This is a genomic window from Streptomyces sp. CB03238 (assembly GCF_002099185.1).
Lineage (GTDB): Bacteria > Actinomycetota > Actinomycetes > Streptomycetales > Streptomycetaceae > Streptomyces.
Genome location: NZ_NBCN01000004.1, coordinates 1 through 57671 on the forward strand (window position 1 = coordinate 1; position 57671 = coordinate 57671).

Below are 57671 nucleotides of genomic sequence, written 5' to 3' on the forward strand. Positions count from 1 at the left end.
CACCCCACCCATACAGGGAAAATGCCCGCGCCACAGCCTTCTGCAACACGCTTTAGGGCCTGTCTTTCGGATCTTGCCGGGCTCGCGTGCCCTGGCACGCGCATCTGCGGCGCTGTCGTCGGTCGCCAATCCCCCAAGGTCTCGGCTGCGCTCGACCAGGGCGGACCCCCATGCCGCTGCCGCGGCGGGGCCGCTCATTGATCCGGCCTGGCCCAAAAGACACGCCCTACCGACGGGAAGCCGGCGGCGGCGGGTACGGGGCGGCACACGGGGTCCGCCCCTCCCGTACGGCTCCCCCTCCGGAGGCACACTCCCGGCGCACAGCCCGGGTCGGCGACGGGGGACCACCGCGCGGCGCGCCGTTGCCGCGCACCGGGGCGTGGGGCGACTGCCCTACACCTGCGTGCCCGGGGTCCGGGGCGGCGGTGGGGGACGACCCTGCTCCCGCCGCCGTCAGGCGGGGGCGTCCCAGTCCGGTTCCGGGTCGCGGGGGCCGAAGAGGCCCGTGAGGGCCAGGTGGACGAGCATCGCCGCCACCGGCCACGCCAGTACCGCCCCGTGCGCCTTGAGCTCCAGCGGCGCGTCGAACGTGACGCCCGCGCCGACCGCCCGGGCGTGTTCGGCGACGTCGTGCGCAGGGCCGAGCAGCGTGCCGACGCCCCAGCCGAGCAGCGAGCCCAGCAGGCCGCCCAGGGCGAGGCCCACCACGATCGCGATGCCGCCGTGCCGGTGGAACCAGAAGACGACCGCCGCGCTCAGCGCGCCGAAGCCGAGCGCCAGCAGGGTGTACGTGCCGTCGGCGCCGACCGCGCCCTCGCCCTCCGTGGCCTTGAGGAACACCGCCTTACCGTCCGAGACCAGCGGGATCCGGGGCGCCAGCCACAACCACAGCAGGCCAAGCGCGATCCCCGCGAGCATGACCGCGAGCAGGACCACGGCCCCCTGGCGTACCTCCGTGGCCACGTCCGGCGCGTCGTCCGCGTCCGACGAGGACGAGGCGGACGGGTACGGCGGCGGCCAGGCGGGGTCGTGCGGGGACGGCCGGTGCGGCGGAGTCAGCGGTGCGGTCACCCTGCCATCGTGCCAGGCGTCCTTGTACGGTGCCTCACCGGACCGCCGCCCGCCGGTACGCCCATGTCGCCACGGCCAGCGAGACGACGCCGACCACCGCGCAGACCACGAGGTCCAGTCCGACGGCCGCCCAGTCGGGCCGGGCGTCGAACGTCCGGGCGAGCGCCTCGACCCCGTACGTCGACGGCAGCAGGTCGCGTGCCCACCCGATGGGCTCGGGCAGCCGGTCGGCCGGCAGCACGCCCAGCAGCAGGGCGGCCGACATGCCGAGCTGGCCCAGCAGGGTGGCGAGTTCCTGCCGCGGCGCGAGCAGCCCCAGCGCCGCGCCGAGCCCGGCGAGGGCCGCGCCGGCGAGCGGGACGACCGCGGCCAGGATCCACAGGTGGGTCAGCGGCAACTGGAACAGCACCGAGCCGACGACCGCCGTCACCACCGTCCCGGGCACCGTGAACGAGGCGTACGCACCGGCCGCGCCCAGCACCACCGCGGCGGGCGGCACCGGCAGCGTGGCGTAGTGGTCGAGCCCGCCGCTCGCCCGCAGCTGCCCGAAGTACTGCGCGAGCAGGTTCAGCGCCACGAAGGCGACCACCAGCACCGACGAGCCGGCGACCACCGCCCGCGCCTCCGCCCCACCGTCGACGACGCCCCGCATCAGGACCATGATCCCGACCGACTGGAAGGTCGCCACGAACAACAGCGGGATACGGGCCACCCGGGCCCGCGACAGCTGCGCCCGGTAGACGGCGGCGAGCGCGGGCAGCAGCCGCGCCCGGGGCGCGAGCGGCGCGGCGCCGACCGCCGCCGGCTCGTCGACCTGCGCGGCGGCGACCGCGCCGGACGACAGAGCGGCCTGGGCTGCCTGTGCGGGCACGATGCTCAACGGATGCTCCTGTTCATGCCTTGACCAGGCCCTTCGTCTCGCCACCCAGCGCCAGGTACACGTCCTCCAGGCTCGGTGTGGCGAGCGTGAAGTCGTCGAGCGCCGCGAACGCCGCGCCGCCCGTCACCGCGGCGACCGCCGCCCGTGCCTCGTCCGGCGCGAGCCGCAGCACCCACGTGCGCCCCGACTCCTGCGCCGACCCGCGCAGCGCCGCCACCTCGGGCACGTCCAGCGGCGCCCGCTCGCGCCACACCAGCTCCACCCGTACCTCGCCCGCCACGCGCTCCTTGAGCCCCGCCGGGGTGTCGCAGGCGATGACCCGTCCGCGCTCCAGGACGGCGACCCGGTCCAGTACGGTCTCGGCCTCGATGACGTTGTGGGTGACGAGCAGCACCGTCGTGCCGTGCTCGGCGCGCCGCCGGTCGACCGCGGCCCACACGGCCCGCCGGGCGAGGGGGTCCATGCCGGTGGTCGGCTCGTCGAGGATCAGGACGGGCCGCTCCCCCACCAGCGCGGTCGCGAAACAGGCGAGCCGCCGCTGTCCACCGGACAGTTTCTTCAGGGGCCGCCCAGCCAGCTCCGCCAGGCCCAGCTCGTCCAGTACGGCGCCCCGCTCGGCGCGCGCGTCCCGGGCGGTCAGGCCGCGCAGCCGTCCGGTGGTCTCGGCGGCGAGGGCGACGGTCAGCTCGTCGAGAGCGGTGGATTCCTGCCCGAGGTACCCGATGAGGCGCGAGGCGCGCTCGGGGTGGCGTACGAGATCGTGGCCGAGCACCTCGACGGTGCCGCAATCGGGGCGCATCAGGCCGGTGAGCTGGCGTACGAGGGTGGACTTGCCGGCGCCGTTGGGGCCGAGCAGGCCGAAGATCTCACCGCCGCGCACGTCCAGGGACACCCCGTCGGTGGCGCGCACCTCGGGTGTCGCGGGCCTCCCGCGCCTGCCGCGCGTGGCGGGGTACGTCTTGACCAGCTCCCGCACCACGCACACCGTACTCACGAGGGATGAGCCTAAAGGGTCGCCCTGCCCTATTCGCCCACGGGGGCGCGCTCGGCCGCCGCCCGTACGTCGATCTCGCGCCAGAACCCGGCCCTGATCGCGTACCGGTCGTGCTCGTCGATCTGGTCGTCCTTGTGGGCGAGCAGGCCGAACCGCGCCGCGTACCGCAGCAGTTCGCCGTCGATGCGGTGCGGGATGCGCGGGTACATGGTGGACAGCTTCTGTACGTGGGCGGGGTCGGGGAGCCGTTCCATCCAGCGCCGGGCGAAGACCTGGCCGACCTCGAAGGGGTCGCCGCCGACCGTGGTGATGTCCTCCTCGCGGTCGGCCCAGCGCTGCTCGGCGCTGGTGAGCTGGGCGAGCGTGGGCAGCGAGGCGGTCTCGGGCGGTTCGCCGACCGTGGCGCCGGGGCGGTCGATCCAGCCGCGGTCGGAGGACCAGCGGAGGGTGGCGTTCGCGGGCTGGGCGGCGGCTGCCGGGCCGGCGGCGGGCTGGTGGCCGGGGGCGCGCAGGGCGGCCAGGTCCTTGGGGGTGGGGACGCCGCCCTTGGTGCCGCCGGCCGGGCCGGGCGCGACGGTGCCGTCGGTGCCGTCGGTGTCGGCCCCTCCGCCCTCGCGGGCCGCGCCATGGACGGACGTGCCGTGGACGGACGTGCCATTGACCGGGGTTCCATTGACGGAGGGCGTGCCGTTGACGGACGCAGTCCCATTGACGGAGGCCGCCGCGGCGGCTTCGGCGGCGCGCTCGGCCGAGGCGGCGAGGGCGGACTCGGGCAGCGGGGCGGAGAGGATCGCGGCGATCTCCGGGCGCGGGGCGGGGGGCGGCGAGCAGGGTCCGGTCAGCTCCTTGGCCCGTACGGCCCGGGTGATCCACTCGCGGTCGAGCACGCGGCGTTCGTCGGCCTCGGCGACCAGGTCCTCGGACTGGTTGTAGTCGCCGTCGGCGGCCTGGACGGCCCACAGGTGGACGGCGACGCCGTGTTCCTTGGCGGACATCAGACCGGGCAGCAGGTCACCGTCCCCGGTGACCAGCACGATGTCGGAGCAGGCCCGGTTGCGGGCCAGTTCGGTGAGTTCGGCGTGCATGGCCGCGTCGACGCCCTTCTGGGCCCAGCGCCCGTCGCTGCGGGTCAGGGCGCCCAGCCGGACGGTGACGCGCGGCATGACGCGCAGCCGGCGGTGTTCCGGCTGCGGTACGCGGTCGGGGGCGCCGTCGAACCAGTAGATGCGCAGCAGCGGCTGCTGGGTGTCGGCTTCGGCGCGTTCGCGGAGGCCTTGGATGAGGGCGGTGTGGTCGACGGTGATCCGGGAGCGGGCCGGTTCTCCGGCGAGAAGGCTGGCGGCGGCTCCCAGCAGGTAGCCGGCGTCCACCAGAACGACGCAGCGGTCCACGTGTTCCACCCTCTTTCGGGAACCTCGGGATCGGAAGTTGCTTCGGGTTTCCTTCGAGTCTGCCCGACTGCCGGAGGGTTAACGGCCGGAACTGGATCATCGGCGTGGCGGATCGCCCCAGCCCCGCGCGAGGACGGCCGACTACCGTCCGCAATGATCCAAAATGCGCGTCTTGTGTACGTATGTGAGTCTGGCAGCGGCCCTGGCCCCTACACCCCACGGAGGCATCACCATGGCCAAGAACAGGAAGTCGGACCGAAGTCAGCAGAAGGCGTCGCCGGCGGAGCGCGGCGCGCAGCAGGCGAAGAGCTCCTCGATGGAGGCGCAGGCGGAGCACCGGATCTCCCAGGTGACGCCGGCCGATGTCGCCGGCAAGGGTCGGCAGAAGCGGTTCGGCCACAACTGAGGCCACCGCCCGGCCCCGCGTATGCCGGAAGGGGCGCACCCGTGACGACGGGCGCGCCCCTTCCGCCTGCGTAAAGGAGTCAGCCGGCCAGGCAGGACGGGCCGAGCAGCACCTTCAGGTCGCCGAAGAGCGCCGGGTCGGGCTGGACGCGGTGCCGGTCGAGCCGGAGCACGGTGGTCTTCCGCGGCCCCTGGAGCTTGATCCGTACCTCGGTGTTGCCCTTGTGGTGGCTGAGGATCTCGCCGAGGCGGCTGATCATCGGCGGGGTCACCTTGACCGTGGGGATGGTGACGACGACGGGCGCGTTGGTGCCGGCCGACGACAGGTCGGGGACCATCAGCTCCATGGCGACCAGCCGCGGCACGTCCTCGCGCTTGTCGAGGCGGCCCTTGACGAAGACCACGGTGTCCTCGACGAGCTGGGTGGACACCAGTTGGTACGTCGCGGGGAAGAACATGCACTCGATGGAACCGGCGAGGTCCTCGACGGTGGCGATGGCCCACGCGTTGCCCTGCTTGGTCATCTTGCGCTGCAGGCCCGAGATGATGCCGCCGATGGTGACGACCGCGCCGTCCGCGTGCTCACCACCGGTGAGCTGCGCGATGGCGGCGTCGGCCTTGTCGGACAGCACGTGTTCGATGCCGAAGAGCGGGTGGTCGGAGACGTACAGGCCGAGCATTTCGCGCTCCTGCGCGAGGAGGTAGGACTTCTCCCACTCGACGTCGGAGAACTCGACGTCCAGTCCGAAGCCCGGCTCGTCGCTCGTCTCCTCGCCCATGCCGCCGAAGAGGTCGAACTGTCCCTCGGCCTCCTTGCGCTTGACCGCGACCACGTTGTCGATCATCGGCTCGTGGTGGGCGACCAGGCCCTTGCGGGTGTGGCCCATCTCGTCGAAGGCACCGGCCTTGATGAGCGACTCGATGGTGCGCTTGTTGCAGACGACCGCCTCGACCTTGTCGAGGAAGTCGGGGAAGGAGGTGTACTTCCCCTTCGCCTTGCGGCACCGGATGATCGACTCGACGACGTTCGTACCGACGTTCCGCACGGCGGAGAGGCCGAAGAGGATGACGTCGTCACCCTGGGCGGCGAAGTTCGACTCGGACTCGTTGACGTTGGGCGGGAGCACCTTGATGCCCATGCGGCGGCACTCGTTCAGGTAGACGGCCGACTTGTCCTTGTCGTCCTTGACCGAGGTGAGCAGCGCCGCCATGTACTCGGCGGGGTGGTTGGCCTTGAGGTACGCCGTCCAGTAGGAGACGAGTCCGTACGCGGCGGAGTGCGCTTTGTTGAAGGCGTATCCGGCGAAGGGGACCAGCACGTCCCACAGGGCCTGGATCGCCTCGTCGCTGTAGCCGTTCTTCTTGGCGCCGGCCTGGAAGATGGTGAAGTTCTTCGCCAGCTCCTCGGGCTTCTTCTTGCCCATGACGCGGCGGAGGATGTCGGCCTCGCCGAGCGAGTAGCCGGCGATGATCTGGGCGGCCTTCTGGACCTGCTCCTGGTAGACGATCAGGCCGTGGGTGACGCCGAGGACCTCCTTGAGCGGTTCCTCCAGCTCGGGGTGGATCGGGGTGATCTCCTGCTGGCCGTTCTTGCGCAGCGCGTAGTTGGTGTGCGAGTTCATGCCCATCGGGCCCGGCCGGTAGAGGGCCGAGACGGCGGAGATGTCCTCGAAGTTGTCGGGCTTCATCAGCCGCAGCAGGGACCGCATGGGGCCGCCGTCGAACTGGAAGACGCCGAGGGTGTCGCCGCGCTGGAGCAGCTCGAAGGTCGTCGGGTCGTCGAGGGGCAGGCTCAGGAGATCGATGTCGATCCCCTTGTTGGCCTTCACCATCTTGACGGCGTCGTCCATGATCGTGAGGTTGCGCAGGCCGAGGAAGTCCATCTTCAGCAGGCCGAGCGACTCGCAGCTCGGGTAGTCCCACTGCGTGATGGTGACGCCGTCGGTGTGCCTGACCCAGACGGGGACGTGGTCGACGATCGGCTCGCTGGACATGATCACGCCGGCGGCGTGCACGCCCATCTGCCGGACCAGGCCCTCCACGCCCCGCGCGGTGTCGATGACCTTCTTCACGTCCGGCTCGTTCTCGTACATCGCCCGGACCTCGCCCGCCTCCGAGTAGCGGGGGTGGGAGGCGTCGGTGATGCCGGAGAGCGGGATGCCCTTGCCGAGGACGTCGGCGGGCATCGCCTTGGTGATGCGGTCACCCATCGCGTACGGGTAGCCCAGGACGCGTGCGGAGTCCTTGATCGCGTTCTTGGCTTTGATCGTGCCGTACGTGCCGATCATGGCGACCTTGTCCTCGCCGTACTTCTCGGTCACGTACCTGATCACCTCGACGCGCCTGCGCTCGTCGAAGTCGATGTCGACATCGGGCATGGAGACGCGCTCGGGGTTGAGGAAGCGCTCGAAGATCAGGCCGTGCGGGATGGGGTCGAGGTCGGTGATGCCCAGCGCGTACGCCACGATCGAGCCGGCCGCGGAGCCTCGGCCGGGGCCCACCGCGATGCCCTGGTTCTTCGCCCACATGATGAAGTCCGCGACGACGAGGAAGTACCCCGGGAACCCCATCTGGATGATGACGTCCATCTCGTACTCGACCTGCTGCTGGCGGTCCTCCGGGATGCCGTCGGGGAAGCGGCGGTGCATGCCGCGCTGGACTTCCTCCTTGAACCAGCTGACCTCGGTGTGCCCCTCGGGGATGTCGAACTTCGGCATGAGGTCGCGCTTCTCGAACATGCCGGTGGTGTCGATCTGCTCGGCCACCAGGAGCGTGTTGGCGCAGCCCTCCTGCCAGGCGTCCGAGGAGTCGATGGCGTACATCTCGTCCGTGGACTTGAGGTAGTAGCCGGTGCCGTCGAACTTGAAGCGGTCGGGGTCGGAGAGGTTCTTGCCGGTCTGGATGCACAGCAGCGCGTCGTGGGCGGAGGCCTCGTGCGCGTACGTGTAGTGCGAGTCATTGGTGACCAGGGGCGGGATGCCGAGCTTCTTGCCGATCTCCAGCAGCCCGTCGCGGACCCGGCGCTCGATCTCGATGCCGTGGTCCATCAGCTCCAGGAAGTACCGGTCCTTGCCGAAGATGTCCTGGTACTCGGAGGCCGACTTCAGGGCCTCGTCGAACTGGCCGAGGCGCAGCCGGGTCTGGAGCTCGCCCGAGGGGCAGCCGGTGGAGGCGATCAGCCCCTCCGACCACTTCGCGATGGTCTCCTTGTCCATACGCGGCCACTTGGTCAGCCAGCCCTCCTTGTACGCGTCGGAGGAGAGCCGGAACAGGTTGTGCAGGCCGGTCGCGTTCGCCGCCCAGATCGTCTTGTGGGTGTACCCACCGGAACCGGAGACGTCGTCCCGCTTCTGGTGCGGCTGGCCCCACTGGACCTTGCGCTTGTTGCGGCGCGACTCCGGGGCGACATACGCCTCGATGCCGATGATCGGCGTGACCCCCGCCTTCTGCGCCGAGTGGAAGAAGTCGTACGCCCCGTGCAGGTTGCCGTGGTCCGACATCGCGATGTGCGTCATGCCCATCTCGTTGCAGGCGTTGAACATGTCCTTGAGCCGCGCGGCACCGTCCAGGAGCGAGTACTGGGTGTGCACGTGAAGGTGCGTGAACGGCGGCTTCGACACGGCTGCTGCCTCCGGCGGTCGGGGATGGGGGACAGCTCGGAAGTCTACGTCGCCCCACTGACAACGACCGGGCACCTGGGAGTACGGTCGCGCGTTGAGACGGACGGAACACCTGTCCGTTTTGTTGAGTACGAACCCATGCACGTCCGCACCAGGAGGCACCCCGCGATGTCGGTCCCCCAGCCCACCGCCGAGGAGCGCGGTGAGCAGATCCTCTCCGTCTTCGGCACCGCCTTCGGCGAGCTCCTGGCCGCCGACCCGGCCGCCTTCCGGGTCAAGTTCCGGAAGATGGCCGGCTCGGCCTTCGCCTTCTACCGGGGCACGGCCTGCCTCTTCTACGCCGACCTCGAGCGGGAGCAGCACGGCGGCCCGTACCTGGACGAGCGGACCGGGCGGGTGTGGATCCACGGCGATCTGCACGCGGAGAACTTCGGCACGTACATGGACGCCAACGGGCGGCTGATCTTCAACGTCAACGACTTCGACGAGGCGTACGTCGGGCCCTTCACCTGGGACCTGAAGCGGCTGTCGGCGTCCCTGGCGCTGATCGGCTACACCAAGGCGCTCAGCGACCAGCAGATCACCGAGCTGGTGCGGATCTGCGCCGCCGCGTACCGGGAGCGGATCCACGCCCTGGCGACGGGCGCCAAGAACGACGGAGTGCCGCCCTTCACCCTCGACACGGCGGAGGGCCCGCTGCTGGACGCGCTGCGCGACGCGCGGTCGCTGACCCGGTTCGGGCTGCTGGAGTCGATGACGGAGATCCGTGACTTCGAACGCCGGTTCTCGGCGGGCGGCGGGGCCATCGAGCTGGACGCGGCGACGCGCTACAAGGTGCTGGCGGCGTTCGACGGGTACCTGGAGACGCTGCCGGAGTCGAGCCTGGCCCGGCCCGACTCGTACCGTGTGAAGGACGTGGTGGGGCGGCGCGGCATCGGCATAGGGTCGGCCGGGCTGCCCTCGTACAACATCCTCCTGGAGGGCAACAGCGACGCCCTCGAGAACGATGTCGTGATCTACATGAAGCAGGCGCAGACCCCGGCGGTCTCCCGCCATGTGACGGACCCGGCCGTGCGCGCCTACTTCCAGCACGAGGGGCACCGTACGGTCATCTCGCAGCGCGCCCTCCAGGACCACGCCGACCCGTGGCTGGGCTGGACGGAGCTGGACGGCGCCGGGCAGCTGGTGGCGGAGGTCTCGCCGTACGCCGTGGACCTGGACTGGTCGGACATCGACGACCCGGAGGAGATCGCGGCGACCGTCGCGGATCTCGGCCGGGCGACGGCGACGATGCACGCGGCGGCGGACGACGAGAGCGGGCACTCCCTGGTGCCGTTCTCCACGGAGCGGGCCATCGACGCGGCGATCGCGGCGGACGAGGAGGGCTTCGGGGAGCTGCTGGTGGACTTCGCGCACAGCTACGGTGCCCGGGCGCGGGCGGACCACCAGATCTTCGTCGACCTGTTCCGCAACGGCCGCATCCCCGGCCTGTAGGCACGGCCGGATCCTTTAGGGACCGCTTACAGGCAGGCGTGGCAAACTCTCGGACGATGGACGAGATATCCGGGACCCGGCTCAGGTGGCTGCGGGCGGCGTTCTTCACGGCACTCGTCGTGACGCTGTCCGTAACCTCCCATGTGCTGCTGTCGGCGGTCCCGCTGCCGCTGACGACCGTCGCCGCCGTCGCGGCCGGGGTCTTCGGCGTCGCGTACGCGCTGGCGGGCGCCGAACGCGGTTACTGGCGCATCGCGGGGCTGCTCGTGCCGCTGGAGCTGGCCGCCGACACCGTCTTCACCGCCGGCCAGCACGTCTGTTACGGCCCGGCCGGCGGCCCCGTGGCGGGGTCCCTGCGGACGGTCGGCGTCGATGTGCTGTGCGGCGGCGGTGTGGGCACCCCGCTGACCGGTGTCACCGCCCCGGACGGCGGGGTCGCCGCCCTGCTCCGCTCCCCCGACCCGGCGCTGCCGTGGCTGCTGCTGGCCGCGCACGTCTCCGTCGGGCTGCTGGCCGCGGCCTGGCTGCGGCGGGGCGAGAGCGCGCTGGCCGGGCTGGTGCGGTCGGTGGCCGCCTTCGCGTTCCGGCCCCTGCTGCTCGTGATCGCCGTGGCCGGTGCGGTGGCCCCGGCCGTACGGCGGGGCCCCCGGCCCGCGAGCAGGCCCCGCCCGTCCCGTACCCGTCTCCTCGTGCACTCCGTGGGGCGGCGTGGACCGCCGTGCCGGACGGCCCTCGCCGCCTGAGCACAGCAGTCCCCCTTCACACACGGAATTCCCACGGAGAACACCACCATGAGTGCACGCAACAGCCAGGCCAACAAGGCAGCCGCACGCGAACGGCTTCGCCAGGAGCGCGAGCGTCAGGCCAAGAAGGAGAAGATCCGCCGGCAGATCACCGTCGGCGTCTCGGCGCTCGCCGTCCTGGCGGTGGCCGGCGGCGTCGGCTACGCCGTGATGCAGGCGAACAAGCCGTCCCAGTGGGAGGCGGCGAAGGACCGGACGAGCGTCACCGCGCCGAAGAACACCTCGGGCGAGAACGGCACCACCCTCGTCATCGGCAAGCCGGCCGCGAAGAAGACTCTGGAGCTGTACGAGGACTCGCGCTGCCCGATCTGCGCGACGTTCGAGCAGCAGGTCGGCGAGACGATCGAGAAGGACGTCTCCGCCGGGAAGTACAAGATCAAGTACGTCGGCGCCACGTTCATCGACAACTCCGACCAGGGTGAGGGCTCCAAGAACGCCCTCTCCGCGCTGGGCGCCGCCCTCGACGTCAGCCCGGAGGCGTTCCTCGACTACAAGGCGGCCCTCTACTCGGCGAAGTACCACCCCGAGGAGAGCAAGGACAAGTTCGCCGACGACTCCTACCTCCTGGAGATCGCCGGCACCGTCCCGGCCCTGAAGAGCAACGCCGAGTTCAAGAAGAACGTCGAGAAGGGCACCTTCGACGCGTGGGCGATGAAGATGTCCGAGGCGTTCGACAAGAGCGGGGTGAAGGGCACCCCGACGGTGAAGATGGACGGCAAGACCGTCACCGACGCGCGGGGCAACGCCCCCATGACGGTTCCCGAGTTCACCGTCGCGATCGACAAGGCGCTCAAGGGATAACAGGGACAGCAGAGGCGCGCGGAGCGGCTTTCGGCCAACGGGCGGGTGAACTCTGTGGAGTTCACCCGCCCATCTGTTCTACCGATCAGTAATCTGTTCGGCCGTGACCAGTCGATTCCCTTCCGCTCCCAGCCGCCGCACGGTCGTCAAGGCCGCTGCCGCCACTGCTGTCGCCGCTCCCGTCCTGGCCTCCGCCCCGCCCGCCACGGCGGACGTCCGGGCCCCTGCCTTCCTCCATGGGATCGCCTCCGGTGACCCGCTGCCCGACGGCGTCCTGCTGTGGACGCGGGTGACCCCGACCCCCGACGCCCTCCCGGGCTCCGGCAAGGGCCCGGACACCGAGGTGAGATGGGAGGTCTCGGAGGACAGAGCCTTCACCCGGACCGTGGCGCGCGGCGCCGTCACGGCGACGGCCGCGTCCGACCACACCGTCAAGGTCGATGTAAGGGGCCTGCGCCAGGAGACCGTCCATTACTTCCGCTTCACCGCCGGGCCCGACGCCTCGGCGGCCGTCTCCCCCGTGGGCCGGACCCGCACCACCCCGGCCGCCGACGCCACGACGGCCGGGGTGCGCTTCGGCGTGGTCTCCTGCGCCAACTGGGAGGCCGGCCACTTCTCCGCGTACCGCCATCTCGCCGCCCGGGCGGACCTGGACGCGGTCCTCCACCTCGGCGACTACATCTACGAGTACGAGACGGGCGGTTACCCCGAACCGGACTACGTGGTCCGGCAGCACGAGCCGAAGCACGAGATCGTCACCCTCGCCGACTACCGCCTGCGGCACGCCACCTACAAGACGGACGGCGACCTCCAGGCCCTGCACGCCGCGCACCCGGTGATCGCCATCTGGGACGACCACGAGATCGCCAACGACACCTGGTCGGGCGGCGCGCAGAACCACACGCCGGGCGCGGAGGGCGACTGGGCGGCCCGCGCGGCGGCCGCCAGGCAGGCGTACTTCGAGTGGATGCCGGTCCGCACCTCCACCGAGGGCACCGTCTACCGCCGGCTGCGCTTCGGCAGGCTGGCCGACCTGCACCTGCTGGACCTCCGCTCGTTCCGCTCGCAGCAGGCCTCCACGGGCAGCGGCGAGGTCGACGACCCGGACCGTACGATCACGGGCCGCGGGCAACTGGACTGGCTGAAGGCGGGACTGGCGTCCTCCGACGCGGCCTGGAAGCTGGTCGGCACCTCGGTGATGATCTCGCCGGTCGCCTTCGGCTCCCTGCCGGCCCACCTGCTGGGCCCGGTCGCGGAGCTGCTGGGCCTGCCCAAGGGCGGCCTGGCGATCAACGTGGACCAGTGGGACGGCTACACGGACGACCGCAAGGAACTGCTCGCCCACCTGACGAACCGGTCCATCACCAACACCGTGTTCCTGACCGGTGACATCCATATGGCCTGGGCCAACGACGTCCCGGTGACGGCGGCCACCTACCCGGCGTCACGGTCGGCGGCGACCGAGTTCGTGGTGACGTCGGTGACCTCCGACAACCTGGACGACATCCTCCATGTCGCGCCCGGCACGGTCTCGCTGGTCGCGGCGGCGGCGATCAGGGGCGCCAACCGCCATGTGAAGTGGGTGGACATGGACAACCACGGGTACGGCGTCCTGGATGTGACCGCGGAGCGCTCGCAGATGGACTACTACACCGTCTCCGACAAGAAGAAGCCGGACGCGTCCTCGGCCTGGATCCGCTCCTACCGGACGCTCAGTGGAACGCAGAAGGTCGAGCGGGTGTACACCCCGGTTCGCTGACGATCCATCAGCGGCGATTTCCAGCCAATCCTCTGCCTGTTAACAGGAGATCACAGAGCCGTGGCGGGTGGCGTGTTCGGTGGATCGAATGGGGGCACACCGCCCGTCACCGTCGCCGGGTTCATTACGTGGAGATCTCGAACTCTGGGACCGGCCGAAGGATTTCTCCCCGATGTCTTCAATTACTCAACGATTGATTGGGCTTGTTCAATGCTCATCAAGATCTGACATGGCCACGTAATCTCCCCGCGGTGGTGAGGAAGGCCCTCCCCACAACCCCCCGCGAGGAGTCACCATGCGTGCTCTTGCCCGAATATCTCCGCGTATGCACCGCCGTGCTCTCGGTACGGCGGTCATGGCCGGATCCCTGGCCCTCTTCCCGCTCTCCGCCCCGACGAGTGTCGCCGCCGCCACGCCGCCGGTCACCGCTGCCGCTCCCACCGCAGCCGAGGAGTGCGCCGACGGTTCGGGCGCCTCCGCCACCGCACGCGAGATCCACCCCGAGGGCGCCGGTCACGCGGACGAACCCAACGAGATCACCGAGGCCAAGGCCAAGGCCATGGACGCGGACCTGAGGAAGAGACTGGAGGCGGCCCGGGCCAACGGCAGCCGCATGAACGTCGCCGCCACCACCATCCCCGTCTACTTCCACGTCATCCACGACGGCGAGACCGGCAAGCTCTCCGCCACCGACATCGGCCGCCAGATGGCCGTCCTCAACTCCGCCTTCGGTGGCCAGGGCACCGGCAACGCCGACTCCGGCTTCCAGTTCTCGCTGGCCGGCACGGACTACACGGACAACCCGGCCTGGTACAACCTCAGCTCCGGCTCCGCCGAGGAGAAGGCCATGAAGACGGCGCTCCGCAAGGGCGGGGCCAACGCGCTCAACTTCTACACCGCCAACCTCAGCGGCGGGCTGCTCGGCTGGGCCACCTTCCCGTCCTCGTACAAGTCCAACCCGACCATGGACGGCGTCGTCGTGCTCGACGCCTCCCTCCCGGGCGGCTCGGCCACCAACTACGCCGAGGGCGACACCGGCACCCATGAGGTCGGCCACTGGATGGGGCTCTACCACACCTTCCAGGGCGGCTGTAACGGCAACGGCGACTACGTCACCGACACGCCCGCCGAGAAGAGCCCGGCCTACGAGTGCCCGACCGGGCGCGACACGTGCGCCAACAAGACGGGTGTTGACCCGATTCACAACTTCATGGACTACACGTACGACGCGTGCATGTACCAGTTCACCGGGGGCCAGGTGCAGCGCATGAAGGACCACTGGACGGCGTACCGGGCCGGCTGACTTCCCTCTAACCTGGCGCCATGAGTGCGCCGGGGGACGTGATCGACGGTCGGTTCGAGCTGCTGCAACGGCTCGGCAGCGGGGGCATGGGCACGGTGTGGCGGGCACGCGACACCGTGCTCCACCGCGAAGTGGCCCTCAAGGAGGTGCGGTACGACGCCGGCGCGGCCGGCCCCATGAGGGAGCGGGTGCTGCGCGAGGCGCGGGCGCTGGCCCGACTGAGCCACCCGCATGTGGTGACCGTCCATCACATCGTGGACGCACGGCCGCATCCATGGATCGTGATGGAGCTGCTGCCCGGGACCTCCCTCCAGGACCGGATCGCCGCCCAGGGCCCCCTGCCACCGGTCGAGGCGGCGCGCCTCGGCCGCCAGGTGCTGGCCGCGCTGCGCGCCGCCCACGCGGCCGGGATCCAGCACCGGGACGTCAAGCCCGCGAACGTCCTGCTGCGGGCGGACGAGAGCGCGGTCCTCACCGACTTCGGGATCGCCGCGCTCCAGGGCTCCACCTCGCTGACGGCGACCGGCGAGCTGGTCGGCTCGCCCGAGTACATGGCACCCGAGAGGATCCGGGGCCTCGACAACGACCCGGCCTCCGACCTGTGGTCGCTGGGGCTCGTCCTGTACGTGTGCGTGGAGGGCGTCAGTCCGCTGCGCCGCGCGACGACGCTGGCCACGCTGGCGGCCGTCCTCGACGACCCGGTTCCCCCTCCCGTACGCTCCGGCCCCCTCGCGCCCGTCCTGAGTGCCCTGCTCGTCCGCAACCCGGCGGCCCGTCCCGACGCCGCCCGCCTGGACGCCATGCTCGCGCTGGCGGAGACGGGGACGACGCCTCCGCCGCACTGGTCGGCGCACCCGACGGTCACGTCGGCGGCACGCCCGGCGCCGACGCCCCCGCTCCCACTCCCACTCCCATCCCCCGGCCGCCCGGCCCGGAGCCGTACCCCCGTCGTGGTCGCGGCCGTCGCGGTGGCCGTGGCGCTGGTCGCCGCGACCGCCCTGGTACTGGTACTGCGCGACGGGCCGGACACGAGCGCGGAGGGCCGCAACGGCTCGACCCCGCCACCGACCGCCGCCCCCGCACCCACCCTCAGCGCCCCGCCGACCGCCGCCCCCACGACGAGCAGCCCGGCGCCTCCCCCACCGCCTCCACCCACGCCCTCCGACCCGCTGGCCGACAGCTGGATCGCCCAGCTCGCCTCCGTGTCCAAGTCCTCTGGCACCGGCGCCCGGGCGCGCATGGCCTCGTCCCTCCGCGACAAGGGGCTGGAAGAAGCCGACTACCTGGACAGCGACGCGTACGCCTCCCTGCGCCCCGGTTACTGGGTGTTCTACGTGCCGGGCTACAACAGCGGCACGGAAGCCGCGCAATGGTGCCGGTCCGCAGGGCTCACCTCCAGGAACGACTGCCTCGGCCGCTACCTGAGCCACCGCTCGTCGGACTTCGGCTACCAGTGCGTCCCCGGGCCCGGCGCCGTCAGGGGCCGCTGCACACGAGCGTGAGCCGCTACAGCTTCTCCCGGTCCTCCAGGTCCTCCAGGAAGGACAGCGCGATCGCCCACGTCCGCTCCGCCGCCTCCTCGTCGTAGTCGGGCAGCTCCGGGTCGGTGTACAGGTGCCCGGCCCCCGGATGGCGGTGGACCTCGGTGTCCGCACCCGCCCGCTGCATCTGCAGGTACCAGGCGTTCAGCCAGTCGTGCGGCTCAAAAGGATCGGGGTCGGCGACATGCAGCTGTACGGGAAGCTCGTCCACCGACGCGCTCGGCGCGATGTCCGACGTACCGTGCAACAGCAGCAGCCCCCGCGCCTTCTCGTCGCCCAGCGCCATGGTCTGCGCGATCGACGCGCCCATCGAGAACCCCGCGTACACGAGCCCTCGCTCCGAGTACGGGGCGGCGGCCATGACGGCCCGCTTGAGCAGCTCCTCCTTGCCGATCCGGTCCTTGATCGCCATGCCCTCCTCCATGGTGCCTGCCGTTTGACCGTCGTACAGGTCGGGCACGTGCACGTGGTGCCCGGCGGCGCGCAGCCGGTCGGCTGCGGCGTGCACGGCCGGGCGCGGACCGTAGGCCGAGTGGAAGAGCATGATGTCCATCCGGCCATCCTGCCAGTTGGATGCGGAGCCATGGAGAACGCACTGCGCCCGTTGACCGTCCTCGGTGGCTCGGTGGTGCTCACGCTGATGGTCGGCTACCTCGTCGACGTCACGCTGCGCCGAGCCGATGCCCGGCACCACGAGACCCCGCTGTGGGGGCTGCTGCGCCGCTGCCGGCTGCCCCTGCAGGTCGTCCTGCTCACCGCGCTGCTGCGCGGCTCGTACGCCCAGACCCGCTGGCAGCTCATCGAGGAGCACGAGGCCGGGATAGGCCAGGTGCTGACACTGGTACTGATCGGGGCGAGCGCCTGGCTGGTGGCGCGGATCGCCGCGGCCATAGTGGAGTCCAGTTACGCCCGGTACGCCTCGTCCACCCGCGACGCGGCGCGGGTGCGCCGGGTCCGTACCCAGGTGACGCTGATCATGCGGATCGTCACGGCGGTGGTCGGCGTGGTGGCGGTCGCCGCGATGCTGCTCACGTTTCCGGACTTCCGGACGATCGGTACGTCGATGCTGGCGTCGGCGGGCATCATCGGCATCGTCGCCGGTATCGCCGCCCAGTCCACGCTCGGGAACCTCTTCGCCGGCTTCCAGATCGCCTTCGGCGACATGGTGCGGATCGGCGACACGGTCGTGGTGGACGGCGAGTGGGGCGTGGTGGAGGAGGTCACGCTGACGTTCCTGGCCGTACGGACGTGGGACGAGCGCCGGATCACGATGCCGGTGTCGTACTTCACCAGCAAGCCGTTCGAGAACTGGTCGCGCGGCGGCGCCCAGATGACCGGCACGGTCTTCTTCCACCTGGACCACTCGGCGCCGGTGAGCCTGATGCGCGAGAAGCTCAAGGAGATCCTCGCGAAGTGCCCGGCCTGGGACGGCCGCGACTGGTCGCTGGCCGTCACGGACACCACACCGAGCACCATCCAGGTGCGCGCGGTCGTCACGGCGAAGGACGCGGACGACGTCTGGACGGTGCGGTGCGTCGTACGGGAGCAGATGGTCGCCTGGCTGTGCGAGAAGCACCCGTACGCGCTGCCGCGCATCGCCACGTCCCCGGCGTCCCTGCCCCCGGACGGCCAGTGGCCGGAGCTCGGCAAGGCGGCCACCCGCCCGCCGCGCGCGTCGGAGGTCCTCAGCAACAACGCGGACAGCTACGTCCCTGACGGCGACGCCCCGGCCGAGGACGCCTACGCCCTCGACGGCGAGCCCCCGTCCAAGGACGCCCCCCGCACAGGCCGCGGCTGACGGAACGGCCCGGAGCGGCGCCCTGACGGGCGTGGCGGGCCCGCGTGGGGCGCGCCCCCTGCCGGGCGCGGCTGGCGCCCGCCGACCGGGCCCCGCGGCCCCTGGCATCCGCGCGGGCCGCCTGCCGGGCACGGGCAGCCGCCCGCCGGCCCAGGGGCAACCCCGCCGCGGTCCGTCCCGAGGCCGGGCACCCGCGCTGGACACCCCGGCGCCCGGAGCGTACCCGGCGGCCGCAGGCCCACCACGCCCCTCCCGGGCCCGGCAGGCCGGCCGGCACCGGCTGACCCCGCGCCACCGGCACCCGGCGCCCTGACCCGCCTGCGGGCAGAACCCGCCCCTGGGCGGAGCCCGCGCCCGCCTCCGCCCCGCCTCCGTCCCGGCCGCGCGGACCACCGCCGCCCCCGCGTCAGCGGAGGCTGCGGACGTCCAGGTGGCGCAGTACGCGGTCGACGACCTCCGGGTCGGCACCGGGCTCGCTCCGCGCGGAGAGGACCTCGTGGCGGGCGGCCGACATCAGTTCCCGCTGGATACGCTGCATCGCCTTGAACCGCTCCGCCCGCTTCGCGGAGGCCGACCGCCGCTCCTCGTCCACCAGGTCGGGACTGATCCGCGCCCCCACGTCGAACGCGACGCGCTGCAGCCGCTCCTGGAGGTCCTCCGGCAGGTCCTCGACCTCCTGGATCTCCCTGAGGCGCCGCTTCGCCGCCCCGGCCGCCCGGACGGCGAGCTTCCGCTCCAGCTCGCGCTCCGCGTCCGTGTCGGCGCATACGCCGAGCCGCTTCACCAGCCACGGCAGCGTGAGGCCCTGGAGGACGAGGGTCGCCATGATGACGCAGAACGCGATGAAGACGATCTCGTCCCGCCCCGGGAACGGCGCCCCGTCCTCCGTACGCAACGGGATCGCGAGCGCCAGCGCGACCGAGGCCACGCCCCGCATGCCCGACCACCACATGACGACGGTCTCCCGCCAGCTCATGGGGATCTCCTCGTGGTAGTCCCGGCGCGTATGGAGCCGTTTGGCCAGCCATGTGGCCGGCAGCAGCCACAGCAGCCGTACGCCGACGACGCACGCGACGATGGCCGCGCCCCACCCCAGCATCCGCAGCTCCCGCCCGTCGGCCGTGCCGAAGACGTTGTGCAGCTCCAGGCCGATGAGCCCGAAGGCGATGCCCGTGACGAGGGTGTCGACGATCTCCCAGAAGGTGCGGCCGGCGATCCGGCCCATCACGTCGTCGGCGTCCGTGGCGTGTTCGGCGAGGAACAGCGCGGTGACGAGCACGGCGAGGACACCGGAGCCGTGCAGCTCCTCGGCGAGGACGTACGACACGAAGGGCACCAGCAGAGTGAGCCCGGTCTGGAGCGTGGCGTCGCCCAGCAGCCCCATCAGCTTGTTGGAGAGCCAGCCCAGCGCGAGCCCGACCACGATGGCGACGACGGCGGACAGCACCAGTTCACCGGCCGCGCCCGCCCAGGAGAACGTTCCGCCGACCGCCGCGCCGATCGCCACGTGGTACAGCACGATCGCCGTGACGTCGTTGAACAGCCCCTCCCCCTCCAGGATCGACACCAGCCTGCGCGGCAGCCCCAGGGAGCCCGCGACGGCGGTCGCGGCGACCGGATCAGGGGGCGCGACCAGCGCGCCGAGCGCGACGGCGGCGGCGATCGGCAGGCCCGGTACGACGGCGCTCGCCACGGCCGCGACGGCGGCCGTGGTGACGAACACCAGCGCCACCGCGAGCAGGAAGATGGGGCGCCGGTTGGCCGTGAACTGGCGCCACGACGTCCGCTGAACCGTCGCGTACAGCAGCGGCGGCAGCACCAGCGGAAGGATGAACTCCGGCGGGATCTCCACGTTCGGCACGAAGGGCAGCAGCGCCAGCACCATGCCCGCGAGCGTCATCAGCACCGGGGCGGGCAGGCCCAGCCGTTCCCCGAGGGGCACGGTCAGCACCGCCCCGAGCAACAGCACGAGCATCAGAGCCAGCTGGTCCACGGTGCGCCCTCCGGCCGTTCACACGACGACGATCAGGCCTTCAACCCTGCCACGCGCGTCACATCACCCGGCGCATCGCGAGGTGCGGTATCCCCGCGTCCTGGAACTCCTCGCCGTACGCCTCGTAACCGAGCCGCTCGTAGAACCGGAGCGCCTGCGTCTGGGCGTGCAGGTCCACCGCCGTCAGGCCACGCGCGCGTGCCGCGTCCTCGATGGCACGCACCAGGGCCACGCCGACGCCGAGGCCGCGCGCCGCCCTGGACACCGCGAGCCGGCCCAGCGAGCCCACGCCCTCGGCGCCGCCCGTCTTGGCCGCCGCGTCCGCCCCGTACAGCAGCCGGCCGGTCCCCAGGGCGACCCCGTCGGCGCGACGGACGGCCAGCACATGGACGGCGGTCGCGTCGTACGCGTCGTACTCGATGTCCTCCGGTACGCCCTGCTCGACGACGAAGACCTCGCGGCGGACGGCGAACCCCGCCTCCCGGTCGGCCTCGCTCACGGCCTCCCGTACGAGGAACTCGCTCACGCGCTCTCCGCCGCGATCGTGTCCAGGGCGCCCTGCAGGTCGGCGGGGTAGGTGCTCTCGAACTCGACCCACTGGCCGTCCGCCGGGTGCTCGAAGCCCAGGCGCACCGCGTGCAGCCACTGCCGGGTCAGGCCGAGCCGCTTCGCCATCGTCGGGTCGGCCCCATAGGTCAGGTCGCCGACGCAGGGGTGGCGATGAGCCGCCATGTGGACCCGGATCTGGTGGGTCCGCCCCGTCTCCAGCTTGATGTCGAGCAGGGAGGCCGCGCGGTACGCCTCGATCAGGTCGTAGTGCGTCACCGAGGGCTTGCCGTCGGCGGTCACGGCCCACTTGTAGTCGTGGTTCGGATGGCGTCCGATCGGCGCGTCGATCGTCCCGCTCAGCGGGTCGGGGTGCCCCTGTACGAGCGCGTGGTAGCGCTTGTCCACGGTACGGTCCCGGAACTGCGCCTTGAGCAGCGTGTACGCCCGCTCCGACTTGGCCACGACCATGAGCCCGGACGTACCGACGTCCAGCCGGTGCACGATGCCCTGCCGCTCGGCCGCGCCGGACGTCGAGATCCGGTACCCGGCCGCCGCGAGGCCGCCGATCACGGTCGTGCCCGTCCAGCCGGGGCTCGGGTGGGCGGCCACGCCGACCGGCTTCACGATCACGACGATGTCGTCGTCGTCATGCACGATCTCCATGCCCTCGACGGGCTCGGCGACGATCTGCACGGGGACGGGGGCCCCGGGCATCTCCACCTCGAGCCACGCGCCACCGCTCACCCGCTCGGACTTGCCGACGGCGGCGCCGTCGACGAGCACCTTCCCGGCAGCGGCCAGCTCGGCCGCCTTGGTACGGGAAAACCCGAACATACGGGCAATGGCGGCGTCGACGCGCTCGCCTTCGAGGCCATCGGGAACGGGCAGCGTACGGATCTCGGGAATCGTGCTCACCCGTCGAGTATGCCTTGTCAGTCCTTGTGGACGGTCCCGTCGGGGTCCAGCCCCTTGAACGACAGGATCACAATGAGGAACCCGCCACACACGATCGCCGAGTCCGCCAGGTTGAATACCGCGAAGTGCGCCGGCGCGATGAAGTCGACGACCGCGCCCTCGAAGACGCCGGGCGAGCGGAAGATCCGGTCGGTGAGGTTGCCGAGCGCGCCACCGAGGAGCAGGCCCAGCGCGATCGCCCAGGGCAGGCTGTAGAGCTTGCGCGCCAGACGTACGATCACGACGATCACCGTCGCCGCGATCAGCGTGAAGATCGCGGTGAAGGCCTCGCCGATCCCGAAGGCGGCGCCCGGGTTGCGAACCGCCACGAACCTCAGCAGGTCACCGATGACCTGGATCGGCTCGTGGTGCTCCAGCTTGGCCACCACGAGCATCTTGCTGCCGAGATCCAGCAGGTAGGCCACCAAGGCCACGGCGAGCAGCGCGGCGATGCGGCGCTTGCCCTTGGGCTGCTCGGCGGGCGCCGCAGCCTCGTCGTCAACATCCGGCGTACCGATGATGCGCTCCGCCTCTGCCACGTGAGTCCCTCAACCTAGGTGCCTACTGTGCACGAGGGTACGGCACACACGTACGGGTTCAGCCTCGCCGTTCCTGCTTCTGCTTGTCCTCCACGCACAGGGTGGCCCGGGGGAACGCCTGCATGCGCGCCTTGCCGATGGGCTTGCCGCACATCTCGCACAGGCCGTACGTCCCCGTGTCGAGCCGTTGCAGGGCGTGCTGGGTCTGTTCCAGGGTGGCGCGGGCATTGGCGGCGAGCGCCATCTCGTGCTCGCGCGTGATGTTCTTGGTGCCGGTGTCGGCCTCGTCGTGCCCGGCGCCGTCCCCGGAGTCGCGCATCAGCCCGGACAGGGCCTCCTCCGAGGCGGCGATCTCCGCCTGCAGGCGGGCCACCTCGCTCTCCAGCCCGGCCCGCGCCTCCGCGACCTCCTCGGGGCTCCAGGGCTCCTCCCCGGGCCGTACGGCGAGTTCCTCCGGAGCCGTCTCGGCGACACCCCGGGCGAGGGGTACGGCCGAGGCGGCCGGCGCCGTGGTCACATCCGCGGTCTTCTTCGCTGCCACTGTCCTGGCTCCTGTCTGTTCCGCGGCCTCGGCCGCCCCCTCGGCCGCGGCTGCGGCCTGTTTCGCGGCCTTCCCGGCCACGCGCTTCTTCCCCGCCCCGCCGGCCACCGTGGCGGTGGCCCTCTTACGACCCACCTCCTTGGCGGACGCCGCCGTGCCCGCCGTGACGCCGGCCTTCTTGCGGCCCGCCTCCTCGTCAGCCGCCTCCTTACGGACCGCCTTCCTGGCGGGAGCCGGAGCCTGCTTGGCCTCCTCGTCCCCCGCCTTCTTCGTGGACGTCCCCTCGACACCCACCCCGGCAGCGGCCTTCTTGGCAGCCACCTTCTTCCCCGCCGTCTTCTCCGCAGCCGCCTCGTCACCACCGGCCCCGGCAACAGCCTTCCCGCCCGCCGCCTTCTTGGCTGCCGACTTCCTGCCCGTGGTCCCCTTGGGGGGCGCCGCCCCGCCACCGGTCTCCTTGGCGGCCGCCTTCCTGGGGGGTGTCTTCTTGCCCGCGGCTTCCTTGGCGGACACGTGCCCGCCGGCGGCAGTGGTGCCCTCCCCGGCGGCACTCTTCCCGGCACCGCCCTTCCCGCCAGCACCCTTCCCGCCGGCACCCTCCCTAGCGCCGCCTTCCTTGGTGGCGGCCTTCCTCGGCGGCGCCTTCTTGCCTGCTGCCGCCTTCGTTGTGGGGGCGGCCTCGGCAGCCGCCTGCCCGGCGGTCGGCTCGGCGCCACCGGCCTTCTTGGCGGCGGCTTTCCTGCCCGCCACCCCGCCCACGGACACGTCCGCACCGGCCGCGTCCTTGGCGGTCGTCTTCTTCGCCGCCACCGTGCCGGCGGCGCCCTTGTCGGCGGCCGCTGCCCTGGTGGCAGTCGTCTTCTTCGCCACCGCGTCGGCACCGTTGCCGGCGGCGGTTGCCCTGGTGGCGGTCTTCTTGGCCGCTGGGCCCGCCCGCTCGGAGGCGGCGCGGCCGGGCGACGCGGCGGCGGCCTTGCGCTTCGGCGAGGCCGGCGCCGCAGCCTCGGCCGCCTCCGCCGTCTCCGCCCGTTTCGCGGACCGGTCCGCCTTCTTCGCGGCGGCGGTATCGCCACGCGCCCGTTCGGCGGTCACCGTCTTGCGGGACGTGACCTTCCTGCCGGCGCCCGCCGAAGCCGTGCTCTTCTTCCCCGTCGTGTCCTTGGCCGCCGCGCCCGTGGCGGTGGATCTCGTGGACGCCGTCTTCTTCACGGCGGTCTTCTTCGCCACCATCTCGCGGCCCCTTCACATATTGTGATCTTGCTCGCGAATCGTGCTGGGACGATAAATCGACTCAAGCCCCGCGGCAACGGGGCACGCCGCCGGTCCGGACGCCCCATGCCCGCGGCAAGGACAGCCTGCATCCGTTGTGCCCAGCTCCCCGCCCTGTAATCCGCCCCCACCCCTCCCCCCGGCCCGCCGAACCCCATGTGGCCATTCGGGTCACACATCCACCCACCGCCCACCCACCCGAAAACCGGTCGGCCGCTGTCCGCCCGGCCCCTTACACTGGGCGCAGCGAAAGGCTTGGATGGGGACGAGTAGCGTCGTACGCAGCCATGAGCGACCCGGGGACGGTGAGAGCCCGGGGGCGAGCCCGATGTGAAGCATCACCCCGGAGCCGCCGGAAGAACGCCCGACGGGAAACCACAGGGTCAGTAGAGCCGGCATCGCGACCCCAATGAGGGGGCTCAGGACGCCCACGAGGCGCCCCGGGCCAAGGAGGGTGGTACCGCGGGAGCCGCGCAGCGCGAGCGCTCTCGTCCCTCCGACGGAACGAGGAACAGTCCGCCGGAGGATTCGATGTCGCAGTACCGCCAGGTACCCGCCCAGGTCGACCTGCCCGCGCTCGAGCACGCCGTGCTCGATTTCTGGCGCGAGGCCAAGGTCTTCCAGAAGTCCCTTGAGCAGTCCGAGGGCCGCCCCGAGTGGGTCTTCTACGAGGGCCCGCCCACCGCCAACGGCATGCCCGGCGCGCACCACATCGAGGCCCGCGTCTTCAAGGACGTCTTCCCCCGGTTCCGCACCATGCGGGGCTACCACGTCGCGCGCAAGGCCGGCTGGGACTGCCACGGCCTGCCGGTCGAGCTCGCCGTCGAGAAGGAGCTCGGCTTCTCCGGCAAGAAGGACATCGAGGCGTTCGGCATCGCCGAGTTCAACACCCGGTGCCGTGAGTCGGTGACCCGCCACACCGACGCGTTCGCCGAGCTGACCACCCGCATGGGCTACTGGGTCGACCTGGACGACGCGTACCGCACCATGGACCCGGAGTACGTCGAGTCCGTCTGGTGGTCCCTGAAGGAGATCTTCAACAAGGGCCTCCTGGTCCAGGACCACCGCGTCGCCCCCTGGTGCCCCCGCTGCGGCACCGGCCTGTCCGACCACGAGCTGGCCCAGGGCTACGAGACGGTCGTCGACCCCTCCGTCTTCGTCCGCTTCCCGCTGACCTCCGGCCCCCTCGCGGGCGAGGCGGCGCTCCTCGTCTGGACGACCACCCCCTGGACCCTGGTGTCCAACACCGCCGTCGCCGCCCACCCCGAGGTGACCTACGTCGTCGCGACCGACGGCAACGAGAAGCTGGTCGTCGCCGAGCCCCTCCTCGCCAAGGCCCTCGGCGAGGGCTGGGAGGCCACCGGCCAGTCCTTCACCGGCGCGGAGATGGAGCGCTGGACGTACGAGCGTCCCTTCACCCTGATCGACTTCCCGGCGGAGGCCCACTTCGTCGTCAACGCCGACTACGTCACGACCGAGGACGGTACGGGTCTGGTCCACCAGTCGCCCGCCTTCGGTGAGGACGACCTCAAGGTCTGCCGCGCGTACGGCCTGCCCGTGGTGAACCCGGTCCGCCCCGACGGCACCTTCGAGGAGGACCTCGACCTCGTCGGCGGCCAGTTCTTCAAGAGGGCCGACGAGGCCCTCACGGCCGACCTCCAGGCCCGTGGGCGGCTCTTCAAGCACATCGCGTACGAACACAGCTACCCGCACTGCTGGCGCTGCCACACGGCGCTGCTGTACTACGCGCAGCCGTCCTGGTACATCCGTACGACCGCCGTCAAGGACCGGCTGCTCCAGGAGAACGAGAACACCAACTGGTTCCCGGACTCGGTCAAGCACGGCCGCTACGGCGACTGGCTCAACAACAACATCGACTGGGCGCTCTCCCGCAACCGCTACTGGGGCACCCCGCTGCCCATCTGGCGCTGCGAGGAGAACCACCTCACCTGCGTCGGCTCGCTCACCGAGCTGACCGAGCTGTCGGGCACCGACCAGTCGTCCCTGGACCCGCACCGGCCGTACATCGACGACGTGACCTTCCCCTGCCCGACCTGCCAGGAGACGGCCACCCGCGTCCCCGAGGTCATCGACGCCTGGTACGACTCGGGCTCGATGCCGTTCGCGCAGTGGGGCTACCCCTACCGCAACAAGGAGATCTTCGAGAAGCGCTACCCGGCGCAGTTCATCTCGGAGGCCATCGACCAGACGCGCGGCTGGTTCTACACCCTCATGGCCGTCGGCACCCTGGTCTTCGACAAGTCGTCGTACGAGAACGTGGTCTGCCTGGGCCACATCCTTGCCGAGGACGGCCGGAAGATGTCCAAGCACCTGGGCAACATCCTCCAGCCGATCCCGCTCATGGACCAGCACGGCGCGGACGCGGTGCGCTGGTTCATGGCGGCCGGCGGCTCCCCCTGGGCCGCGCGGCGCGTGGGCCACGGCACCATCCAGGAGGTCGTCCGCAAGACGCTCCTCACGTACTGGAACACGGTCGCCTTCCAGGCCCTGTACGCCCGTACGTCGAACTGGGCCCCCTCGGCCGCCGACCCGGCCCCCGCCGACCGCCCCGTCCTGGACCGCTGGCTGCTCTCCGAGCTGCACGCGCTGACCGACCAGGTCACGCAGGCCCTGGAGGCGTACGACACACAGCGCGCCGGCAAGCTGCTGTCCGCCTTCGTCGACGACCTCTCCAACTGGTACGTACGCCGTTCCCGGCGCCGCTTCTGGCAGGGCGACAAGGCCGCTCTCCGCACCCTGCACGACGTGGTCGAGACCGTCACCCGCCTGATGGCGCCCCTCACCCCCTTCATCACGGAGCGGGTCTGGCAGGACCTGGTCGTCCCGGTGACCCCGGGCGCGCCCGAATCCGTCCACCTCTCCACCTGGCCGGAGGCCGACCTCTCCGCGATCGACCCCACCCTCTCCTCCCAGATGGCCCTCGTCCGCCGCCTGGTCGAGCTGGGCCGGGCCACGCGCGCGGAGTCGGGCGTCAAGACCCGCCAGCCCCTCTCCCGGGCGCTGGTGGCCGCCGCCGGCTTCGAGGCCCTGTCCCCCGAGCTCCACGCCCAGATCACGGAGGAGCTCAACGTCACCTCCCTGGCCTCCCTCTCCGAGGTGGGCGGCTCGCTCGTCGACACGACCGCCAAGGCGAACTTCCGCGCCCTGGGCAAGCGCTTCGGCAAGGGTGTCCAGGACGTGGCCAAGGCGGTCGCCGCCGCCGACGCGGCCGCGCTGTCCCTCGCCCTCCGAAACGGCGAGGCGACGCTGGAGGTCAACGGCGAGACGATCACCCTGGCTCCCGACGAGGTGATCATCACGGAGACCCCCCGCGAAGGCTGGTCGGTCGCCTCCGACGCGGGCGCAACGGTCGCGCTGGACCTGGAGATCACCCCGGAACTGCGCCGCGCGGGCCTGGCCCGTGACGCGATCCGCCTGATCCAGGAGGCCCGCAAGAACAGCGGCCTGGACGTCGCGGACCGTATCGCCCTGCGCTGGGAGTCCACCGACCCCGAGGTGAGCGCGGCCCTCACGGACCACACGTCCCTGATCGCCGACGAGGTCCTGGCCACCGACTTCTCGTCCGCCGAGCCGGACGCCACGTACGGCGAACCGTTCACCGACGAGGGCCTCTCCCTCACGTTCCGCCTCCGCAAGGCGTAACCAAGCGCCAAAGGGCCCGGCCACCCCCTGTGGCCGGGCCCTTTCGCATCCCTACGGCCCGCAGACGGCGTACGACGGGGGTGGGGCCGTGCAGGGTCGCCCCCGCTGGGGGTCCCCCCACGCCTCCCGGGCGTAGGGGGAGGATCGGCGGCGACGCGCGGCCAGGAAACCGGCAGGGCGCCCCGCCGACGGCGAGAAGGCGAGCCCGGAGAGGCCCCGCCCCACCGGGCCCACCCGCCCCACGTACCGCCCCGCAGGTCACCCGGACAAGGGCACCGCCCCGGTCCGTTGTGCCCACCCGTCCCTCCCCTAGGACTTCGTCCTGGGGGACCCCCAGCGGGACGACTGCCCACAACGGGAGGGACCCCGAAGGCACCGCAAAAAGGGCTGGGGCCGGGACGTCACACGTCCCGGGCCCCAGCCCGACTGCCTACCGACCGACGACTACGCGCGGCTACGCGCGCCCCGCCCGACCGGCCCCGTCAGTTGTCGTCCTCGTCGATGAGGAAGCCACGCATCGGCGACGGAGCCTGCTGCATCGGCTGCGGCGCCTGCGGCCGCACCGGTGCCATCGGCTGCGTCATCGCGGGGGACATCTGCTGCTGGCCGCCGTAGGACGGTCCACCGCCCATCGACTGGCCGCCGCCCATGGTCTGGTTGCCACCGTACGACGGGGCGCTCGCGCCCGCCGACGCCATCGACGGGGACGGCGGCAGCGACGCGGTCGCAGGCGTCCGCGGCGGGGCCAGCGAGTCGTCCGACTGGGTCTCCAGCTGACGCAGCTGGCTCTCCAGGTAGGACTTCAGCCGCGTACGGTACTCACGCTCGAAGCCCCGCAGGTCCTCGACCTTGCGCTCCAGCGTGGCGCGGGCCGACTCCAGCGAGCCCATCGCGACGCGGTGCTTCTCCTGCGCGTCCCGCTCCAGGGCGTCCGCCTTGGCGCGGGCGTCGCGCTCCAGGCCCTCGGCGCGCGACCGGGCCTCGCCGACGATCTTGTTGGCCTCGGAGCGGGCCTCCGCGATCGCCTGGTCGGCGGTCTGCTGGGCGAGGGACAGGACGCGGGCCGCGCTGTCGCCGCCGGGGCCCTGACCGGGCTGGGGCATCTGCGGGCCGTGACCGCCCATGGGGCCACCCATGGGACCGCCCATCGGGCCACCCATGGGGCCGCCCTGCATGGGGCCACCCTGCATGGGGCCGGGGCCGTGCTGACCGGGGCCGTGCTGACCCTGCGGGCCTCCGTGGCTGGGACCGGCCGGCAGCTGAGGAGCACCACCGGGCAGCTGGGGCGGACCCATCTGCGGGGGCTGCTGCTGGACCGGCGGACCCGATATCCCGGCGGGCACGGGGGCGCCGGGTCCCACGGGCCGCTGGTCCTGCTGCTCCGGCGGCTTGCGCATACCCTGCTGCTGCTGGTTCTGCGCGGCCGCGCGCGTGGCGGCGGCCAGCTTGGCGCGCAGGTCCTCGTTCTCGCGGAGCAGACGCGTCAGTTCGGCTTCGACCTCGTCGAGGAAGGCATCGACCTCGTCCTCGTCATAGCCTTCTCGGAGGCGGACGGTCGTGAACTGCTTGTTCCGCACGTCCTCGGGGGTCAGCGGCATCTTTCCTTCACCTCTACGTAGTCGTCGGCAGTCGGCAGGACCGTATCGCTACACCCTCACACCCTCATCATGAAGCTGTTCACGATGGAGATCAGGATGTAGACGATGATCATCAGAACGAAGAAGGACAGGTCGAGTGCCACGCCCCCGAGACGCAACGGCGGGATGAACCGCCGCAGAAGCTTCAGTGGTGGATCGGTGACAGTGTAGGTGGCCTCCAGAACGACCACCATCGCCTTCCCGGGTTGCCATGAACGAGCGAACTGGAAGACGTAGTCCATGACCAGCCGGAAGATCAGGACAACAAGGAAGCACATCAGAGCGATGTAGATCACTTGTAGTGCGACGCTCATCCCGCGCTTCCCTCTCCCCTGATCCCATGTCCACCGGCCTCCCGGCCGGCCGTTCCCGGTGTCGTGCTCTCAGCTCTGGTTGAAGAATCCGCCCTCTGCGATGCGGGCCTTGTCCTCCGCCGTGACATCGACGTTAGCAGGCGACAACAGGAACACCTTCTGCGTCACTCTCTCAATGCTGCCATGCAGCCCGAAGACGAGACCGGCGGCAAAGTCGACAAGTCGCTTCGCGTCCGTGTCGTCCATCTCGGTGAGATTCATGATCACAGGCGTGCCCTCGCGGAAGTGTTCCCCGATGGTACGGGCCTCGTTGTAGGTCCGCGGGTGGAGTGTGGTGATGCGGTAGGGCTCCCGCTCGGACACGACCTTGGGCATGATCACCGGTGCGTTCTTCTCCAGGCTCGGGCGTTCAGGTGTGATGGATGCCACGGGGGCGATTCGCGCCGGACGTCCGCTTTCAGCGGGAAGCTGAACAGGGTCGCGCTGCACGGGCGGCTGCTGGACGACACGCACCGGCTCCTCGCGCTCCGCCTGGTGCGAAGACTGGTGCGGGGGCTGGTGGCGCCGTCGGTCGCGCTCGGGCTCCGGCTCCAGTTCGGGTTCGAAGTCGTCATCGGGGTCGAAACCCCGGCCGTCGTACCCATCGTCCTCCACGAGGCCGAGGTAGACCGCCATCTTGCGCATCGCGCCGGCCATTCTCTGAGTCCTCCGCTCTGTGGTGGATCGCCCTCACCATTAGTGGGTACAGCGTCACCAAGTACCCGCGATCCACGAGGCCTGTCCGCTGTTCGGCGGAAATGACCATATTTTCTGCTGTGGTCCGACTTGCTTGGCGACGTTACCCGAGCCGGGGTCGGTCTCCGAGTACCGCCGTACCGATGCGCACATGTGTCGCTCCGGCCGCCACGGCGTCCTCGAGGTCCGCGCTCATCCCTGCTGACACCATGTTCGCAGCCGGACGGGACGCGCGCAGGCGGGATGCCAATTCCATCAGCCGATCGAACGCGGCCCGTTCGCGCCCCGCGTAGGGCCCGGCCAGCGGCGCGACCGTCATGAGTCCGTCGAGCCGGAGCCCGGGCGCGCCGTCCACCGCGTCGGCCAACTCCTCGACGCCGTCGGGCGCGACGCCGCCGCGCTCGCCACGCTCGCCGGACTCCGCGTCGAGTGCGACCTGGATCAGGCACCCGAGTTCGCGCCCGGCGCGCACCGTGGCGGCCGACAGCGCGCTGACGAGCTTCAGCCGGTCGACCGACTGCACCTCATGCGCATAACTCGCCACAGAACGGACCTTATTGGTCTGAAGCTGGCCGACGAAGTGCCACGTCAGGTCGAGATCCGCGCACGCGGCGGCCTTCGGTGCCGCGTCCTGGTCCCGGTTCTCGGCGACATGACGGACGCCCAGCTCGTGCAGCAGCCGTACGTCGCTCGCGGGGTAGGTCTTGGTGACCACGATCAGGGTCACCTCCTCCCGCCTCCGCCCGGCGGCCGCGCACGCGGCAGAGATACGTTCCTCCACTCGCGCCAGGTTCTCGGCGAGTTGAGCCTTGCGGTCCGTCATCTGCGTTATCCGTCCAACCAGACATATCCGGCGAGCCGCCCGGTGGTGCGGTCGCGGCGGTACGAGTAGTGGTCGCGCGATTCGAGCGTGCAGACCTCCGACGCGCGCCGGTCGCGCACCCCCAGCGCATCGAGCTGGGCATGCACCCCGGCGGTCACGTCCACGGCCGGAGTGCCCCAACTCGTCTCGGCGTGCGCCTCCGGTACGACGGCGGCCACCTCGTCCCGCATGGCCGCGGGGACTTCGTAGCAGCGCCCGCAGACGGCCGGGCCGGTACGGGCGGTGATCCGGGACGGATCGGCGCCGAGCGCGATCATGGCCTCGACGGTGGCCGGTACGACACCGGCGACCATCCCGGGGCGGCCGGCGTGCGCCGCGCCCGCCACGCCCGCGACCGGGTCGGCCAGCAGGACGGGCACGCAGTCGGCGGTCAGCACGGCGAGCGCGAGCCCGCGCCGGGCGGTGACGACACCGTCCACCGCCGGAACGTGCTCGCCCGGCGCCCACGGCCCGTCCACCACGGCGACGTCCCGGCCGTGCACCTGGTTCATCCACACGACCCGCCCCGGGTCGAGCCCCAGCGACTCGGCGGCGAGCCGGCGGTTCGTCGTCACGGAACCGGGGTCGTCGCCGACCGCTCCGCCGAGGTTGAGCTCTTCGTACGGAACGGCGCTCACCCCGCCCCACCGATCGGTGAAGGCGAAATGCGCGCCGCTCACTGAGTCGTGCTGCCGTATCACGTCACACGGTCACTTCAGGAAGTCCGGGACGTCCAGCTCTTCGGCCGAGGTGTCCGGGTACGGGCGGGCCGGCGGGACCGCCGGAGGAGTGACCGACAGCGAGCTGTCGCTCACGGCCGGCGCGGGTTCGGCCGCCGGGGCCGGGGACTCCTCGCGTACCGGAACGGTTCCGAGACCGCTCACCGGGCGGGGGGTCTCCGTGGAACGCGCCGGTGGCGCCGGTTCCTCACGCTTGCTGGACCCGGCGCTGAGGATGTTGTCGCGCCGGGCCGGCGGCTGGCCGCCGTCGAAGCCGGCCGCGATGACCGTGACCCGCACCTCGTCCCCGAGGGCGTCGTCGATGACGGCGCCGAAGATGATGTTGGCCTCGGGGTGCGCGGCCTCGCTGACGAGCTGCGCCGCCTCGTTGATCTCGAAGAGGCCGAGGTCCGAGCCGCCGGAGATGGACAGCAGCACGCCTCGGGCGCCGTCGATGGACGCCTCCAGCAGCGGCGAGGAGATCGCCATCTCGGCAGCGGCCACCGCGCGGTCGTCGCCGCGGGCCGAGCCGATGCCCATGAGGGCGGAGCCCGCCTCGGACATGACCGACTTGACGTCGGCGAAGTCGAGGTTGATGAGGCCCGGGGTGGTGATGAGGTCGGTGATGCCCTGGACACCGGAGAGCAGCACCTGGTCGGCGGACTTGAACGCGTCCAGCACGCTGACCTGGCGGTCCGAGATGGACAGCAGCCGGTCGTTCGGGATGACGATGAGGGTGTCGACCTCTTCGCGGAGCTCGGCGATGCCGTCCTCCGCCTGGTTGGCGCGACGCCTGCCCTCGAAGGTGAACGGCCGGGTGACCACACCAATCGTCAGGGCGCCCAGCGAGCGCGCGATGTTGGCGACGACGGGCGCGCCGCCGGTGCCGGTGCCGCCACCTTCGCCGGCGGTGACGAAGACCATGTCGGCCCCCTTGAGGACCTCCTCGATCTCCTCACGGTGGTCCTCTGCCGCCTTGCGACCGACTGCCGGGTTGGCTCCGGCCCCGAGGCCGCGGGTGAGTTCCCGGCCGACGTCGAGCTTGACGTCGGCGTCGCTCATCAACAGAGCTTGCGCGTCCGTGTTGATGGCGATGAACTCGACGCCCTTGAGACCGACCTCGATCATTCGGTTGATGGCATTGACACCACCGCCGCCGACACCGATGACCTTGATGACTGCGAGGTAGTTCTGCGGTGCTGCCACGTCGAAGGCCTCTCGCCTCGAGTTACGTGTCGCCACTTCGCGGTGGTCTTCGCGCCGCGACGACGGATGCCGATTGGGACGGTCCGAAACGCCGACCCAAACCCTAACGTTGAAGTTTAGGGTTACCAGTGTCTCTGTTCGCTGGACTCTTCCGAACAGGACACTAAGTCGACAAGTGGCGCACGTTCAACGAACACGCCGAACCTCCCGTTTTTCTTTTCACCCTATGTGATCACCCATAGCGCTGACCAACCAGGGTGCTGGCCAGGGCATATGTGCGTCAACTCCGCGACGCCGCCGGGGCGGTCGGGGCACTCACGTCGAAGTGCCCCGCTTTGGGCGCCGCCTTCATCAGTGCGATGAGCGCACGCGCTTTCGCCTCGCCGTCCTCGCCACTGCCCCACACCACGGTCCGGCCGCCCGTCAACTCCAGCGTGATGGAGTCGTACGAACGGACCCGGAGCATCTTGGTGTCCTTGGCCACCCGCGCCGGCAGGCCGCCGGCCACATGGACCGCCTCGGCGGTCAACCGGTCGGCACCGAAGCGGCGCAGGCTGGGCGACTGAGCCACCGTCAACTCCAGCAGGGGCACGCCTTTCGGGGCCTTCGTCCCGTCAACCGTGGCAAAACGCACACCCCCGGCGTCCACTTCGGTGAACTTTCCGCCCTTTTCCATCAGGAGGACCGGCGTGCGCTCGACCACGTTCAGACCGATTCCGCGCGGCCAGGAACGAACGACGTCCACCGAGTCGATCCGGGGCAGGGCGCGCCGCAGCCGGTCCTCGATCTCCTCCGTGTCGACCGACACCACCGGGGCCCCGACCGGCACCGCGGCGGCCGCCTTGACCTCGGCGGGCGTCAGCACCCGCGTACCGGAGGTGGTGACCTGCTCGACCCGCAGCCACGCGGAGCCGTAGAAGAGCCACACCCCGCTCGCGAGCAGGGCCAGGGCGGCCAGGATCAGGATCACGGCACGGGGGCCGGGCAGCGCCTTGCGGCCACCACCCGGCCCCGGGCGTCCCGGCCGGGAGGGCCGGGCCGACGACGGGCCCTTCCCGGTCCCCCGCGCACCGCGCTCGGTGGTCGTCGTCGGCCCGGCCATGCTCCCTGCCTTCTCACGCCCTGTGACGTGCCGCGATCGCCTCGTAGACCATGCCGACGAGCAGGTCGTCGGCGTCCCGGCGGCCGAACTCGGCGGCGGCGCGGGACATCTCGTACAGCCGGTGCGGGTCGGAGAGCACCGGGAGCACATTGCCCTGGACCCACTCGGGCGTCAGCTCGGCGTCGTCGACCAGCAGACCGCCGCCCGCCTTGACCACCGGCTGGGCGTTGAGCCGCTGTTCGCCGTTGCCGATCGGCAGCGGTACGTACGCGGCGGGCAGCCCGACGGCGGAGAGCTCGGCGACGGTCATCGCGCCCGCGCGGCACAGCATCATGTCGGCCGCGGCGTACGCGAGGTCCATCCGGTCCACGTACGGTACCGGGATGTAGGGCGGCATACCGGGCATGTTGTCGACGTGCGGCAGTTCGTTCTTCGGGCCGACCGCGTGCAGGATCTGGATGCCGGAGCGCTGGAGGACCGGGGCGATCTGCTGGATCACCTCGTTCAGCCGGCGGGCGCCCTGCGAGCCGCCGGAGACCAGCAGCGTCGGCAGGTTCGGGTCCAGGCCGAACGCGGCGCGCGCCTCCGGGCGGACCCGGGCGCGGTCGAGGGTGGCGATGGTGTGCCGCAGCGGGATGCCGATGTAGCGGGCGTTGCGCAGCTTGCTGTCGGGCGTGGCGACGGCGACCCCGGCCGCGTACCGCGAACCGATCTTGTTGGCGAGGCCGGGCCGGGCGTTGGCCTCGTGGACCACGATCGGTACGCCGAGCCGTTTGGCGGCCAGATAGCCGGGCAGCGCCACGTAGCCGCCGAAGCCGACGACGCAGTCGGCCTTGGTGCGCTCCAGGATCTGCTCGGCGGCCTTGATCGTGCCGCGCAGCCGCCCCGGGACGGTGATCAGCTCCGGGGTGGGCTTGCGTGGCAACGGGACGGCGGGGATGAGCGCCAGCTCGTAGCCCCGCTCCGGTACGAGACGGGTCTCCAGACCCCGCTCCGTACCGAGGGCCGTGATCCCCACGGTCGGGTCCTGCCTGCGCAGGGCGTCCGCGAGGGCGAGCGCGGGCTCGATGTGGCCGGCGGTCCCCCCACCGGCGAGTACGACATGCACCGAAATTCACCGCTCTCCGGACGGACGCTTCTTGACGCGCCGTCGCATCGACTTCCAACTCACCCCGGCCCATGTGCCGAGACCAGGCTGTCGCATGGCCAGGGCCGCCTTCGCCGCGGGCTCCTCTCGCGCGAAGGCGATGAGCAGACCGACCGCGAACATGGTCGGCAGCAGGGCGGAACCTCCGTAGGAGAACAGCGGGAGCGGGACACCGGCGATCGGCAGCAGGCCGAGCACCGCACCGATGTTGACCACGGCCTGCGCCGTGATCCAGGTGGTCACGCCTCCCGCGGCATACCTCACGAAGGGGTCCTCCGTGCGTCCGGCCACGCGGATACCCGCATAGCCTAGAGCCGCGAACAGGGCGAGTACCGACAGCGTCCCCGCCAGCCCCAGTTCCTCCCCGGTGATGGCGAAGATGAAGTCGGTGTGAGGTTCGGGGAGTTGGCCCCATTTTTCCACACTCGCCCCCAGCCCGGAACCGAACCATCCGCCCGACGCCAGAGCATAGATCCCGTGCACGGCCTGCCAGCACGAGTCCCCGGGCCCCGGCTCGGTGGCGCCGATGCAGGCGAGCCGCGCCATCCGGTTCTCGCTGGTCCTGATCAGCATCACGCCGATCGCGGCGGCGACGGCCAGCACCCCCACGAACATCCGGGTGGGGGCACCGGCCAGCCACAGCAGGCCGAAGAGGATCGCGGTGAGGATGATCGCCGTCCCCATGTCGCCGCCCAGCATGATCAGCCCGAGCAGCAGGAAAGCGACGGGGACGAGCGGCACCAGCAGGTGCTTCCACTGGGTGAGCAACCGTTTGTCCTGCTTGCGGGCGAGCAGGTCCGCGCCCCACAGGATCAGCGCCAGCTTGCCGAACTCGCTGGGCTGGAGCTGGAAGGGGCCGCCCAGGTAGATCCAGTTCTGGTTGCCGTTGACGGAATGCCCTATCCCCGGGATCTGGACGAGCACCATCAGGAACACGGTGCCCACGAGCAGCGGATAGGCGAGCGCCCGGTGCAGCTTGGCCGGGACCCGGGAGGCGAACAGCAGCAGTCCGGTGCCGATGGCGGCGGCCAGGAACTGCTTGCGGAAGAAGTACGTGTCGGACAGCGACAGCTCCAGCGCCTTGATCTGCGACGCCGAGTAGACCATCACCAGGCCCAGGACGGTGATCAGCAGGCTGGCGCCCAGGATCACGTAGTACGCGGTCAGAGGGCGGTCCCAGGCCCGCCGTGCCCGCTCGTAGAGCCCGCGCACCCCGCTCCCGCGCGGCGGGCGCGGAGCGGGGATCCTACGGCCCCGGCCGGTCGCCTTCCGCGGTGTCGGGGGCCGCCGCAGCCCGGCGGTCCGGCCACGGAGGGCCAGTCCGGCGCCGCGCACCCGCCGGGCGAGCCCCATGGCGCTCCCGCGCGGGGCGGTCCCGGTCCCCGTGGTGGCGCCGCGAAAAGCGCGGCCCATCGCCGTGGCCGTGGCTTTCAGGGCGGTGCCCGTGGGCAGGGCGTTCGACGCGGCACCCATGGTGCGGCGCTTGGGGGCGGCGCCCATGGTGGGGCCGTTCAAGGCGAGACCCGCGCGGTGCGGTGCGTACGCGGCGGCGTGGTCGGCCGGCATGGTCGCTGTCCCCTCCAGTCGTGCCCGGCGCGGCCGGACCTGGTGGCTGTCAGGCGCGCTCGGCGGCGAGTGCGCGGACCGCGTCCGCGAACGCCTCGCCCCGCTTGTTGTAGTTGGCGAACATGTCCATCGAGGCGCAGGCCGGGGCGAGCAGGACCGTGTCCCCGGGCTGTGCGAGCCGCTCCGCTTCCCGGACCGCCGCCGGCATCGCCCCAGTGTCGGTCCGGTCGAGGTCGACGACCGGTACCTCGGGGGCGTGTCGCGCGAGGGCTTCCCGGATCAGGGCGCGGTCGGCACCCATGAGCACGACACCGCGCAGCCGCTTCGCCGCCGTGGCGACCAGCTCGTCGAAGGTCGCGCCCTTGGCGAGGCCTCCGGCGATCCAGACGATCGGCTCGTACGCGGCCAGCGACGCCTCAGCGGCGTGCGTGTTGGTGGCCTTGGAGTCGTCGACCCAGCGCACGCCCTGGATCTCCTCGACGAGCTCGATACGGTGCGGGTCGGGCCGGAAGGCCCGCAGTCCGTCGCGTACCGCGGTGGCCGGGACGCCGAAGGCGCGGGCCAGGGCCGCCGCGGCGAGCGCGTTGGCGATGTTGTGCGGGGCCGGCGGGTTGACGTCGGTGATCTCGGCGAGCTCCTGGGCCTGCTTCTGACGGTTCTCGACGAAGGCCCGGTCCACCAGGAGGTCGTCCACGATCCCGACCTGGGAGGGGCCGGGCGTACCGAGGGTGAAGCCGATGGCGCGGCAGCCCTCCTCCACGTCGGCCTCGCGCACCAGGTCCTCGGTGGCCTTGTCGGCGACGTTGTAGACGCAGGCGACCTGGTTGCCCTCGTAGATGCGGCCCTTGTCGGCGGCGTACGCCTGCATGGAGCCGTGCCAGTCGAGGTGGTCGGGGGCCAGGTTCAGCACGGCGGCGGAGTGGGCGCGGAGGGAGGGCGCCCAGTGCAGCTGGTAGCTGGACAGCTCGACGGCGAGGACGTCGTACGTCTCCTCGCCGAGGACGGCGTCCAGGAGCGAGACGCCGATGTTGCCGACGGCCGCGGTCTTCAGACCCGCCGCCTCCAGGATGGCGGCGAGCATCCGTACGGTCGTGGTCTTGCCGTTGGTGCCGGTGACCGCGAGCCAGGGCGCGGCGTCCGGGCCGCGCAGCCGCCACGCCAGCTCGACATCGCCCCACACCGGGACGCCCGCCTCGGCGGCCGCGGCGAACAACGGCTTGTCGGGCTGCCAGCCGGGTGTGGTGACGACCAGCTCGGTGCCCTCCGGCAGGGTCGCCCCGTCGCCGAGGCGGACGGTGATGCCCTCCGCCTCCAGCTGCGCCGCCTGCGTACGGGAGCGCTCGTCGTCGCCGTCGTTGACGACCGTGACGCGCGCGCCCAGGCCGGCGAGGACCCGGGCGGCGGGGATGCCGCTCACGCCCAGACCGGCGACGGTGACGTTCTTGCCCTGCCAGGAGGTACTCACTTGTCGGCTGCCCATCCCGCGTAGAAGAGGCCGAGTCCCACGATGACGCACATGCCCTGAATGATCCAGAACCGGACCACCACGAGCACTTCGGACCAGCCCTTGAGTTCGAAGTGGTGCTGGAGCGGCGCCATCCGGAAGACCCGCTTGCCGGTCATCTTGAAAGAGCCGACCTGGATGACGACGGAGAGGGTGATGAGGACGAACAGGCCGCCCAGGAGGGCCAGCAGCAGCTCCGTACGGGAGCAGATCGCCAGTCCCGCGAGGGCGCCGCCGAGGGCGAGCGAGCCGGTGTCGCCCATGAAGATCTTGGCGGGCGAGGTGTTCCACCACAGGAACCCGAAACAGGCGCCCATCAGCGCGGAGGCGACGACGGCGAGGTCGAGCGGGTCCCGCACCTCGAAACAGGCGTTGGGGTTCGTCAGGGTCTGGGCGTTGGCGCACGACTCCTGGAACTGCCACAGCCCGATGAAGGTGTACGCGCCGAAGACCATCACCGAGGCACCGGTGGCGAGGCCGTCGAGACCGTCCGTGAGGTTCACGCCGTTCGACATGGCCAGGATCATGAACAGCGCCCAGACCACGAACAGCACCGGGCCGATGGACCAGCCGAAGTCGGTGATGAAGGAGAGCTTGGTGGAGGCCGGGGTCTGGCCGCGGCTGTCGGCGAACTGCAGCGCCAGGACGGCGAAGGCGATACCGACGATCAGCTGGCCGGCCATCTTCGCCTTGGCCCGCAGACCCAGCGAACGCTGCTTGACGATCTTGATGTAGTCGTCGAGGAAGCCGACGAGGCCCATGCCCGCCATCAGGAACAGCACCAGGACGCCCGAGTAGGTCGGGTCCTCGCCCGTGATGACCTTGGCGAGCGCGTACGCGATGAGCGTGGCCAGGATGAAGGAGATACCGCCCATGGTGGGCGTTCCCTTCTTGCTGCCGTGCGTACGCGGGCCGTCGTCGCGGATGAACTGCCCGTATCCCTTGCGGGCCAGAAGCTTGATCAGCAGCGGCGTACCGATCAGGGTCAGGAAGAGCCCGATGGCTCCCGCGAAGAGGATCTGCCTCATCGGCCGGTGACCTCGCCCTCGGTGGTGTTCTCGAGCAGTGCCTGGGCGATCCGCTCGAGCCCGACCGACCTTGATGCCTTCACCAGCACGACGTCTCCCGGGCGCAGCTCACTGCGCAACAGGTCGATCGCCGCCCGCGCGTCGGACACGTGCACCGACTCCTCACCCCACGAACCCTCGTTATATGCGCCCAGTTGCAGCCAGGACGCTTCCCTGCCCCCGACTGCGACGAGCTTGCTGACGTTGAGCCGGACGGCGAGCCGTCCGACCGCGTCGTGCTCGGCGAGCGCCTCGTCCCCCAGCTCGGCCATCTGACCGAGCACCGCCCACGTCCGGCCCCCCTTGGCCTGTGCGGCCTTGCCCATGGCCGCGAGCGCGCGCAGGGCGGCTCGCATGGACTCGGGGTTCGCGTTGTAGGCGTCGTTGACGATCGTCACACCGTCCGGACGCTCGGTGACCTCCATGCGCCAGCGGGAGAGGGAGCCCGCCTCGGAGAGCGCGGTGGCGATCTCGTCGACGGACATGCCCAGCTCATGGGCGACGGCGGCCGCGGCGAGCGCGTTCGACACGTGGTGCTCACCGTACAGGCGCAAGGTCACGTCACTGCACCCGGTGGGTGTGTGAAGCCTGAAAGAGGGCTGTCCGGTCTCTGTGAGCCGGACATTCTCGGCACGTACGGCGGCGTCGTCGGCCTCGCCGAACAGCGTCACGCGCGCGTGGGTCCGGTTCTCCATGGCCCGTACGAGAGGGTCGTCGGCGTTCAGCACGGCGATGCCGCCCTGTTCGGCGGACGGCAGCGCCTCGACGAGCTCGCCCTTGGCCTGGGCGATCTGCTCGCGGCCGCCGAACTCGCCGATGTGGGCGCTGCCCACGTTCAGGACCAGGCCGATCGTGGGCGGGGTCAGCTCGGTGAGGTAGCGGATGTGGCCGATTCCGCGCGCTCCCATCTCCAGGACGAGGTGCTCGGTGTCCTTATCCGCGCGCAGCGCGGTGAGCGGCAGGCCGATCTCGTTGTTGAGGGAGCCGGGCGTCCAGACCGTGGGCCCCTTGCGCTGGAGTACCTGGGCGATCAGGTCCTTGGTGCTGGTCTTGCCGGCCGAGCCGGTCAGCGCGACGACCTTCGTGCCGAGGCGGCCGACGACCGCGCGGGCGAGGGCGCCGAGGGCCGTCTGCACGTCGTCCACGACGATGGCGGGCGCCCCGACGGGGCGGGTGGCCAGCACGGCCACCGCGCCCGCGTCCATGGCGCGCTGCGCGTAGTCGTGGCCGTCGACGTTCTCGCCGGAGAAGGCGGCGAAGAGCGAGCCGGGCTCTACCTGGCGGGAGTCGATGACGACGGAGCCGGTGACCCGGGCCGGATCCGGTATGTCGTACGACTGCCCGCCGACGATTTCGGCGATCTCGGCGAGGGAGAGGGCGATCACTACTTCATCCCTGACTGTTCTGGATTGCTTCGCGGAGGACCTGGCGGTCGTCGAAGGGGCGTACCACTCCGGCGATGTCCTGGCCCTGCTCGTGGCCCTTGCCCGCGACCAGCACGGTGTCGCCGGGCCGGGCACGCGCCACGGCGGCGGCGATCGCGGCGGCCCGGTCCTCGAAGACGGCGACCTCGCCGCGTTCGTGGATCGGCACCTCGGCGGCGCCGGCGAGCATGGCGGCGAGGATCGCGAGGGGGTCCTCGGAGCGGGGGTTGTCGGAGGTCAGTACGGCGGTGTCGGCGAGGCGTGCGGCGGCGGCGCCCATGGGGCCCCGCTTGGTGACGTCCCGGTCGCCGCCGCAGCCGAGGACGACGTGCAGCTTGCCCTCGGTGACCTTGCGCAGGGCGCGCAGGACCGATTCGACGGCGTCCGTCTTGTGGGCGTAGTCGACGACCGCGAGGTAGGGCTGGCCGGCGTCGACCCGCTCCAGGCGGCCGGGTACGCCGGGGACGGCAGCGACGCCGTCGGCGGCGGTCTGGGGATCGATTCCGGCCACGGCGAGGGTGACGACGGCGGCCAGCGTGTTGGCGACGTTGAACGGGCCCGGCAGCGGGGCCTTGGCGCTGATCCGCTCGCCCTGGGGGCCCACGATGGTGAACGTGCTCCCCATGGCGCCGATTTCGACGTCCTCGGCGTGCCAGTCGGCGTCCGGGTGGCCCTCGGCGGAGAAGGTGACGACGGGGACGGAGGCTTCCTTGGCCAGCCTCCTGCCGTACTCGTCGTCGAAGTTCACCACTCCCTGCCGGCTGCGGCGCGGCGTGAACAGCTGCGCCTTGGCCTGGAAGTAGTCCTCCATGTCGGAGTGGAACTCCATGTGCTCCGGGCTGAGGTTGTTGAAGACGGCGACGTCGAAGACGCAGCCGTCGACCCGGCCCAGCACGAGGGCGTGGCTGGAGACCTCCATGGCGACCGCTTCGACGCCACGCTCGCGCATCACCGCGAACAGCGCCTGGAGGTCGGTGGCTTCCGGGGTGGTCCGCTCGGACTTGATGCGCTCGTCGCCGATGCGCATCTCGACGGTGCCGATGAGCCCGGTCGGGCGGCCGGCGGCCTTGAGGCCGCCCTCGACGAGGTAGGCCGTGGTGGTCTTGCCGGAGGTGCCGGTGATGCCGATCTGGAGCAGGCCGCTGCCCGGCCGGCCGTAGATGTCGGCGGCGAGCTCGCCCATCCGGCCACGCGGGTCCCCGGTGACCAGGACCGGCAGGCCGGTCGCGGCGGCGCGTTCGGCGCCCGACGGGTCGGTGAGGATCGCGACGGCCCCGAGGTCCGCGGCCTGGCCGGCGAAGTCGGCGCCGTGCAGCCGGGCGCCCGGCAGGGCGGCGTACACGTCTCCGGGGCGTACGGCCCGGGAGTCGTGGGTGATGCCGGTCACCTTGGCGCTGCCCGGCGACGGGATGTCCAGCCGGGCCGCCAGCTCGCCCAGGGGTGTGGGGCGGACCTGGGCCGGTCGGGGCGCTCCCGGGTGTTTCGCGGGGGCGTCCTTCGGGGTGGTTCGGGACTGATCAGCGTGTGGCACGGCGGTGAGCGTACCGGGCGCACCCGTCATCGGGCTAAATGAGGGCGCCTGGGCAGCGTGGTCGCCGGATCGGTTCCCTGGGTCGGGCGTGAAGGTTGTCACTGATTGCTCCCGCCGGCTCACTCGCCGGGTTTGAACGTGACCGGCATCCGAGGTGCTGGTGTGCCGGTTGGTGCGACTTGCAGGGTTTTGAGGGCGAACTCCATGACCTTCTTGTAGATGGGCCCGCAGATCTGGCCGCCGAAATAACTGCCCCTGGTGGGGTTCTGGATGGCGCAGTAGACGGTGATCTGCGGGTCGTCGGCGGGGGCGAAACCCGCGAAGGAGGCGGTGTAGCCCTTGTAGCGGCCGAGTTGGGGGTCGACGCGGTTGGCGGTTCCGGTTTTGCCGGCGACGCGGTAGCCGGGGATGGCGGCCTTGGTTCCGGTGCCTTCCTCGTCGTCGACGACCGATTCCAGCATGGCGGCGAGGGTCTTGGCTGTCTTCTCGCTGACGACCCGGGTCTGCTTGGGTGCGGGCGCCGGGGTGAAGCGGCCGTCCGGCCCCTTGGTGCCGCGTACGAGGGTGGGCTCGACGCGTACGCCGCCGTTGGCGATGGTCGAGTAGACGGACGCCGCCTGCATGGCGTTGATGGACAGGCCCTGGCCGAAGGGGATCGTGTACTGCTGCGAGGTGGACCAGTCCTGCGGCCCCGCGAGGATGCCGGAGGTCTCGCCCGGGTAGCCGAGGCCGGTGGGGCTGCCGAAGCCGAACTTGCGCAGGTAGGAGTGCAGGACCCGGTTGGCCTGGGCCTGGGTGGGGCCGAGCTGACCGGTGGCCAGGATGGTGCCGATGTTGCTGGACTTGGCCAGGACGCCGTTGAGCGTCAGGTACCAGGTGGGGTGGTCGATGTCGTCCTTGAACAGCCGGTCGCCCCGGTGCAGCCGGTTGGGGACGACGACATGGGTGGAGGGCGTGGCGGCGCCCTCCTCCAGGACGGCGGCCATCGAGATGACCTTGGCGGTGGAGCCCGGTTCGTAGGCGTCCTGGAGGGCGGCGTTGCCCATGGCGGCGGAATTGGCCTGGGACAGGTCGTTGGGGTCGAAGCCGGGCGCGTTGGCCATGGCGAGGACCTCGCCGGTCCGGGCGTTCTGCACTATCACGTAGCCGCGGTCCGCCCTGGACTCCTCGACCTGCTGCGTGATGGCCCGCTGGGCGGCCCACTGGATGTCGCGGTCGATGGTCAGCTCGATGTCGGAGCCGGGGACGGCGGGGGTCTCGCGGGCGCCGACGGTGGGCACCCGGCGGCCGCCGGACTGGGCGTACTTGATCTTGCCGTCCTCGCCGGCCAGCTCCTTGTCGAGCATGGACTCCAGGCCGCCTCCGCCACGGCCGTCGGCGTTGACGTAACCCAGTATCCCGGCGGCGAGGGTGCCGTTGGGGTACACGCGTTTGCTGCTGGGCTCGTTGAAGATGCCGGCGAGCACGCTGACGCCGGTGCCGCCGGCCGTCTTCTCAATGCGGGCCTTCTCGGCGAAGACGTTCTTCAGGTCCTTGATCTGGTTCCAGACCTGCGGGGTCTGGCGGCGGGCCAGCAGCGCGTAGCGCGAGTTGGGCGTCGTGAGCTTCTTGACCAGTTCGGCGGGGTCCTTGCCGAGGATCGGGGCGAGCAGGGCGGCGGCCTGCTCGGGTGCGTCGGGGGTCCTGCTCTCCTCGGGCGTGAACATCTTCGGGTCGGCCGTGATGTCGTACGCGTCGACGCTGGTGGCCAGCGCGATCCCGGCGCGGTCGGTGATCTCGCCGCGCTCGGCGGACAGCGTGTACTCCTGGTACCGGTTCTTCTCCGCCTTGGCGGCGTACGCGCCGGCGTCCACGGCCTGGACCTGGAGGAGGCGCACGACGAACGCCAGCATGACCAGCGTCAGGCCGAGGCTGACCAGCCGCAGCCGGGGCCTGGGGCTGCCGAGCCGGATGGTGCGGGCCCTGGCGGGCGGGCGGGCCGCCGGGCGCGGGCGCCGGGCGGGCGGGCGCGACGCGGGCCGCGCGGGGCGTTCGGAGCGGGCGGGGGCCGGTACGCGGCGGCGTGGGGGCTGGGTGGGGGGCACTGCGTCACCTGCCGGGCGTCGTCGGGGCGGTGGACGGGGCGGGCTCGGCCGTCGCCCTGCTGGGTACGCCCCGGACCGTGCCGTCGGGGCCCAGGAAGGCGGGGCTGCCGCCGGGCACCATGCCGAGCTCACGGGCCCGGCGCTCCAGCGCGTCGGGGGCGGAGCGGTCGTCCACGTCCCGCTGGAGTTCCTGCTCCTCGTCGGTGAGTTCGGTGGTCCTCTTCTTGAGCTCGCTGAGCCGGAAGGAGCCCTCGTTGAGGGAGGAGTTGAGCAGGAGGAGGGTGATCAGACCGCCGCCCAGGAGCAGGACGACCAGCAGGACGAAGGGCGTCCGGGCCGCGGTGCTCGGCCCGGACGGCATGAGCCGCGCGAGCCGCGCCGCCCGGCCCTTCAGCGGTCCCGCCTTGGTCACCTGTCCTCCCGGTTCGCCCCGCCGCCGTCCTCGTGGTCCACGTCGCCGCCGTACCCGCTACCCGTGCGGGCGGTCCGGCCCGCCGCTCACAGCGCGTCCTCCCTGATCCGCTCGGCGCCCCGCAGCCGGGCGGGGGCGGCACGGCGGTTCTCCGCGACCTCCTCCTCCGTGGGGAGTTCGGCACCGCGCGTCAGCAGCTTGAGCTTCGGCTGGTAGCGCTCCGGTACGACGGGCAGCCCCGGCGGCGCGGTACTGGTGGCGCCCGCCGCGAAGACCTGCTTGACCAGCCGGTCCTCCAGCGAGTGGTACGACAGGACGGCGATCCGGCCGCCGACCGCGAGGGCCTTCACGGCGGCCGGGATGGACCGCTCCAGGATGGTCAACTCGCCGTTGACCTCGATACGCAGGGCCTGGAAGGTCCGCTTGGCGGGGTTGCCGCCGGTCCGCTTGGCGGCCTGGGGAAGGGCATCGCGGATCAGCTCGACCAGCCGGGCACTGTTGCTGAACGGTTCCGTCTCCCGTTCCCGTACGATCGCCGCCACGATCCGCTTGGCCTGCTTCTCCTCGCCGTACTGGCGCAGGATGCGGACCAGCTCGCCGGGCGGGTAGGTGTTGAGGACCTCGGCCGCGCTGATGCCGGTCGTCTGGTCCATGCGCATGTCGAGCGGGGCGTCCTGGGCGTACGCGAAGCCGCGGTCGGCCTCGTCGAGCTGCATGGAGGAGACGCCGAGGTCGAACAGGACGCCCTGGACGCGGGGGACGCCGAGCCGGTCCAGTACGCCGGGGAGGTCGTCGTACACGGCATGGACGAGGGTGGCGCGGTCGCCGAACCGGGCGAGCCGCTCACCGGAGAGCCGCAGCGCCTCCTTGTCGCGGTCGAGCGCGATCAGCCGTGCCTCGGGGAAGCGGGTCAGCAGCGCCTCGCTGTGGCCGCCGAGGCCGAGGGTGCAGTCGACGACCACCGCACCCGGCTGTTCCAGCGCGGGTGCCAGCATGTCCAGGCACCGCTGGAGCATCACCGGGACGTGTCGGGTCTCGCTCATGCGCGACCCTCGCTGCGCCCGGGCCGGCATGCGCCGGAAGCGCACCTGCCGTCGATTCGCTCGCTGCGCTCGCTCATGCGCCCTCTCGAGATTCGGCGCGGCGTACGCACTGCCGGGTCCCCGCCCGCCCAGGAAGCCACCGGCGCCGGAAAGGGGCGTCGGCCGACCGGCGAGCGGGAGGAGGCCGAGCCGTACGTACCGCCGCACACGCGGGGGAGAAACTGCGGATTCGCTGGGATTCGCTCAATGTCTCCGTGAACTTCGCGTCACTTTAGTCCACTCCCCCGCCCGGTCAATCAACCGGGCAGCGCGTCGCGCGGGGCGGCCGCGCGAGGGAAGCTGCCCGGGATCGCTCACCCATATGGCGGCCCAAGCGCATCCTCTGTGGGTTAGCTCACACCGCGGCATGTTGGCGTACTTTGTCCTGCGCCAGCGCGAGCCGACGAGCTCGATGACAATTAACGTCATCAACATGTCGACTTCCGTGCACTCCGCATCCAGCGATGTCCGCCCCGGCGACTCGGTCATCGACCGCATCGTCGACGCGAACCGCCGTTACGCCGCCGACTTCAAGGACCCCGGCCTGGAAGGCCGGCCCAAGCTGAAGGTGGCCGTCGTCGCCTGTATGGACACCCGGCTCGACCTGCCCGCCGCGCTCGGCCTGGAGGTGGGCGACGCCCACACCATGCGCAACGCCGGCGGCGTCATCACCGACGACATGATCCGGTCCCTTTCCATCAGCCAGCGCGAGCTCGGCACCCGAAGCGTGGTGCTGGTGCACCACACGCGCTGCGGCATGCAGACGATCAGCGAGCACTTCCGCGACGCTCTGGAGGATGAAGTCGGGCAGCGTCCGATGTGGGCGGTCGAGTCGTTCAAGGACGCCGAGCAGGACGTACGGCAGTCCATGCAGCGCGTGCGCACCTCGCCGTTCATCCCCCACACCGATGACGTCCGGGGCTTCGTCCTCGACGTGAACACCGGTCTGCTGCATGAGGTCGGCGCGGACTTCTGAACGTTTCCTCTCGGTCCGGCACCACCCGAAACGCCACAACCGTGGACATACCGCACAGCGTTATCCACAGCCAAGTGACACGTACGGGCAACGGCAACAAGAATGCGGGGGTGGCACGTCTCCTGAATGGTTCGGAGACGGTGTCCGTGTTTCAAGGGTGGACCGTGCCGTCAGTCGCGCACGGCCCATGGAACGGGCCGAGGAGGGCCGTGTGACGACCTATGACGATCGAGCGAGCCTCACAGATCTGACCACCACAGCGGAACGTGTCCGCCGGTCGGTGGAGGGTGTGATCGAGGGCAAGCCTGAGGTCGTACGGCTTTCGCTGACCGTGCTGCTCGCCGAGGGACACCTCCTGATCGAGGATGTCCCCGGCGTCGGCAAGACCATGCTGGCCAAGGCGCTGGCGCGGTCCATCGACTGCTCCGTGCGGCGTATCCAGTTCACGCCGGACCTGCTGCCGTCGGACATCACCGGTGTCTCGATCTACGACCAGCAGCGCCGTGAGTTCGAGTTCAAGCCGGGTGCGATCTTCGCGCAGATCGTGATCGGCGACGAGATCAACCGCGCCTCGCCCAAGACTCAGTCGGCGCTGCTGGAGTCGATGGAGGAGCGCCAGGTCACCATGGACGGGCAGACCTACGAACTGCCCAGCCCCTTCATGGTGGTGGCCACGCAGAACCCGGTCGAGATGGAGGGCACCTACCCGCTGCCGGAGGCCCAGCGCGACCGTTTCATGGCTCGCGTCTCGATCGGCTACCCGAGCGCCGAGGCCGAGCTGCAGATGCTCGACGTGCACGGCGGGGTGTCGCCGCTCGACGACCTGCAGCCGGTGGCGCACGCCCACGACATCGTCAAGCTGATCGACGCGGTCCGGACGGTCCATGTCTCCGAGGCGGTCCGGCGGTACGCGGTGGAGCTCGTCGCGGCCACCCGCACCCACCCGGACCTCCGGCTCGGCGCCTCGCCGCGCGCCACGCTGCACCTGCTGCGCGCCGCGAAGGCCTCCGCCGCGCTGAGCGGCCGTGAGTACGCGCTGCCGGACGACGTCCAGGCGCTGGCCGTCGCCGTGCTGGCACACCGGCTGCTGCCGACGGCGCAGGCACAGCTGAACCGGCGCACGTCCGAGCAGGTCGTGCGGGACATCCTGCAGCGCACGCCCGTGCCGACGGCCACGCCGCCCGGTGGCCGGATGCCGGGCTCCCCGCTGTCCGGCGGCCCGGTGGCGGGCCCGCTGGCCGGGGGCCCGCTGGGCGGAGGTCCGGTGGCCGGCGGCCAGTTGCCCGGTGGTCAGGTTCCGGGCGGTCACATGCCCGGCGGACCGGCGTCCGGCGCCCCGCTGTACGGCCAGCAGCAGCCCGGCGTACGGCGGCTGTGATGACGGCCGGGGGGCCCGCCGACCAGGACGGCGAGAGCATGGGCGGGGTCCGGGCCGCCCTCGGTGGACTGACCACGCGCGGCCGGTCCTTCCTGGCGGCCGGCATCGCGGCGGCGATCTGCGCGTACGTACTGGGCCAGGGCGACCTGCTGCGGGTCGGGCTGCTGCTCGCCGTGCTGCCGCTGGTCTGCGTGACCGTGCTGTACCGCACCCGCTACCAGGTGGCGGGCAGCCGGCGGCTGTCGCCGCAGCGGGTGCCGGCCGGGGCCGAGGCGCGCGTGCACCTGCGGATGGAGAACGTCTCGCGGCTGCCCACGGGGCTGCTGATGCTCCAGGACCATGTGCCGTACGTGCTGGGGCCGCGGCCCCGGTTCGTGCTGGACCGGGTGGAGGCGGGCGGGCGCCGCGAGGTGTCCTACCGGGTCCGCTCGGACCTGCGCGGGTGCTATCCGCTCGGGCCGCTCCAGCTGCGGCTGAGCGACCCGTTCGGGATGTGCGAGCTGACCCGGTCGTTCAGTGCGTACGACACGCTCACGGTCATACCGCGCACCGAGCCGCTGCCACCCGGGCGGCTGCCGGGCGAGGCGTCGGGGTACGGCGAGGGGCGGCAGCGTTCGCTGGCGCTGGCCGGCGAGGACGACGTGATCCCGCGCGAGTACCGCTACGGCGACGATCTGCGGCGCGTCCACTGGCGGTCCACCGCGCGGTACGGCGAGCTGATGGTGCGGCGCGAGGAGCAGCCGCAGCGGGCCAGGTGCACGGTGCTGCTGGACACCCGTGAGGTGGCCTATCAGGGCTCCGGGCCGGACTCCGCCTTCGAATGGGCGGTCTCCGGCGCGGCGTCGGTGCTGGTGCACATGCTGGAGCAGGGCTTCGCCGTACGGCTGCTGACCGACGAGGGCAGCCCGCTGCCCGGCGACGGCTCCGACGGGTTCACCGGCGCGACGCAGGACTCCGCCGACGCGGCGGGCCTGATGATGGACACGCTGGCGGTCGTCGACCACTCCGACGGGGCGGGGCTCTCGCGCGCGTACGACCTGCTGCGCGGCGGGAACGAGGGACTGCTGGTCGCCTTCGTCGGCGACCTGGACGAGGAGCAGGCGGCGGTGGCCGCCCGGATGCGGCAGCGCAGCGGCGCGGCCGTCGCCTTCGTCCTGGACAGTGGTACGTGGCTGACCGGCGGCGCGGTGGCCGGGGCCGTGGAGGACAGTCTGCGGCGGCTGCGCGACGCGGGATGGACCGCAGTGGCCGTGCCGCCCGGGGCGTCGCTCGCCGAGCTGTGGCGGCACGCGGGCCGGGCCCGCGGCGGACCGGCTGCGACGGGCAGCGGTACGAGCGGTACGAGCGGTATGACCGGTGTTTCGGGGGGTTGGTCATGAGCGGTCGCGGGAGGCTGGCGCTGTGCGCCTTCGCCGCCACGCTGATGGCGGCGGGCGCGTTGCTGCCGCTGGTCGATCCGGCCACGTGGATCATCCAGGCCGCGCTGCTGCTGACGGTCCAGAGCGGGTCGGGCGCGCTGGTGCGGCGGTGGTCGGCGGCCCGGGCGCTGACGGTGGCGGTCCAGGCCCTGGTGACCCTGGTGGCGCTGGCGGTCGTCTTCGCCCGGGACCAGGCGGTGGCCGGGTTCCTTCCCGGGCCGGACGCCGTCCAGCAGTTCGGTGTCCTGCTGACAGCGGGCGCGGAGGACGTCGGGCAGTACGCGATCCCGGCGCCCGCGACGGACGGCATCCGGCTGATGCTGGTCGGCGGCGTGCTGCTGGTCGGGCTGGCGGTCGACGCCCTCGCGGTGACGTTCCGCAGCGCCGCCCCGGCGGGGCTGGCGCTGCTGGCGCTGTACTCGGTCGCGGCCGGACTGTCGGGCGGCGGCGCGAGCTGGCTGTGGTTCCTGCTGGCCGCCTCCGGCTATCTGCTGCTCCTGCTCGCCGAGGGCCGCGACCAGCTCTCCCAGTGGGGACGGGTCTTCGGCGGTGCGGCGCCGTCGCGGGGTGGCCGGGGCGCGGCCGGGCCGGCGGCGTCGCGCCGCGGGCCACTGGCCCCGGCGCGTACCGGACGCCGGATCGGTGTGGTGGCCCTGGGCATCGCGCTGGCGGTGCCGGCCGCGCTGCCGTCGCTCGGCGGCGGGCTGCTGGACGGCACGGGCTCCGGGGGCGATGGCGGCGGGGGCACGATCGACGCGATCAACCCGCTGGTGTCCCTCCAGAACAACCTGAACCAGCCCGAGGACCGTGAGGTACTGCGCTACCGCACCAATACGGAGGAGACGTCCGCGCTGTACCTGCGGATGACCGCGCTCGACGTGTTCGACGGCACCTCGTGGAGGAGTCCCAAGCGTCCCGTCGGCGACATCCCGGAGCAGTTCCCGCAGCCGGACGGCCTCAGTGGCAACGTCAGCACGACGGAGGTCACGACCAACATCTCGTCGGCCGGCTCCTATGAGCAGAAGTACCTGCCGCTTCCCTATCCGGCGACCCGGGTCGAGATCGGCGGACGCTGGCGGTACGAGCCGGTCGGGCGCCTGCTCGTCGGTGACGAGGGCCAGACCACCAAGGGCACGCAGTACTCGGTGAGCAGCCTGATCGTGAAGCCGACCCGTCAGCAGCTGGCCAACGCCCCGCAGGCCCCCGCGGAGCTGAGGCGCGAGTACACCAAGGTGCCGGGCGAACTGCCGGCGGACGTGAAGTCGACCGCCCTGCGGGTCACCAAGGACGCGGCGAACGACTACGAGCGGGCCGTCAAGCTCCAGGACTGGTTCGCCGTGGAAGGCGGCTTCCGCTATGACACCGAGGTGTCGTCGGGTACGGGCGTGACGGCGATCTCCCGGTTCCTGAAGGACAAGGAAGGCTTCTGCATCCACTTCTCCTTCTCGATGGCGGCGATGGCCCGGACGCTGGGCATTCCGGCGCGGGTCGCGGTCGGTTTCACACCGGGCGCGCCCCAGTCGGACGACACGATGTCGGTCGGCATACGTGATGCCCACGCCTGGCCCGAGCTGTACTTCGAGGGCGTGGGGTGGGCCCGTTTCGAGCCGACGCCGACGCGCGGCTCGGTGCCCGAGTACACCCGTCAGGAGACGCCCACGGGTCAGCCGAGCACTCCGGCGCAGCCTGAGGCGAGCGCCACCACGGCTCCGTCCGCGCAGCCTTCCACCCAGGAGAGCTGCCCGCCGCAGGCACGGCGGCTGGGCGAGTGCGGTGACACCGAGGAGTTCGGCATCGTCGTGCCGACCGACTCGGGGCCGCCGCTGGGCACGATCCTGCTCGTGGCCGCGGGTGTGGTGGCGGTGGTGCTGATACCGCTGCTGCCGCTGCTGTGGCGGGTGCGGGTACGGGCCCGGCGCCTCGGCCCGGCCGGGCGCGGCGCGGAGGACGCGGCCGCCCGGACGCTGGCGGCCTGGGAGGAGATCATCGACACAGCGTGGGATCACGGCATCCCGCCGGACGAGTCGCAGACGCCGCGCAAGACGGCTGTGCGGATCGTCCTGCTGGGGAAGCTCGAGGGGCCGCCGGCCGAGGCGGTGCACCGGATGGCCGGTGCGGTGGAGCAGGTCCTGTACGCCCCGCGGCCCCGCCCCGCGGTGGGGGCGGCGGAGGACGCCGCCCGGATCCGCGAGGGTCTGGCCGCCGGGGTCGGCCGGGCCGGCCGGCTGCGCGCGCTGCTCGCTCCGCGCTCGACCGTCCGGGTGGTGTGGGCGCTCTCGGACCACTGGACGGCGGTCACCACCCGGTGGGCCGACCGGCGCCACCGCCTGGTGGCCCGCTGGTCCTCCACCCTCCGCCGCCCGTCCCGCCAACGCGGCTGACCCCCGGCCGGGGCCGCGTCAGGGGGCGCCTCCGGGCGCGCCAGGACGCGGCACCCCCGCGCGGGGCACCGGCCGCCCGGCCGGGGCCCTGCGCCCGGCGCCTCTGCCGGAGGGTCCCCGGGCCCGAACGGCACGACGGCGAGCGGCGGCGGCCGAGCGGGGCCACGCGGCCGGGCTCGGGCGGTGCGACCGGAGTGGCCGTGTTCGGCGAGCAGGCTGGGCTCAGGCAGGCAGGGATTCGCGCGGACGGGCTTCGGCAGCGAGTTCAGGCAGCCGCGGGCCAAGGGCAGTCGGCCTCGGCGTGGCGACCGCCGGGGACCGACGGGCCGACGGGTGCAGGTGCCCGACTGGGCGCCGGGAACGGCCTCGGCTCTCCCGACGGACCGAGCGACGGACCGAGCGACGGACCGTGTCCGGTGGCCGGTTGCGGACACGGGTGAGGGGCGGCCGCCCGGAAGCGGTCGCCCCTCACCCGTAACTCACGCTGTGGCGCGGCCTCGCGGCCGTGCGTTCAGTGGCCCTGCTCGTCGCGGCGGCGCTGCCACCGCTGCTCGATCCGGTCCATCATCGAGCGTCGCTGCCGGGGGTGCCTGCCGTGGGCCGTACCTCCCTCGGCCTGCTGCTCGCCCGGTTTGGGCGCCTTGCGCCATCCGGTGACCGCGAGGACCGCACAGCCGAGCATGACGAGGAACCCCACCACGCTGATCCAGATCTGCTGCGCGACCATTCCGGCCATGAGGAGCGCGATACCCACCAGGAAGCCTGCGACCGCCTGGTAGACCCGTCGCCGGGTGTATGTACGCAGCCCGCTTCCCTCGAGCGCTGTCGCGAACTTGGGATCTTCGGCGTACAGCGCTCGCTCCATCTGCTCGAGCATTCGCTGCTCGTGCTCCGAGAGCGGCACGGAGTCCTCCTCGTCGTCGGTCGCTGGGGGCGACCGGTATGCGGCCCTTTCAGGATAGGCAGGGATTCGCCCCCGTGAAACCCGCCCTCTGTGCCATTTCACCGATCGGACCGCCATGCCGGTTCGGCTGGTGAGGCGTTGATTCCCCGTCCTCCGATCCGTCATGCCGGATGGTGTCCCTCGATCATACGGGGATCCGGACGTGAGCGGGGGGCCTGTGGCGTACTCCATCTGCGGCTGCGCCGCTGATCAGCCCGCTGGTGGGCTCAGCCGCGCTTTTCGCCCAGCACGTGCAGCTGGGTGGCGACCGACCGGAACGCGGGCAGCTCGGCGGCGGCCGCCTCCAGCTTCAGGAGTGCGTCCAGGGCACCGGGCTCGGTGTCGACCAGGACGCCGGGGACGAGGTCGGCGAAGACGCGTACGCCGTGCACGGCGCCGACCTCCACGCCGGCCGCCTCGACGGCCTCGGTGAGCTGCTCGGCGGTGAAGCGCCGGGGCACCGGGTCACCCTCGCCCCAGCGGCCGGCCGGGTCGGTCAGCGCGCGGCGGGCCTCGGTGAAGTGCCCGGCGAGCGCCCGCGCGAGGACGGCGCCGCCGAGCCCGGCCGCGAGCAGGCTGAGGGCCCCCGAGGGCCTGAGGGCCTCCACCGCGTTGCGCACGCCCTCCGCGGGGTCGTCCACGTACTCCAGGACGCCGTGGCACAGCACCGCGTCGTAGCCACCGCGCTCGACGACGTCGAACAGCCCGTGGATGTCGCCCTGGACCCCGCGCACCCGGTCGGCGACGCCGGCCTCGGCGGCGCGGCGCTCCAGCGCGAACAGCGCGTTGGGGCTGGGGTCGACGACGGTGACCCGGTGGCCGAGCCTGGCGACGGGCACGGCGAAGTTTCCGCTGCCGCCGCCGGTGTCGAGGACGTCCAGGCTGTCCTTGCCGGTCGCCTTGACCCGGCGGTCGAGGGCGTCCTCGAGGACGTCCCACACCACGGCGGTACGAAGTGAGGCGCGGGGGCGCTGCGGGTCCGACACGGCAGTTGACTCCTAGGTGACGGTTACGAACGCTTCCCACCCTATGGCCTGACAGCCTGTGCCCGGTCCCTCAGTTGGCATGACCGCCCTCCGTCTTCCCGGCCCTGGGCCGCGGCAGCACGGGCTCGGGCACGAGCAGCCGCTCGACCAGGGCCAGGAACATGGTCACGTCGCGGATCAGGTCGTCGGCATCGCGGCTGCTGGCGGCGCCCTGTATGCCCGCCTCGGCGCGCGCCCGGCGCGCGGCCCCGGAGGCGAACAGGGCGCTCCACTCGGTCAGCTCGGGTGCTATCTCCGGGAGCACCTCCCAGGCGCTGCGGATCTGCTGCCGCTTGCGTGGAGTGGTCTCGGGGCGGCCGCGGACGGCGAGCACGGCGGCCGCGGTCCGGAGGGCGGCGAGGTGAGCGGTGGCATACCGCTCGTTGGGGGTGTCGAGGGTGCTCGCCTCTTCCAGTCCCGTGCGGGCCTGGTCGAGCAGGTCGAGGGCGGCGGGGGGCGCCGAGGCGCGACGCAGCACGGGGTGGACGTCGCTCGCCGCCGCGTGGGTACCGGCCATGACGAACCTCCTGTCGTCGTGTGACGGCGCTGTGGCCGTATGTGTCCATCGTGCAGGCCACCACTGACAATCCGCCTGACCTGGGCTTTTGCCTCGATCGCAGGTTCGGAGTATTTTTTGCACTGACTGGTCAGTTCAAAGAAATGGGGGCTCGGTGGACAGCCAGGACGACAACACCGACGAGAGCGGCACCCACCCGCACGGTGCCGCGCTGGTCGCTGAGGGCCTCGGGCTGAAAGGCCCCCGGGGCTGGGCCTTCCGCGGCGTGACCGTGGACGCCGCGCCCGGCGCGCTGGTGACGATCGAGGGCCCGTCCGGTTCGGGCCGCACGTGCCTGCTGCTGGCCCTGACCGGCCGGATGCGCCCGACCGAGGGCCACGCGGACGTCGGCGGGCTGCGACTGCCGCGCAAGATGGCCGCCGTACGCGGGATCAGCGCGCTCGGACCGGTGCCCGGCGTCAGCGACCTTGACCCGGCGCTGACCGTCGCCGAGCATCTGCGCGAGCGCGCCCTGCTGCAGCGCCGGTTCGACGGCTCGCCGCTCGCCCTGCTGCGCCCGCGCGCAGAGCAGGCCGCCGCCTCGCGTGCCCGGGTCGAGGCTGCCCTGGCCACCGCCGGCCTGAGCCTCGGCGCCCTGCCCAAGGCGGAGCGCACCTCCGTGCGGGACCTGGAGCGGCTGGAGGCCCTGCGGCTGTCGATCGCCCTGGCCCTGATGGGCGCACCGCGCCTGCTGGCCGTCGACGACACGGACCTGAAGCTCTCCGACACCGACCGCGCCGAAGCCTGGTCCCTGCTGCGGTCCATCGCCGACAGCGGCACCACCGTGCTCGCCGTGTGCAGCGAGGCGCCCGGCGGCACGACCACCATCCGCACCGGCACCGACACCGACACCGACACCGACACCGACACGAACGAGACCGACGAGACCGAGAAAGGGGCAGCCGATGCGCTCGCCGAAACTGGCCGCGCTTGAGCTGAAGCGGTTCGGCAGGGGGAAGCTGCCGCGCGCCGCACTCGTGGCGGTCCTGCTGCTGCCGCTGCTGTACGGCGCGCTGTACCTGTGGTCGTTCTGGGACCCGTACGGCAGGCTCGACAAGCTTCCCGTCGCGCTCGTCAACGAGGACAGGGGCGCCACCGCGGACGGCAAGAAGATCACCGCGGGCGACGACATCACCAGGAACCTGCGCGAGAGCAAGGTCTTCGAGTGGCACGAGGTGAGCGACGCGGAGGCCCGTGAGGGCGTCGAGAACGGGACGTACTACCTGTCGCTGACCATGCCCGGCGACTTCAGCGAGCGCATCGCCTCCAGTTCCGGCGACGCGCCCGGGACCGGCGCCCTTCAGGTGCGTACGAACGACGCCAACAACTACATCGTGGGGCAGATCTCGCGGACCGTGTTCGCCGAGGTCCGCACCGCCGCGTCGACGAAGTCGTCCCGGTCGTTCCTCGACAAGATCTTCATCAAGTTCTCCGACCTCCACGACGCCACTGAAAAGGCGGCCAAGGGCGCCGACGAGCTCAAGAGCGGGGCGGCGAAGGCCAAGAAGGGCTCCGAGGACCTCTCCGACGGTCTCACCGACGCCAAGAAGGGCAGCGGCGAGCTGGCCGGTGGCCTGAAGAAGCTCGACAAGGGCGCGGCCGACCTGGAGGCCGGGGCCCGGCAAGTGGCCAACGGCACCCAGGTGCTCGCCGACCGGGTCAATGGTGTGGCCGCCGACGTACGGCCGTACCTCAAGGACAACGGCAAGAAGATCGGCGAATCCGCCCGGCTGGTCTCCGACCTGTCCCAGGGCATGCGCAACAGCCTGGACCTCATCGTGAAGCGGGGGCCCACTCTCCGCACGGGCGCGCACGTGGCCGCCGACGAACTGGCCGCCATCCACAAGGAGGAGTGCGAGGCCAAGCCGCTGCCCGACGCCGAGCCCCTGCCCGGTGCCGATGCCCTGCCCGACGCCAAGCCCGTGCCCGACGCCACGCTGTGCCCCAAGCTGCAGAAGGCGAAGGTCGCATCCGCCGACGTGGCGAAGATCGCCGACGACCTCCACGAGCTGGCCAAGGACAGCAACGGTGACCTCAAGAAGCTGGACGCGCAGCTGAAGGACCTTCAGGCCAAGGCCGACGCCCTGGCCAAGCGGGCGCCGAACCTCGACGAGGACCTCGCCTACGCCGTCGGCAAGATCAACGAGTTGAACGCCGGCGCCCACAAGGTCGCCACCGGAGCGGACACCCTGCACACCGGCCTGACCACGGCCACGTCGGGCTCAACCGAGCTGGACAGCGGCGTCGGCAGGCTCAAGAGAGGCGCCGGCGAGCTGGACAGCGGCCTGTACAAGCTCGCCGACGGTTCCACCGACCTGGCCACCGGCCTCAATGACGGCGTCGAGAAGATCCCCGACTACGACAGGGCCGACCGCGACCGCCGCACCGAGGTGATGGCCGACCCGGTCAAGCTCGCCTCCCAGTCCCTGCACAAGGCGCCCAACTACGGCACCGGATTCGCCCCGTACTTCATCCCGCTCTCCCTCTGGGTGGGCGCCATGGTGGCGTACATGCTGATCCAGCCGCTCAACCGCCGGGCGCTCGCCGCCGGTGCGTTCGCGTGGCGCATCGCGCTGGCCGGCTGGCTGCCGGTGGCCGCGATCGGTGTGCTCCAGGTCGCCGCCCTGATGGGCGTCCTGCGCTGGGCGCCCGGGCTGGGCCTCGAGATGGCCCGCCCCGCCGGGACGGTGGCCTTCCTGCTGCTGGTCACCTGCTGCTTCGCGGCGATCATCCAGTGGCTCAACGCCCGCTTCGGCGCCGCTGGACGGATCCTCGTCCTGGCCCTGCTGATGCTGCAGCTGACATCGGCCGGCGGCACCTACCCCGTACAGACGAGCCCGGGCTTCTTCAACGCGATCCACCCCTTCCTGCCGATGACATACGTCGTCGAGGCACTGCGCCGGCTCATCACGGGCGGCGGCATCGGACCGGTCTGGCAGGCCTGTGCGGTCCTGGCCGCCTTCACCGCCGGCGCGCTCGCCCTGACGGCCCTCTCCGCGCGGCGCAAGCAGGTATGGAGCCTCGATCGCCTGCACCCGGAGCTGAGCCTGTGAGAATCGACGCCATGGACACCCAGAGCAGCAGACGGCAGGCCACCCGCACCAAGCTCTACGAGGCCGCTGTGACCCTCATCGCCGAGCAGGGCTTCTCGGCGACGACCGTCGACGAGATCGCGGAGCGCGCCGGGGTGGCCAAGGGCACGGTCTACTACAACTTCAAGAGCAAGACCGAGCT

The 57671-nt window shown here is 71.6% G+C and carries 45 protein-coding genes and 1 pseudogene (1 of these 46 running past the window's edge); 16 read left to right on the forward strand and 30 right to left on the reverse strand.

Annotated elements, in window-relative coordinates; all coding sequences use genetic code 11:
- Nucleotides 1–453 precede the first annotated feature (453 nt).
- From BKD26_RS07305 to BKD26_RS07320, 4 genes are read right to left on the reverse strand one after another with little or no spacing between them, the layout of a single operon-like run.
- Nucleotides 454–1071: a DUF2567 domain-containing protein gene (locus BKD26_RS07305; RefSeq protein ID WP_084897012.1), complete on the reverse strand. Its 618-nt coding sequence runs from the start codon at nt 1069–1071 to the stop codon at nt 454–456.
- Between the two features lie 34 nt (nt 1072–1105).
- The gene (locus tag BKD26_RS07310) at nt 1106–1915 is read right to left on the reverse strand and encodes an ABC transporter permease (RefSeq protein WP_241518587.1); all 810 of its coding nucleotides are present in this window, start codon (nt 1913–1915) and stop codon (nt 1106–1108) included.
- Nucleotides 1916–1964: 49 nt separating this feature from the next.
- Entirely contained in the window at nt 1965–2936 is a 972-nt protein-coding gene (locus tag BKD26_RS07315) for an ABC transporter ATP-binding protein (RefSeq protein WP_179166481.1), read from the reverse strand.
- 38 nt (nt 2937–2974) lie between these two features.
- A complete protein-coding gene (locus BKD26_RS07320) occupies nt 2975–4345 on the reverse strand; it encodes an NYN domain-containing protein (RefSeq protein WP_084897015.1) in 1371 nt (456 codons plus the stop codon).
- Nucleotides 4346–4568: 223 nt separating this feature from the next.
- Here BKD26_RS07320 and BKD26_RS40150 point away from each other — a divergent pair, with 223 nt between their 5' ends.
- Nucleotides 4569–4742, forward strand: a complete 174-nt coding sequence (locus tag BKD26_RS40150) for a hypothetical protein (RefSeq protein WP_179166455.1) — start codon at nt 4569–4571, stop codon at nt 4740–4742.
- A gap of 79 nt (nt 4743–4821) precedes the next feature.
- Here the strand turns inward: BKD26_RS40150 and dnaE are convergent, their stop codons facing one another.
- The gene (gene dnaE / locus BKD26_RS07325; protein ID WP_084897016.1) at nt 4822–8361 is read right to left on the reverse strand and encodes a DNA polymerase III subunit alpha; all 3540 of its coding nucleotides are present in this window, start codon (nt 8359–8361) and stop codon (nt 4822–4824) included.
- Nucleotides 8362–8529: 168 nt separating this feature from the next.
- Here dnaE and BKD26_RS07330 point away from each other — a divergent pair, with 168 nt between their 5' ends.
- The 6 genes from BKD26_RS07330 to BKD26_RS07355 all read left to right on the forward strand — a co-directional run bounded on the left by BKD26_RS07330 (nt 8530) and on the right by BKD26_RS07355 (nt 16023).
- Nucleotides 8530–9855 carry a DUF2252 domain-containing protein gene (locus BKD26_RS07330; protein WP_084897017.1) on the forward strand — a complete coding sequence of 442 codons (1326 nt, stop codon included), beginning with the start codon at nt 8530–8532 and terminating at the stop codon, nt 9853–9855.
- Between the two features lie 56 nt (nt 9856–9911).
- Entirely contained in the window at nt 9912–10598 is a 687-nt protein-coding gene (locus tag BKD26_RS07335; RefSeq protein ID WP_084897018.1) for a hypothetical protein, read from the forward strand.
- A 48-nt stretch (nt 10599–10646) separates the two neighbouring features.
- Nucleotides 10647–11459, forward strand: a complete 813-nt coding sequence (locus BKD26_RS07340; RefSeq protein ID WP_084897019.1) for a DsbA family protein — start codon at nt 10647–10649, stop codon at nt 11457–11459.
- A gap of 103 nt (nt 11460–11562) precedes the next feature.
- The gene (locus tag BKD26_RS07345; protein WP_084897020.1) at nt 11563–13218 is read left to right on the forward strand and encodes an alkaline phosphatase D family protein; all 1656 of its coding nucleotides are present in this window, start codon (nt 11563–11565) and stop codon (nt 13216–13218) included.
- Nucleotides 13219–13513: 295 nt separating this feature from the next.
- Nucleotides 13514–14521 (forward strand): zinc metalloprotease, encoded by a 1008-nt coding sequence (locus BKD26_RS07350; protein ID WP_241518575.1) that lies wholly within the window; start codon nt 13514–13516, stop codon nt 14519–14521.
- Between the two features lie 20 nt (nt 14522–14541).
- A complete protein-coding gene (locus BKD26_RS07355) occupies nt 14542–16023 on the forward strand; it encodes a serine/threonine-protein kinase (protein WP_084897021.1) in 1482 nt (493 codons plus the stop codon).
- 4 nt (nt 16024–16027) lie between these two features.
- Here BKD26_RS07355 and BKD26_RS07360 read toward each other — a convergent pair whose 3' ends face one another.
- Nucleotides 16028–16615, reverse strand: coding sequence for a dienelactone hydrolase family protein (locus tag BKD26_RS07360; RefSeq protein WP_084897022.1), 588 nt, complete (start codon nt 16613–16615; stop codon nt 16028–16030).
- A gap of 30 nt (nt 16616–16645) precedes the next feature.
- On the opposite strand from BKD26_RS07360, the gene BKD26_RS07365 reads away from it, so the two are divergent.
- Complete coding sequence (locus BKD26_RS07365; protein WP_084897023.1) at nt 16646–17860, forward strand: mechanosensitive ion channel domain-containing protein; 1215 nt, start codon at nt 16646–16648, stop codon at nt 17858–17860.
- 406 nt (nt 17861–18266) lie between these two features.
- Here the strand turns inward: BKD26_RS07365 and BKD26_RS07370 are convergent, their stop codons facing one another.
- From BKD26_RS07370 to BKD26_RS07390, 5 genes are read right to left on the reverse strand one after another with little or no spacing between them, the layout of a single operon-like run.
- On the reverse strand, nt 18267–19853 hold the full coding sequence (locus tag BKD26_RS07370; protein WP_084897024.1) for a Na+/H+ antiporter: 1587 nt from the start codon (nt 19851–19853) through the stop codon (nt 18267–18269).
- A 58-nt stretch (nt 19854–19911) separates the two neighbouring features.
- Nucleotides 19912–20379 (reverse strand): GNAT family N-acetyltransferase, encoded by a 468-nt coding sequence (locus BKD26_RS07375; RefSeq protein ID WP_084897025.1) that lies wholly within the window; start codon nt 20377–20379, stop codon nt 19912–19914.
- Complete coding sequence (locus tag BKD26_RS07380) at nt 20376–21317, reverse strand: RluA family pseudouridine synthase (protein WP_084897026.1); 942 nt, start codon at nt 21315–21317, stop codon at nt 20376–20378. Before BKD26_RS07380 ends, BKD26_RS07375 begins: the two co-directional genes overlap by 4 nt.
- Before the next feature lie 17 nt (nt 21318–21334).
- The gene (gene lspA / locus BKD26_RS07385) at nt 21335–21895 is read right to left on the reverse strand and encodes a signal peptidase II (RefSeq protein ID WP_073752295.1); all 561 of its coding nucleotides are present in this window, start codon (nt 21893–21895) and stop codon (nt 21335–21337) included.
- A 58-nt stretch (nt 21896–21953) separates the two neighbouring features.
- Nucleotides 21954–23666, reverse strand: coding sequence for a TraR/DksA C4-type zinc finger protein (locus BKD26_RS07390; protein WP_179166456.1), 1713 nt, complete (start codon nt 23664–23666; stop codon nt 21954–21956).
- Nucleotides 23667–24236: 570 nt separating this feature from the next.
- On the opposite strand from BKD26_RS07390, the gene ileS reads away from it, so the two are divergent.
- A complete protein-coding gene (ileS, locus tag BKD26_RS07400; protein WP_084897027.1) occupies nt 24237–27368 on the forward strand; it encodes an isoleucine--tRNA ligase in 3132 nt (1043 codons plus the stop codon).
- 482 nt (nt 27369–27850) lie between these two features.
- On the opposite strand, the gene BKD26_RS07405 is transcribed toward ileS, so the two are convergent.
- The 16 genes and pseudogenes from BKD26_RS07405 to rsmH all read right to left on the reverse strand — a co-directional run bounded on the left by BKD26_RS07405 (nt 27851) and on the right by rsmH (nt 45721).
- Nucleotides 27851–28966, reverse strand: a complete 1116-nt coding sequence (locus BKD26_RS07405) for a DivIVA domain-containing protein (RefSeq protein WP_084897028.1) — start codon at nt 28964–28966, stop codon at nt 27851–27853.
- A 56-nt stretch (nt 28967–29022) separates the two neighbouring features.
- Nucleotides 29023–29319 carry a YggT family protein gene (locus BKD26_RS07410; RefSeq protein WP_073752292.1) on the reverse strand — a complete coding sequence of 99 codons (297 nt, stop codon included), beginning with the start codon at nt 29317–29319 and terminating at the stop codon, nt 29023–29025.
- Between the two features lie 69 nt (nt 29320–29388).
- Nucleotides 29389–30015, reverse strand: a complete 627-nt coding sequence (sepF, locus tag BKD26_RS07415; protein ID WP_084897029.1) for a cell division protein SepF — start codon at nt 30013–30015, stop codon at nt 29389–29391.
- Between the two features lie 142 nt (nt 30016–30157).
- Nucleotides 30158–30877, reverse strand: a complete 720-nt coding sequence (locus tag BKD26_RS07420) for a YggS family pyridoxal phosphate-dependent enzyme (protein WP_084897030.1) — start codon at nt 30875–30877, stop codon at nt 30158–30160.
- A 5-nt stretch (nt 30878–30882) separates the two neighbouring features.
- Nucleotides 30883–31617, reverse strand: a complete 735-nt coding sequence (gene pgeF / locus BKD26_RS07425) for a peptidoglycan editing factor PgeF (protein ID WP_084897031.1) — start codon at nt 31615–31617, stop codon at nt 30883–30885.
- 9 nt (nt 31618–31626) lie between these two features.
- The gene (ftsZ, locus tag BKD26_RS07430; protein WP_084897032.1) at nt 31627–32841 is read right to left on the reverse strand and encodes a cell division protein FtsZ; all 1215 of its coding nucleotides are present in this window, start codon (nt 32839–32841) and stop codon (nt 31627–31629) included.
- Between the two features lie 280 nt (nt 32842–33121).
- The gene (locus BKD26_RS07440) at nt 33122–33943 is read right to left on the reverse strand and encodes an FtsQ-type POTRA domain-containing protein (protein ID WP_084897034.1); all 822 of its coding nucleotides are present in this window, start codon (nt 33941–33943) and stop codon (nt 33122–33124) included.
- 13 nt (nt 33944–33956) lie between these two features.
- A complete protein-coding gene (murG, locus tag BKD26_RS07445; RefSeq protein WP_084897035.1) occupies nt 33957–35051 on the reverse strand; it encodes an undecaprenyldiphospho-muramoylpentapeptide beta-N-acetylglucosaminyltransferase in 1095 nt (364 codons plus the stop codon).
- 6 nt (nt 35052–35057) lie between these two features.
- On the reverse strand, nt 35058–36443 hold the full coding sequence (ftsW, locus tag BKD26_RS07450; RefSeq protein WP_084897372.1) for a putative lipid II flippase FtsW: 1386 nt from the start codon (nt 36441–36443) through the stop codon (nt 35058–35060).
- Between the two features lie 262 nt (nt 36444–36705).
- Nucleotides 36706–38136 carry a UDP-N-acetylmuramoyl-L-alanine--D-glutamate ligase gene (gene murD / locus BKD26_RS07455; protein WP_084897036.1) on the reverse strand — a complete coding sequence of 477 codons (1431 nt, stop codon included), beginning with the start codon at nt 38134–38136 and terminating at the stop codon, nt 36706–36708.
- The gene (gene mraY, locus BKD26_RS07460; RefSeq protein WP_073752269.1) at nt 38118–39188 is read right to left on the reverse strand and encodes a phospho-N-acetylmuramoyl-pentapeptide-transferase; all 1071 of its coding nucleotides are present in this window, start codon (nt 39186–39188) and stop codon (nt 38118–38120) included. Before mraY ends, murD begins: the two co-directional genes overlap by 19 nt.
- On the reverse strand, nt 39185–40612 hold the full coding sequence (murF, locus tag BKD26_RS07465) for a UDP-N-acetylmuramoyl-tripeptide--D-alanyl-D-alanine ligase (protein WP_084897037.1): 1428 nt from the start codon (nt 40610–40612) through the stop codon (nt 39185–39187). Before murF ends, mraY begins: the two co-directional genes overlap by 4 nt.
- A 4-nt stretch (nt 40613–40616) precedes the next feature.
- Nucleotides 40617–42284, reverse strand: coding sequence for a UDP-N-acetylmuramoyl-L-alanyl-D-glutamate--2,6-diaminopimelate ligase (locus BKD26_RS07470; protein WP_084897038.1), 1668 nt, complete (start codon nt 42282–42284; stop codon nt 40617–40619).
- A gap of 17 nt (nt 42285–42301) precedes the next feature.
- Complete coding sequence (locus BKD26_RS07475; RefSeq protein WP_084897039.1) at nt 42302–44266, reverse strand: penicillin-binding protein 2; 1965 nt, start codon at nt 44264–44266, stop codon at nt 42302–42304.
- A 31-nt stretch (nt 44267–44297) separates the two neighbouring features.
- Nucleotides 44298–44627: pseudogene (locus tag BKD26_RS07480) on the reverse strand (hypothetical protein); the annotation flags it as partial.
- Between the two features lie 137 nt (nt 44628–44764).
- A complete protein-coding gene (gene rsmH / locus BKD26_RS07485) occupies nt 44765–45721 on the reverse strand; it encodes a 16S rRNA (cytosine(1402)-N(4))-methyltransferase RsmH (protein WP_084897040.1) in 957 nt (318 codons plus the stop codon).
- Nucleotides 45722–46193: 472 nt separating this feature from the next.
- Between rsmH and BKD26_RS07490 the strand changes: the two genes are divergently transcribed.
- The 4 genes from BKD26_RS07490 (at nt 46194) to BKD26_RS07505 (ending at nt 51913) form a co-directional block, all read left to right on the forward strand.
- Nucleotides 46194–46736: a carbonic anhydrase gene (locus tag BKD26_RS07490; protein WP_084897041.1), complete on the forward strand. Its 543-nt coding sequence runs from the start codon at nt 46194–46196 to the stop codon at nt 46734–46736.
- 211 nt (nt 46737–46947) lie between these two features.
- Nucleotides 46948–48114 (forward strand): MoxR family ATPase, encoded by a 1167-nt coding sequence (locus BKD26_RS07495; RefSeq protein WP_084897373.1) that lies wholly within the window; start codon nt 46948–46950, stop codon nt 48112–48114.
- Nucleotides 48114–49493 (forward strand): DUF58 domain-containing protein, encoded by a 1380-nt coding sequence (locus tag BKD26_RS07500; protein WP_084897042.1) that lies wholly within the window; start codon nt 48114–48116, stop codon nt 49491–49493. The genes BKD26_RS07495 and BKD26_RS07500 overlap by 1 nt, the downstream gene beginning before the upstream one ends.
- Nucleotides 49490–51913, forward strand: coding sequence for a DUF3488 and transglutaminase-like domain-containing protein (locus BKD26_RS07505; RefSeq protein WP_084897374.1), 2424 nt, complete (start codon nt 49490–49492; stop codon nt 51911–51913). Before BKD26_RS07500 ends, BKD26_RS07505 begins: the two co-directional genes overlap by 4 nt.
- 511 nt (nt 51914–52424) lie before the next feature.
- Here the strand turns inward: BKD26_RS07505 and BKD26_RS07515 are convergent.
- The 3 genes from BKD26_RS07515 to BKD26_RS07525 all read right to left on the reverse strand — a co-directional run bounded on the left by BKD26_RS07515 (nt 52425) and on the right by BKD26_RS07525 (nt 54398).
- The gene (locus BKD26_RS07515; protein WP_084897044.1) at nt 52425–52817 is read right to left on the reverse strand and encodes a DUF3040 domain-containing protein; all 393 of its coding nucleotides are present in this window, start codon (nt 52815–52817) and stop codon (nt 52425–52427) included.
- A 266-nt stretch (nt 52818–53083) separates the two neighbouring features.
- Nucleotides 53084–53842, reverse strand: a complete 759-nt coding sequence (locus tag BKD26_RS07520) for a methyltransferase (protein WP_084897045.1) — start codon at nt 53840–53842, stop codon at nt 53084–53086.
- 70 nt (nt 53843–53912) lie between these two features.
- Nucleotides 53913–54398, reverse strand: coding sequence for an SAV_6107 family HEPN domain-containing protein (locus BKD26_RS07525; protein ID WP_084897046.1), 486 nt, complete (start codon nt 54396–54398; stop codon nt 53913–53915).
- A 154-nt stretch (nt 54399–54552) separates the two neighbouring features.
- On the opposite strand from BKD26_RS07525, the gene BKD26_RS07530 reads away from it, so the two are divergent.
- The 3 genes in view from BKD26_RS07530 to BKD26_RS07540 are tightly spaced (at most 11 nt apart) and all read left to right on the forward strand, a layout consistent with a single transcriptional unit that may run on beyond the window.
- Nucleotides 54553–55371, forward strand: a complete 819-nt coding sequence (locus BKD26_RS07530; protein ID WP_084897047.1) for an ATP-binding cassette domain-containing protein — start codon at nt 54553–54555, stop codon at nt 55369–55371.
- Entirely contained in the window at nt 55343–57490 is a 2148-nt protein-coding gene (locus BKD26_RS07535) for a YhgE/Pip domain-containing protein (protein ID WP_084897048.1), read from the forward strand. Before BKD26_RS07530 ends, BKD26_RS07535 begins: the two co-directional genes overlap by 29 nt.
- An 11-nt stretch (nt 57491–57501) precedes the next feature.
- Nucleotides 57502–57671, forward strand: partial view of a TetR/AcrR family transcriptional regulator gene (locus BKD26_RS07540; RefSeq protein ID WP_084897375.1) — the start only. The gene runs 439 nt beyond the window's last position; only the first 170 of its 609 coding nucleotides appear in the window; its start codon is at nt 57502–57504; the stop codon falls past the right edge of the window.

Coding starts and splice junctions, on each gene's coding strand:
- BKD26_RS40150 (WP_179166455.1), top strand. CDS start 4,569: ATGGCCAAGAACAGGAAGTCGGACCGAAGTCAGCAGAAGGCGTCGCCG.
- BKD26_RS07330 (WP_084897017.1), top strand. CDS start 8,530: ATGTCGGTCCCCCAGCCCACCGCCGAGGAGCGCGGTGAGCAGATCCTC.
- BKD26_RS07335 (WP_084897018.1), top strand. CDS start 9,912: ATGGACGAGATATCCGGGACCCGGCTCAGGTGGCTGCGGGCGGCGTTC.
- BKD26_RS07340 (WP_084897019.1), top strand. CDS start 10,647: ATGAGTGCACGCAACAGCCAGGCCAACAAGGCAGCCGCACGCGAACGG.
- BKD26_RS07350 (WP_241518575.1), top strand. CDS start 13,514: ATGCGTGCTCTTGCCCGAATATCTCCGCGTATGCACCGCCGTGCTCTC.
- BKD26_RS07355 (WP_084897021.1), top strand. CDS start 14,542: ATGAGTGCGCCGGGGGACGTGATCGACGGTCGGTTCGAGCTGCTGCAA.
- BKD26_RS07360 (WP_084897022.1), bottom strand. CDS start 16,615: ATGGACATCATGCTCTTCCACTCGGCCTACGGTCCGCGCCCGGCCGTG.
- BKD26_RS07365 (WP_084897023.1), top strand. CDS start 16,646: ATGGAGAACGCACTGCGCCCGTTGACCGTCCTCGGTGGCTCGGTGGTG.
- BKD26_RS07390 (WP_179166456.1), bottom strand. CDS start 23,666: ATGGTGGCGAAGAAGACCGCCGTGAAGAAGACGGCGTCCACGAGATCC.
- ileS (WP_084897027.1), top strand. CDS start 24,237: ATGTCGCAGTACCGCCAGGTACCCGCCCAGGTCGACCTGCCCGCGCTC.
- BKD26_RS07405 (WP_084897028.1), bottom strand. CDS start 28,966: ATGCCGCTGACCCCCGAGGACGTGCGGAACAAGCAGTTCACGACCGTC.
- BKD26_RS07410 (WP_073752292.1), bottom strand. CDS start 29,319: ATGAGCGTCGCACTACAAGTGATCTACATCGCTCTGATGTGCTTCCTT.
- sepF (WP_084897029.1), bottom strand. CDS start 30,015: ATGGCCGGCGCGATGCGCAAGATGGCGGTCTACCTCGGCCTCGTGGAG.
- BKD26_RS07420 (WP_084897030.1), bottom strand. CDS start 30,877: ATGACGGACCGCAAGGCTCAACTCGCCGAGAACCTGGCGCGAGTGGAG.
- BKD26_RS07440 (WP_084897034.1), bottom strand. CDS start 33,943: ATGGCCGGGCCGACGACGACCACCGAGCGCGGTGCGCGGGGGACCGGG.
- ftsW (WP_084897372.1), bottom strand. CDS start 36,443: ATGGGGCTCGCCCGGCGGGTGCGCGGCGCCGGACTGGCCCTCCGTGGC.
- murD (WP_084897036.1), bottom strand. CDS start 38,136: ATGGGCAGCCGACAAGTGAGTACCTCCTGGCAGGGCAAGAACGTCACC.
- mraY (WP_073752269.1), bottom strand. CDS start 39,188: ATGAGGCAGATCCTCTTCGCGGGAGCCATCGGGCTCTTCCTGACCCTG.
- rsmH (WP_084897040.1), bottom strand. CDS start 45,721: ATGAGCGAGACCCGACACGTCCCGGTGATGCTCCAGCGGTGCCTGGAC.
- BKD26_RS07490 (WP_084897041.1), top strand. CDS start 46,194: ATGTCGACTTCCGTGCACTCCGCATCCAGCGATGTCCGCCCCGGCGAC.
- BKD26_RS07500 (WP_084897042.1), top strand. CDS start 48,114: ATGACGGCCGGGGGGCCCGCCGACCAGGACGGCGAGAGCATGGGCGGG.
- BKD26_RS07505 (WP_084897374.1), top strand. CDS start 49,490: ATGAGCGGTCGCGGGAGGCTGGCGCTGTGCGCCTTCGCCGCCACGCTG.
- BKD26_RS07525 (WP_084897046.1), bottom strand. CDS start 54,398: ATGGCCGGTACCCACGCGGCGGCGAGCGACGTCCACCCCGTGCTGCGT.
- BKD26_RS07535 (WP_084897048.1), top strand. CDS start 55,343: ATGCGCTCGCCGAAACTGGCCGCGCTTGAGCTGAAGCGGTTCGGCAGG.